The organism is Neiella holothuriorum, from assembly GCF_019457915.1.
Lineage (GTDB): Bacteria > Pseudomonadota > Gammaproteobacteria > Enterobacterales > Neiellaceae > Neiella > Neiella holothuriorum.
In genome coordinates this window covers 1-57,671 of sequence record NZ_JAHZSS010000013.1, presented here as the reverse complement: position 1 = coordinate 57,671, position 57,671 = coordinate 1, and the positions used below count along the sequence as shown (strand labels likewise).

49 protein-coding genes (1 of these 49 running past the window's edge) are annotated in these 57,671 nt (G+C 45.7%); 20 read left to right on the top strand and 29 right to left on the bottom strand.

What is annotated here, in order from left to right; translation table 11 throughout:
• The 3 genes from K0504_RS11445 to K0504_RS11435 all read left to right on the top strand — a co-directional run.
• A protein-coding gene (locus K0504_RS11445) for a hypothetical protein (RefSeq protein ID WP_220104330.1) crosses the window boundary here: on the top strand, positions 1 to 767 show its 3' portion. The gene continues 133 nt to the left of window position 1, outside the view; 767 of the gene's 900 nt are visible here — the last part of the coding sequence; the start codon falls outside the window, past its left edge; its stop codon occupies positions 765 to 767.
• Positions 768 to 1,057: 290 nt separating this feature from the next.
• Positions 1,058 to 1,936, top strand: a complete 879-nt coding sequence (locus K0504_RS11440) for an HprK-related kinase A (protein WP_225918099.1) — start codon at positions 1,058 to 1,060, stop codon at positions 1,934 to 1,936.
• Entirely contained in the window at positions 1,937 to 3,034 is a 1,098-nt protein-coding gene (locus K0504_RS11435) for a nucleotidyltransferase domain-containing protein (protein ID WP_220104328.1), read from the top strand. It abuts the gene before it with no gap.
• On the opposite strand, the gene K0504_RS11430 is transcribed toward K0504_RS11435, so the two are convergent.
• The 5 genes from K0504_RS11430 to K0504_RS11410 are packed head-to-tail and all read right to left on the bottom strand — an operon-like array spanning position 3,031 to position 8,624.
• Positions 3,031 to 4,086 (bottom strand): XrtA/PEP-CTERM system-associated ATPase, encoded by a 1,056-nt coding sequence (locus K0504_RS11430; protein ID WP_220104327.1) that lies wholly within the window; start codon positions 4,084 to 4,086, stop codon positions 3,031 to 3,033. The genes K0504_RS11435 and K0504_RS11430 overlap by 4 nt on opposite strands.
• Positions 4,087 to 4,088: 2 nt before the next feature.
• Positions 4,089 to 5,615, bottom strand: a complete 1,527-nt coding sequence (locus K0504_RS11425; protein ID WP_220104326.1) for a porin family protein — start codon at positions 5,613 to 5,615, stop codon at positions 4,089 to 4,091.
• Positions 5,539 to 6,459 carry an XrtA-associated tyrosine autokinase gene (locus K0504_RS11420; protein WP_220104325.1) on the bottom strand — a complete coding sequence of 307 codons (921 nt, stop codon included), beginning with the start codon at positions 6,457 to 6,459 and terminating at the stop codon, positions 5,539 to 5,541. Before K0504_RS11420 ends, K0504_RS11425 begins: the two co-directional genes overlap by 77 nt.
• Entirely contained in the window at positions 6,459 to 8,006 is a 1,548-nt protein-coding gene (locus K0504_RS11415) for an XrtA system polysaccharide chain length determinant (RefSeq protein WP_220104324.1), read from the bottom strand. The genes K0504_RS11420 and K0504_RS11415 overlap by 1 nt, the downstream gene beginning before the upstream one ends.
• Positions 8,007 to 8,033: 27 nt before the next feature.
• Positions 8,034 to 8,624 (bottom strand): XrtA/PEP-CTERM system exopolysaccharide export protein, encoded by a 591-nt coding sequence (locus K0504_RS11410; protein WP_225918103.1) that lies wholly within the window; start codon positions 8,622 to 8,624, stop codon positions 8,034 to 8,036.
• 269 nt (positions 8,625 to 8,893) lie between these two features.
• Between K0504_RS11410 and K0504_RS11405 the strand changes: the two genes are divergently transcribed.
• The 9 genes from K0504_RS11405 (at position 8,894) to K0504_RS11365 (ending at position 19,197) form a co-directional block, all read left to right on the top strand.
• Positions 8,894 to 10,297: a TIGR03013 family XrtA/PEP-CTERM system glycosyltransferase gene (locus tag K0504_RS11405; RefSeq protein WP_220104323.1), complete on the top strand. Its 1,404-nt coding sequence runs from the start codon at positions 8,894 to 8,896 to the stop codon at positions 10,295 to 10,297.
• A 13-nt stretch (positions 10,298 to 10,310) separates the two neighbouring features.
• On the top strand, positions 10,311 to 11,159 hold the full coding sequence (locus K0504_RS11400) for an XrtA system polysaccharide deacetylase (protein WP_220104322.1): 849 nt from the start codon (positions 10,311 to 10,313) through the stop codon (positions 11,157 to 11,159).
• Positions 11,160 to 11,251: 92 nt separating this feature from the next.
• Positions 11,252 to 12,454, top strand: coding sequence for a TIGR03087 family PEP-CTERM/XrtA system glycosyltransferase (locus K0504_RS11395; RefSeq protein WP_220104321.1), 1,203 nt, complete (start codon positions 11,252 to 11,254; stop codon positions 12,452 to 12,454).
• A complete protein-coding gene (xrtA, locus tag K0504_RS11390; protein WP_220104320.1) occupies positions 12,454 to 13,914 on the top strand; it encodes an exosortase A in 1,461 nt (486 codons plus the stop codon). Before K0504_RS11395 ends, xrtA begins: the two co-directional genes overlap by 1 nt.
• Positions 13,899 to 14,777, top strand: a complete 879-nt coding sequence (locus tag K0504_RS11385) for an FkbM family methyltransferase (protein WP_318837966.1) — start codon at positions 13,899 to 13,901, stop codon at positions 14,775 to 14,777. The genes xrtA and K0504_RS11385 overlap by 16 nt, the downstream gene beginning before the upstream one ends.
• 2 nt (positions 14,778 to 14,779) lie before the next feature.
• Complete coding sequence (locus K0504_RS11380) at positions 14,780 to 15,373, top strand: acyltransferase (RefSeq protein WP_220104388.1); 594 nt, start codon at positions 14,780 to 14,782, stop codon at positions 15,371 to 15,373.
• Complete coding sequence (locus tag K0504_RS11375; RefSeq protein ID WP_220104318.1) at positions 15,366 to 16,733, top strand: right-handed parallel beta-helix repeat-containing protein; 1,368 nt, start codon at positions 15,366 to 15,368, stop codon at positions 16,731 to 16,733. The genes K0504_RS11380 and K0504_RS11375 overlap by 8 nt, the downstream gene beginning before the upstream one ends.
• A 20-nt stretch (positions 16,734 to 16,753) precedes the next feature.
• Positions 16,754 to 18,199, top strand: coding sequence for an MBOAT family O-acyltransferase (locus K0504_RS11370; protein WP_220104317.1), 1,446 nt, complete (start codon positions 16,754 to 16,756; stop codon positions 18,197 to 18,199).
• 2 nt (positions 18,200 to 18,201) lie between these two features.
• Complete coding sequence (locus K0504_RS11365) at positions 18,202 to 19,197, top strand: hypothetical protein (protein ID WP_220104316.1); 996 nt, start codon at positions 18,202 to 18,204, stop codon at positions 19,195 to 19,197.
• On the opposite strand, the gene K0504_RS11360 is transcribed toward K0504_RS11365, so the two are convergent.
• The 21 genes from K0504_RS11360 to K0504_RS11260 all read right to left on the bottom strand — a co-directional run bounded on the left by K0504_RS11360 (position 19,198) and on the right by K0504_RS11260 (position 43,375).
• A complete protein-coding gene (locus K0504_RS11360; RefSeq protein ID WP_220104315.1) occupies positions 19,198 to 21,114 on the bottom strand; it encodes an acyltransferase family protein in 1,917 nt (638 codons plus the stop codon).
• On the bottom strand, positions 21,114 to 21,899 hold the full coding sequence (locus tag K0504_RS11355; protein ID WP_220104314.1) for a glycosyltransferase domain-containing protein: 786 nt from the start codon (positions 21,897 to 21,899) through the stop codon (positions 21,114 to 21,116). Before K0504_RS11355 ends, K0504_RS11360 begins: the two co-directional genes overlap by 1 nt.
• A gap of 326 nt (positions 21,900 to 22,225) precedes the next feature.
• Positions 22,226 to 22,942 carry an acyltransferase family protein gene (locus K0504_RS11350; RefSeq protein ID WP_220104313.1) on the bottom strand — a complete coding sequence of 239 codons (717 nt, stop codon included), beginning with the start codon at positions 22,940 to 22,942 and terminating at the stop codon, positions 22,226 to 22,228.
• A 1-nt stretch (position 22,943) separates the two neighbouring features.
• Positions 22,944 to 23,903 carry an acyltransferase family protein gene (locus K0504_RS11345; RefSeq protein WP_220104312.1) on the bottom strand — a complete coding sequence of 320 codons (960 nt, stop codon included), beginning with the start codon at positions 23,901 to 23,903 and terminating at the stop codon, positions 22,944 to 22,946.
• A gap of 71 nt (positions 23,904 to 23,974) precedes the next feature.
• Complete coding sequence (locus K0504_RS11340) at positions 23,975 to 24,487, bottom strand: acyltransferase (RefSeq protein WP_220104311.1); 513 nt, start codon at positions 24,485 to 24,487, stop codon at positions 23,975 to 23,977.
• Between the two features lie 53 nt (positions 24,488 to 24,540).
• Complete coding sequence (locus tag K0504_RS11335; protein WP_220104310.1) at positions 24,541 to 25,368, bottom strand: hypothetical protein; 828 nt, start codon at positions 25,366 to 25,368, stop codon at positions 24,541 to 24,543.
• 1 nt (position 25,369) lies between these two features.
• Positions 25,370 to 26,704, bottom strand: coding sequence for an O-antigen ligase family protein (locus K0504_RS11330; protein ID WP_220104309.1), 1,335 nt, complete (start codon positions 26,702 to 26,704; stop codon positions 25,370 to 25,372).
• Positions 26,705 to 26,721: 17 nt separating this feature from the next.
• Positions 26,722 to 27,816, bottom strand: coding sequence for an acyltransferase family protein (locus K0504_RS11325; protein ID WP_220104308.1), 1,095 nt, complete (start codon positions 27,814 to 27,816; stop codon positions 26,722 to 26,724).
• Positions 27,807 to 28,424, bottom strand: coding sequence for an SGNH/GDSL hydrolase family protein (locus tag K0504_RS11320; protein ID WP_220104307.1), 618 nt, complete (start codon positions 28,422 to 28,424; stop codon positions 27,807 to 27,809). Before K0504_RS11320 ends, K0504_RS11325 begins: the two co-directional genes overlap by 10 nt.
• A complete protein-coding gene (locus tag K0504_RS11315) occupies positions 28,424 to 29,302 on the bottom strand; it encodes a sulfotransferase family protein (RefSeq protein WP_220104306.1) in 879 nt (292 codons plus the stop codon). The genes K0504_RS11320 and K0504_RS11315 overlap by 1 nt, the downstream gene beginning before the upstream one ends.
• Before the next feature lie 39 nt (positions 29,303 to 29,341).
• Positions 29,342 to 30,118: a hypothetical protein gene (locus tag K0504_RS11310; protein WP_220104305.1), complete on the bottom strand. Its 777-nt coding sequence runs from the start codon at positions 30,116 to 30,118 to the stop codon at positions 29,342 to 29,344.
• Between the two features lie 40 nt (positions 30,119 to 30,158).
• Positions 30,159 to 31,610 carry an oligosaccharide flippase family protein gene (locus K0504_RS11305; protein WP_220104304.1) on the bottom strand — a complete coding sequence of 484 codons (1,452 nt, stop codon included), beginning with the start codon at positions 31,608 to 31,610 and terminating at the stop codon, positions 30,159 to 30,161.
• Positions 31,611 to 31,631: 21 nt separating this feature from the next.
• Positions 31,632 to 32,519 (bottom strand): glycosyltransferase family A protein, encoded by an 888-nt coding sequence (locus tag K0504_RS11300; RefSeq protein ID WP_220104303.1) that lies wholly within the window; start codon positions 32,517 to 32,519, stop codon positions 31,632 to 31,634.
• Between the two features lie 25 nt (positions 32,520 to 32,544).
• Complete coding sequence (locus K0504_RS11295) at positions 32,545 to 33,657, bottom strand: glycosyltransferase family 4 protein (protein WP_220104302.1); 1,113 nt, start codon at positions 33,655 to 33,657, stop codon at positions 32,545 to 32,547.
• Positions 33,650 to 35,545 (bottom strand): asparagine synthase (glutamine-hydrolyzing), encoded by a 1,896-nt coding sequence (asnB, locus tag K0504_RS11290; RefSeq protein WP_220104301.1) that lies wholly within the window; start codon positions 35,543 to 35,545, stop codon positions 33,650 to 33,652. Before asnB ends, K0504_RS11295 begins: the two co-directional genes overlap by 8 nt.
• Before the next feature lie 4 nt (positions 35,546 to 35,549).
• Positions 35,550 to 36,590 (bottom strand): sulfotransferase, encoded by a 1,041-nt coding sequence (locus tag K0504_RS11285; RefSeq protein ID WP_220104300.1) that lies wholly within the window; start codon positions 36,588 to 36,590, stop codon positions 35,550 to 35,552.
• A 44-nt stretch (positions 36,591 to 36,634) separates the two neighbouring features.
• The gene (locus K0504_RS18570; RefSeq protein WP_220104299.1) at positions 36,635 to 37,681 is read right to left on the bottom strand and encodes a GNAT family N-acetyltransferase; all 1,047 of its coding nucleotides are present in this window, start codon (positions 37,679 to 37,681) and stop codon (positions 36,635 to 36,637) included.
• Positions 37,678 to 38,685: a polysaccharide deacetylase family protein gene (locus tag K0504_RS11275; protein WP_220104298.1), complete on the bottom strand. Its 1,008-nt coding sequence runs from the start codon at positions 38,683 to 38,685 to the stop codon at positions 37,678 to 37,680. Before K0504_RS11275 ends, K0504_RS18570 begins: the two co-directional genes overlap by 4 nt.
• 5 nt (positions 38,686 to 38,690) lie before the next feature.
• Positions 38,691 to 39,824 (bottom strand): glycosyltransferase, encoded by a 1,134-nt coding sequence (locus K0504_RS11270; RefSeq protein WP_225918098.1) that lies wholly within the window; start codon positions 39,822 to 39,824, stop codon positions 38,691 to 38,693.
• Positions 39,817 to 40,785: a glycosyltransferase gene (locus K0504_RS11265; RefSeq protein WP_225918097.1), complete on the bottom strand. Its 969-nt coding sequence runs from the start codon at positions 40,783 to 40,785 to the stop codon at positions 39,817 to 39,819. The genes K0504_RS11270 and K0504_RS11265 overlap by 8 nt, the downstream gene beginning before the upstream one ends.
• Positions 40,772 to 43,375, bottom strand: a complete 2,604-nt coding sequence (locus K0504_RS11260; protein ID WP_220104297.1) for an RIFT barrel domain-containing protein — start codon at positions 43,373 to 43,375, stop codon at positions 40,772 to 40,774. Before K0504_RS11260 ends, K0504_RS11265 begins: the two co-directional genes overlap by 14 nt.
• Before the next feature lie 361 nt (positions 43,376 to 43,736).
• On the opposite strand from K0504_RS11260, the gene K0504_RS11255 reads away from it, so the two are divergent.
• Together K0504_RS11255 and K0504_RS11250 are read left to right on the top strand one after the other, a co-directional pair.
• Positions 43,737 to 44,546, top strand: coding sequence for a glycosyltransferase family 2 protein (locus tag K0504_RS11255; protein ID WP_220104296.1), 810 nt, complete (start codon positions 43,737 to 43,739; stop codon positions 44,544 to 44,546).
• 26 nt (positions 44,547 to 44,572) lie between these two features.
• Entirely contained in the window at positions 44,573 to 45,625 is a 1,053-nt protein-coding gene (locus K0504_RS11250) for a glycosyltransferase (protein ID WP_220104295.1), read from the top strand.
• Between the two features lie 69 nt (positions 45,626 to 45,694).
• Here the strand turns inward: K0504_RS11250 and K0504_RS11245 are convergent, their stop codons facing one another.
• Entirely contained in the window at positions 45,695 to 46,813 is a 1,119-nt protein-coding gene (locus K0504_RS11245; RefSeq protein WP_220104294.1) for a GNAT family N-acetyltransferase, read from the bottom strand.
• Positions 46,814 to 46,944: 131 nt separating this feature from the next.
• On the opposite strand from K0504_RS11245, the gene prsT reads away from it, so the two are divergent.
• From prsT to K0504_RS11225, 4 genes are all read left to right on the top strand, one after another.
• Positions 46,945 to 49,716, top strand: a complete 2,772-nt coding sequence (prsT, locus tag K0504_RS11240; protein ID WP_220104293.1) for an XrtA/PEP-CTERM system TPR-repeat protein PrsT — start codon at positions 46,945 to 46,947, stop codon at positions 49,714 to 49,716.
• 239 nt (positions 49,717 to 49,955) lie between these two features.
• A complete protein-coding gene (locus K0504_RS11235) occupies positions 49,956 to 50,774 on the top strand; it encodes a PEP-CTERM/exosortase system-associated acyltransferase (protein ID WP_220104292.1) in 819 nt (272 codons plus the stop codon).
• A 25-nt stretch (positions 50,775 to 50,799) separates the two neighbouring features.
• Complete coding sequence (locus tag K0504_RS11230; RefSeq protein ID WP_220104385.1) at positions 50,800 to 51,657, top strand: ThiF family adenylyltransferase; 858 nt, start codon at positions 50,800 to 50,802, stop codon at positions 51,655 to 51,657.
• Positions 51,658 to 51,667: 10 nt separating this feature from the next.
• Positions 51,668 to 52,801 carry a nitroreductase family protein gene (locus tag K0504_RS11225; RefSeq protein WP_220104291.1) on the top strand — a complete coding sequence of 378 codons (1,134 nt, stop codon included), beginning with the start codon at positions 51,668 to 51,670 and terminating at the stop codon, positions 52,799 to 52,801.
• A gap of 111 nt (positions 52,802 to 52,912) precedes the next feature.
• Here the strand turns inward: K0504_RS11225 and K0504_RS11220 are convergent, their stop codons facing one another.
• The gene (locus K0504_RS11220) at positions 52,913 to 53,638 is read right to left on the bottom strand and encodes a PEP-CTERM sorting domain-containing protein (RefSeq protein ID WP_220104290.1); all 726 of its coding nucleotides are present in this window, start codon (positions 53,636 to 53,638) and stop codon (positions 52,913 to 52,915) included.
• A 291-nt stretch (positions 53,639 to 53,929) separates the two neighbouring features.
• Here K0504_RS11220 and K0504_RS11215 point away from each other — a divergent pair, with 291 nt between their 5' ends.
• Complete coding sequence (locus tag K0504_RS11215) at positions 53,930 to 54,703, top strand: S1 family peptidase (protein WP_220104289.1); 774 nt, start codon at positions 53,930 to 53,932, stop codon at positions 54,701 to 54,703.
• Here K0504_RS11215 and K0504_RS11210 read toward each other — a convergent pair.
• Positions 54,677 to 55,870: a dicarboxylate/amino acid:cation symporter gene (locus K0504_RS11210; RefSeq protein ID WP_220104288.1), complete on the bottom strand. Its 1,194-nt coding sequence runs from the start codon at positions 55,868 to 55,870 to the stop codon at positions 54,677 to 54,679. The genes K0504_RS11215 and K0504_RS11210 overlap by 27 nt on opposite strands.
• A gap of 344 nt (positions 55,871 to 56,214) precedes the next feature.
• On the opposite strand from K0504_RS11210, the gene K0504_RS11205 reads away from it, so the two are divergent.
• Positions 56,215 to 57,390: a hypothetical protein gene (locus K0504_RS11205; RefSeq protein WP_220104287.1), complete on the top strand. Its 1,176-nt coding sequence runs from the start codon at positions 56,215 to 56,217 to the stop codon at positions 57,388 to 57,390.
• Positions 57,391 to 57,671 lie beyond the last annotated feature (281 nt).

Sequence of the window (57,671 nt, the reverse complement as noted above, 5' to 3'; positions counted from 1 at the left end):
CCACAGCTTGGGCCACGCAGTCAGGTGCCTGCAGCTTGACTGTCGTCATGTCTGGTAACTCATCTAACCCAAACAACTGTACTTCAGCTTGTCCTTTCTCGCCAGGATATTGGCATAAAGTATTGGAAGATACGAATAATGGGCAGGGCGGCGCATCTAAGCAGGAAGTTCGCTCAGTTATAATGGCTTACAAAAACCCTTTTAGAAGTAACTTTAATGATGTTTTTCTAGCGAACATTGGCTTCCCGCAATACGACGGTGATTGGAAATGCACGCTTTCTGAAGATAGCGACAACCCAACTTTTGATGCAGTCCTCCCAAGTAACGGCAAGAGCCGATATTCATTGAAAGTTAAGTTTGAAAACATCAATGAGTCTTCGTCCTGTTACAAAGATGAGCACATCGTTGACTTAACGAATAGCAAGAATAACGTGCAGAAATTCTTAGTGGCGGCGGTATTTAATAGTCTGTTTAGCCCAACTTATATTAATTACAGATATCAAGAGCCAGATGAAGTCATAGCTCAATTTACTAGTGCAACAAACAGCATCATCGATGATATTTTCACTAAGCTAAGTACGCATTGTAATGATACATCAACAAGCGTTAGCGTATCTTCATCGAGAGGTAGACTCTCCGGTAAGGATAACAATAATCATGGCCACGATAACGATGGTGGCTGTGATAATTCTGATGGCCTTATCTCAGGTCACCCTTATCTCAACTTGTTGACGCTCGTCAATGAATGGGATACTTGTACTCCCTAGCTTTTAAAGACACAAGAAAAAATGCTTGATCAATCTAGACTCACTCACACATTGAGTGAGTCTTTCTCGTTTAATAGCTGTGTTTTTGAATCGGGAGGAAAAGTCGTTCTTTTCAGCCCCGAAACTATGGATGTGGTGCTCTGTGAGCGGCGTGTGTTAGAGGTGATCAAAGCTATTTCCCGAGGAGATGCACACTTCCCACAGGAGCTCAAGGCTTACTATAACCCCGTCCAACTATCGCAATTACTACAACGGTTAGAAGCGTCCAGAATCATTCAGAGTGTGTTATTATGAGTCACAAGTCATATCACCTTCGTTCTGGGCCCTTCTTGTTTGAAATTGATACCCCGATTTCGATAGTTCAAGAGCATATATCCAGCCACTATTCCCATAGCCTGGTTCAACCTTCCTCAAGTTCATTTATTGACTACCATGTAACTTTGAATCACGGACCACTCCACCGACGACTCATTTTTCCGCAAGCAACCTTTTCCTTTAACCACAAAACCCCTTTCAAACCCCTTCCTTTAACCCAAGCTCACGCAATGCTTGAATGGGGAATGAACTGGGTAATTTCCTCCACTGCAAACCAATTTTTGACTATTCATGCAGCTGCTTTGGAAAAGAATGGTAAAGCAGTAATTATTACTGCTACTCCGGGCTCAGGAAAGAGTACGTTATGTGCTTACTTAGTATCGCAAGGCTGGCGCCTGCTCTCGGATGAATTAGCGCTCATTAGCCCTGGAACTCTCGAAGTTCATGGGCTTGCTCGCCCAATGAATATGAAGAATAAGTCGATCGACGTAATGAAGGAATATTTTTCTGCTGACAGCTTTAGTAAAGTAGCAGAAGATACTCACAAAGGAACAGTCTGCTTGCTTCGCCCTCCTATAAGCAGCCTAGAAAAAGTGCTCATCCCAGCAGCTCCGGCCTTACTGGTTTTCATCAAATATCAACCAGATGAGCACTGCTATGTTGAATCAATAGACAAAGCAAAAGCACTAGTTGAGGTTATCTCGAATACATTTAACTTTGGTTTATTGGGACACAAAGGTTTCGATATATGTAAACGGTTAATTGCTCAAACAGACTCTGTTTATATTGAATACAGCGATTTTGAAGCTTGCAAAACTGCAATAGAAAATGCTTTAACTAAGAGTAACCAGTAAATGCGACTATTTCAGCTTCTGAGTTCTCCAGATAAGTCTCTTAACCTCTCATTATTTAAATGGTCTACATTGTTAGCAGAGGCTCGCTATATGAGTATGTTAGGCCAACTTAAGCCTCTGCTTGTTAAAGCTCATGTCTGGCATAAGCTTCCGCTCAAAGTTCAACAAACCATCGAGTCAGACTTTTGCGTCTACGCAAACCAAAGGCGCCTTTTATCTCAAGAATCTGAGCGCCTTTCCAGCCTACTCAAAGGGCTTAACGTAGACCATGTTTACCTTAAGGGAGCAGCTTACCAGCTGGCTGGCTATCCAGAGTTTGACGGACGACTCATGGCCGACATCGATTTGCTTGTTAGTAGAGATTCGTTGCCTAAGGTAGAAGCCGAGTTGCTAAAAAGTGGTTGGATATTTACGAAGACCAATGATTACGATGAAAAATTTTACCGTGAATGGTCACACGAGATCCCACCTCTGAGACATATAGAGCGTGGCACAGAGCTCGACGTTCACTTTAATATCATGCCAGTTATTCTTAAAAACAGTCCATCTCCGGCCTTGTTGCAATCCAAGATAACCCCTCTTCCACAGCTACCATCTGCCTATATGCTAGAGCCTTCAGCCTTGGCATTTCATAGCATTATTCATCTCTTTTTCGAAAGTGAATATAACAAAGGAATTCGAGATCTAAATGATATTTACATGCTCACCAAACATTTTGACGGGGTTGATTTCTGGCAGGGGTTGATTGCTCTTGAGGGAGAAATGGGTAACGGAGATTGCATTTATTGGGCCCTTTATTTTCTCCGAAAGATCTATAGCTTGTCTCCTCCAACGTATGTTCTCGAGCATTTTGATAAGTGCGCGCCAAACAAGGCTCTAGCCGCTATCTTAGGTTGGAGCTTTACTCAGGTGTTCTACCAACAATATCCCCCCTACCGGTCAAAGCTTCACTTAGTGGCCGCAGCGATACTTTATTGGCGAGGACACCTTAAACGTATGCCACTCTATAAATTGATACCGCACCTGTTCGTCAAGGGCTGGCGCCAGTTTATTAATAAAGAGGAAATGACTTTAGAAGACGTATTTCGAGTACGCTAGCTTAGGCTACGTACACCTTTTTCAGATTCCGCTTTCTTATGAGTAATCAGTTTATCTAAATATCGAATAATTTTAATTTTGCGCTGAATCACCTGATCGAGCACGTGACCAACATCTGAAAGTACTTTTTGCATCTCATCGCCTGATATATTGACTGCCAAATCATCCCCCTGAGGTTGTTCGGCAGTTTGGTTACCTGCAATAACTGATGCTGCAGCTGAACGTGCCGTTTGTAGCGATCCGGATAGCTCTTCTCCCATTTCAGTGATCACTGCCTCAACATCTTCCGCTGAGATGCTCGTAAGATCCTCTAGGAAAGCATATAAAAATAAACGGTCAGCAAAAATATTGATCTTGCGTGGCACGCCACCGGTGTAATCAGTAATACGACCAAATATATCTGAACTTAAGGCCGGAACCCCCTCCCAGCCAGCTTGAGTAAGACGATGTTCGATATAGCCTTGTACTTCGTCACCTGAAAACGGTCTGAGGTGGCAAGAAGCAATAATACGCTGACGAAACTGCTCCATTTCCGGTAATTCAATGATTGGCTTTAACTCTTCTTGACCAAGTAAAAAGCTCTGAATCAGAGGCCGATCGTCTAGCTGAAAATTAGACAACATCCGCAGTTCTTCTACCGTTTCTGCTAGAAGGTTCTGTGCTTCATCGACTACTAATAAAGCCCTTTTACCTTGTCTATTCAGCTGATGGAGGTATTGTTCTAATTTTCTAAGAATTTCAGCTTTCCCCAACCCTTCCACCGAAATATTGAATTCCGCGGCGACAAGCTGAACAAGTTCTTCGGGGTTAAGTTTCGTAGTGGCAATTTGGGCGGGAACAATAGAGTCATCTAAAGACGCCAATAAACTTCGGGCAATAGTAGTTTTTCCGGTGCCTATGGGTCCGGTCACAACAATGAAGCCCTCACCTTGAGATAGGCCGTACTGCAAATAGGCCACAGCCCTATCATGGTGAGCACTTGAGAAAAAGTATTTAGGATCTGGGCTTAGTTTGAACGGTTTATCCGTTAGGCCAAAATGCGATTCATACATGCTTAAAACTGCTTATTCAGATTAACGAACACCTGGTTTTCATCATAACCTAACTCGTCATCACCTGAACTTTGATTAGAGATAATCACGCCGCAATCAACAGATAAATCGTTACTAAAGCTCCTGTTCCAATTGATGTTGAGTCGCCGATAATAGTCATCTTGTGCGCTAAGACTCGACGAAGAATCGAAGCTGTATTTATCGAATGAAAAGGAACCCGAAAGAGTACTTACCTGGCTGAGTTGGCGAGAATAACCGATCGTTGCTCCGTATTGGTCATCTTCTGAAAGTTGACCATCATCTTCAGTTCGATCCCGTCTTAGCGATGTAAGCGTCAGTGATACACTACTGCGCTTCATGGTCAATGTTGAAGTCCAATCTAATCGCTTTTCAAGCCAGAACCGCTCTAAATCCTGGCCACCAACATAGAAATCTCGATCAAAGCTACTGGGTTCTTCTGTGTAGGTGATTTCATTAAGCCAACGTTTGCTTCTATGACTCAATGTGAAGTCGTACGAATCGCCAAAAGCTCGCTTTCCGTATTCAAATCGAACTGTTGTTCTTCGGGTAGGCTGGTAATTAACAATGCCACCAACATAGTCCGACTGGTCTCCCTCTAATACGGACAGGTAACTTAACTCCACATAAGAAACTCGATCAAAATAATAACGAACAGCCGGCCCTGCTTCAGCATATTTATCATCACCTAGCAGCTCATCACTGCTACCCGCGGACTGCTCATACTTTTCACCACTAAACTTAATCAACGGCACAAAACCATTCTTTTCCATTAAGCCTAGTTCACCATCTAACTCATGTGACTCTGTTTCATTGGAGCTATTACGTGAGTCATTTTTACTATAGTCATAATCGAATGACCAAAAATAGTTTTTAACTCTAACTCCTTGGTTGATAGATAGGCCCGCGCTGTAATTATGGCTATTGCCTTCACTATCCTGTGAGTCAGAAATGCCTGTCTCAAGATTTGCAGATAGACCAATAACTCCCCTGCCACCATTGCTATATGCTAAATTCGCATTTGCATTGCGCGTTTCCACCGTATCTGCAACCAAGAAATTATTGCTTGCATTGCGCTGAGAATCCGTGGCGCGATTATTAACTCTGGCGGTAACATTTGAACTAAAGCCCGAGTGGCCATAGACATTGTTAAGGCCCAGCGAAAGCTCGTTGTAGAAATCATTACGATCAGAATCATAGCTATAGAATGCTTGGGTTCCTAGATAGTCAATATTCAACAGGCTGTGCGTGCCTGTTACCGAGCCAACCACCCCGGCAGCGAGAGTGCCAATAGCACTATTTTCCTCGTTAGAAGACGCTAGTTCTACATTATCGGTGTAAGTAACCCCAAGGTTTGTACGCGGCGTTAAGTTAATTTCAGCAGAAAAAGCGACAGGCCAGCTAACAGAAAAGCCCAACGCCAAAGCAAATGTGTTATGAACTAGCTGCCGACTTTTCTTCATCTGTGTACCCATACCCGTACCCATAGCCATACCCATAGCCATAGCCATATTGGCTAAACGCTCCCCGGACAGCCTTATTGATCACAAAACCAATAGCTAAATTGCGGTCAAGTTCATCAATGGCTTCGCTTACTTGTGCGAATTTTGTTTGATCTTGCTCAACGACTATCACCGCTTGGCCAACCAACTTGGACATCACCTTTGTTTCATTAATACCAAGCAGCGGAGGACAATCGAAGATGACCACACGGTCGGCATAACGAGAGGCTAGCTCCTCTGCCAACATGGCCATTTTTTCACTAGTCAGTAATTCATTACTCAAGTCATGAGGCATACCAGCAGGCATAATCCGCAATTTTTCGATATTAGTTGGGTAAATCACTTCACCGACCGTATCAACTTCTCCAGATAGAAATTCCATTAGCCCCGGCTTACTGTCCAGTTCTAAATTTCGCATTACACTGGGTTTAAGAACGTCGGCATCAACTAGAAGTACCGTTTTGTCCTGCTCTAAAGCAATGCTGAGTGCTAAGTTTATCGAGGTGAACGTCTTCCCCTCCCCGGGATTAGAGCTGCTTACCATGATCAAATTGCCGTTTGGGTGGGCCTCTCGCCCTGCTCCAAACGCGTTGGCAAGCAATTTCAACTTAATATTGCGGTATTCATCACGTACCAACCGAGACTTTCTTGTTTCAGTAACCATACCTTTGCTAAGCAAAAGCTCACTAGAAATATGCAATGCGTCTGGTTGTGGGGAATTAGCCACATCTTCCGAATCGGCTACCTGAAAGGCATCAGACCGTTCTATCGATTTTTGGACAGGTGATTTGTTTAAGTCTCCAGCTTTTTGCCTAGCTTTTAATGCGTTCAAGGCCTTTTCAATTGTACTCATTATCCACCCAGCCCTTTAACAAAAAGTGCGTCATGCCAACTTTGATTGGTGTTTAGAGCAATGAATACAGTAAACAAAACAACCAGTGCCGAGTTAGCCAGCAAGAAAATCCGCATTTTGCGCTTTTCCCACTTCTGTAGGCCCGAGTTCTCTGTAGCAGTTACCACACCAAAGACTGGAATGCCTGTGCTTTTCAATGAGCCCGGACTACTGACAACAGGAGATAACAAGCTAAAACCAAGCGACAAGCCAATTCCGACAGCAACACTGACCACCAAGACTCCTGCGAGCATAATTAATCGAGGAGGCCCGGAAGGAGTAGAGTTAACTCTGGGCTGCTCCAACACACGAAATGAAATAGAGTCTGTGGATTGATCAACTTTATCGGACATTACCGCTGACTCTTTGCGATTCAAAAGTTCGTAGTATTTGTCTTTGGTAATAGCATAAGTCCGATTTAACCCCGTCAAACGAGCTTGAATATCGGGCACATGATCCAACCGGCCTTGAAGTTCATCCACTTCAGCCGCATATTTACTTTTGCGAACTTCCATTGCAGCAACGGTACTTGTTAGCCTATTAATTGTTGCTCTCAGTTCTTGGAGCACGGGGTTGCCATTGATGCCACCAGAATCCGCCTGACCACTCAGAAACTTGTGTTTTTGTTCTGTTAACGACTCCAGGCGGCGCTTAGTTTCAACTACATCAGGATGATTGTCAGTAAAGCGAACCGTCAGTTCATCAAGGTTAATTTGTAGTGCTTCGATTCGCTGATCGTAATCAGTACGTATAGTTGAAAGGCTTTGTACTGCAATATCAACCTCTCCAGAAAGTTGACCTTTGGCCGATTCCAGCTCAGTCTGAGTTTCTTGCAATGCCAACTCAGCTTGCTCTAAGCGATCTCGCGCCATTTCAAGAGCTCGAAAATAACTGCTCTGATTATTAACGATAAAGGCGGCATTTTCTTTGCGGAAATCAGCCAAACGCCGTTCGTCTTCTGAAAGACGACGCTCGTACTCAACGATTTGTTCATCTAAAAAACGTTGAGCTTGATCTGAATCGAGCCGCTTTTCTCCCAGCGTGTTTTCAATAAACACACTAATTGTGCCCTGAACAATTTTCTGAGCTAGCTGAGGATCTTTGCCGTCAAAAGAAACAGTATAAATGTTTGCTCGGTTTGCCGATTTCAAACTAATACCGCTCTTAATCTCACCGAGCAAAGTTTGGAACTCTTGTGGAGTAGCAACACTTAAATCAGCATCAGAAGCTCGAGCAATTTTTTCTAAGTTGTCTGGCGTTGTTATCGTTCGAACAATTAAGTCAAGCTCTTGTCTCGGGTCTGTGGTAATGGTCAACCCACGCATGAGTGGCTTTAAAATTGATCGAGTATCGGCAAATACTTTTGCCGATGAGCTGTATTGATTAGGGAGTGTCGATACATATAACCAACCTATTGGACATAGAATCCAAGTAGCGATCAAAATATATCGCCGCTTCAGCCAAACTCCTCGGAGGTACTGAAGCAGCTCTTCGATAATTTCAGGCATGGTTCAAACTACTCTTAATATTGGCGATTAGAACCAAGCTTCAGGGATAATTACAATATCGCCGGGTAACAGATCGACGTTAGCTCCGATATCACCATCTCGAACTAGCGTGTCCAGCTTGACCGAATACTGTCTTTGGGCACCATTCTCAACACGAATAAGGGTGGCGTCATCGCCATTGGCAAAATCAGTCAAACCGCCTACAGCAATCATCAAGTCCAGTAAGGTCATGTTTTCTTTGTAGTTGACTGCTTTTGGCTCAAGCGCTTCACCAATAACTCGCACTTGCTCACTATATGGGCCAATGAAACCACTTACCGTAACCGTCACAATAGGATCGCGAATGTAAGTACTCAAAACTTTCTCAAGCTCTCGAGCGAGTTGAGTCGGAGTACGTCCAGAGGCTGAAATATCTTCCACCAGCGATGTGGTAAACATGCCATCGGGTCGAACCACGAACGAACCTGAGATTTCAGGGTTACGCCAAACAAAGACATTTAAGCTATCACCAGGGCCAATCAGGTAATGGTAATCATCGATGTTTGTTGTTAGAGAGGAATGTGCAGAGGCTGATGGTAATTCAGCTCGATCACCACTAACACATCCATTAAGGGTCATTACTGTAACTAAACTGGCAATAATTCCAGCAGCAAACTTGAGGAGTTTTGTTTTCATGGCGAATTCCATCACGCGTTTGTAATTGTAGGCGAAAGCCTCTCCCAAGCCTTCATCTTAATCCTCAAGTGACTAAAATGTAAAATAGTAATCTGAACAAATTTCCGGCAGCGTCAACATACTGGCACCTTGAACAACAATGCTTTAACATTGCCCCAGCATAATTTGCGCCCAACTAAATTATAATTAGCTAAATAAAGTGCAAGGACGACATGGCACGTACACGATTTCACGACTTACACACAGGGACGCAACTACTTTTCATCGCCGAATTTGTGGTGCTCTGTGTCATCTATTTTGTAGGGTTGGAAGCTGACCGAAGCTATTACCCCGATCTGCTGCCCGCTTACTGGGAAGGTCAGCTAATTAGTCACTTTGCTCTGTTCATCTTGCCGACTCAGATTAGCATCCTTTCCGTTGGCTTATATAACCGAAAAATACGCGAAACATTTCGTGGCATTATCCGCAGGATGTTTGTCAGTGTGGCCCTTGGCTATTTCATTTCAACAGCAATCTATGGCCTTACACCAATCGATGTTTTGCCTGGTAATTTGCGAGAGTGGGCATGCTTAGCAGCCTTCATTTGTTTGGTTACATTGCGCTACTTCGCGTTGACTGCGCGCTATCAAAGCCTTGGCCGCCAACGTGTACTCGTATTGGGCGCTGGCGAGCGAGCAAGCATTATTGAACGCCGCATGCGCCGCCGCTCGGATCGGGTCAGTTTTGATTTAGTTGGATTTGTCAAAACGCGAGGCGACTCTCCAAAAGGCATCGAAAGCGACCCAATAATTGAATTAACTACGTCGCTCGAAGCCTATGTATTCGAGCAAAAAATTGACGAGATTGTTGTTGCTGCGGATGAAAGACGTTCTAACTTGCCGGTTGATAGTTTGTTTCACTGTAAACTTCATGGGGTTGAAGTCACAGACATCCTCGACTTTATTGAACGAGAAACAGGGCAAATTGCCGTCAACCTCATTTATCCATCGTGGGTGATCTATAGCAATGGTTTTCAATCAACCAACTACTTGCGCAACGCCTTTGACTGGACATTTAATACTTTCCTAGCCCTGTTTGTGCTCTTTTTGACGTGGCCATTTATGTTGTTGACGGCCCTGTTGATCAAACTTGAAGATGGCTTCAAAGCCCCGGTACTATATAAACAAGAGCGCATTGGACTAAACGGCAAGCCATTTAACATCTTCAAATTCCGTAGCATGACAACCGATGCAGAAAAGCACGGAGCCCAGATGGCGGTCAAAGGCGATGCCCGAGTGACCAAAGTCGGGGGCGTGATCCGCAAGTATCGTATAGACGAACTGCCGCAGCTTTATAACGTACTGCGCGGTGAAATGGGCTTTGTGGGCCCTCGACCTGAGCGTCCTTACTTTGTTCGTGAACTCGTGCTAAGTATCCCTTATTACAACCAACGCCATAATGTGAAACCTGGCCTTACCGGCTGGGCCCAACTAAAGTACCCATACGGGAGCACTGAAGAGGACTCGCTCGAAAAGCTCAAGTTTGATTTGTACTACATTAAACACCGTAGCTTCTTGCTCGACCTACTTATCTTAGTGCGAACCCTAGAAATTGTTATTTTCGGTAAAGGCGTTTAAAAGTAGTGGCTGTATGAAGCAAATCCCTGCAATTACCAATGCAATGACTGTAGATGTGGAAGACTACTTCCATGTGTCAGCCTTTTCTGGTCAGGTGGATATAAAGGATTGGGGAAATCGCTTTCCGTTGCGAGTCGAGCAAAGTACCCAAAAAACCTTAGAAATATTCGCTAATCACAACACTAAGGCTACCTTTTTTATTTTAGGTTGGGTTGCCGAGCAATGCCCCGCATTGATCAAATCCATTGCCGCTCAAGGTCATGAAATTGCTTGCCATGGCTATGCTCACCAGCGGGCAACAGAGCAGGATAAAGAAACCTTCACCCAAGACGTAAAACGTTGTAAGCACTTCCTTGAAGATCTAACCGGCCAACCAGTCATTGGTTATCGCGCCCCTTCATTCTCTTTTGACGAGCGCAACGAATGGGCATTCGACGTCATCAGAGAGCTCGGTTTCACCTACAGTTCAAGCACTTACCCTGTAAAACACGATCTATACGGCGTCCCCAACTGGCCAAGATTCAAACATCTACGGTCAGAGGGAATCACAGAAATCCCCATTCCCACAACGTATATATCGGGGCGCTCGATCCCAATTGGTGGGGGCGGCTATTTCCGTCTGTATCCATACTCCGTCAGCCGCCGGTTAATCACTCGCTTTTTGAAACAAGAGCAACAGCCCTACAGCTTTTACTTTCATCCATGGGAGCTAGATCCCGAGCAGCCAAGGATGCAGGGCGCGCCATTAAAGTCTAAGTTTCGACATTATCTAAATCTAAGCCGGATGGAATCTCGATTGAACCGCCTGTTACAAGATTTTTCTTGGTCCACCATGGCAGAGGCCTATCAGATAGGCGACTAAGGTAGAGAGTTCATTAGGATGATGAAATTCAATGTTCGAGTAAATTTTCTTAATTCCCAGTGCACTCATGGGCGGGTATATGGAGCTTACTCATGAAGCAACCATTGCTCTATTTGTGCCACCGGATCCCATTCCCGCCAAATAAAGGGGATAAAATACGCTCATTCAACCAGTTGGCGTACTTATCAAAGAAGTTTGACGTTTACCTCGGTTGCTTTGTCGATGAACCAAGTGACATGGCATACACCAAGGAGTTATCTCAGTATGTCAAAGGCATGTACGTTCAGCCTCTTAACAAACGCCATGCCACATTTCGTGGCGTAATGAAAATGGGCCGCAGCAACCCGATTACACTACCCTACTATTTTGATCCGAAAATGGCTCAGTGGGTTAACAATACAATTGCCAACTTTTCCATTCGCAACATTCTGGTTTATTGTTCTTCCATGGCTCAATACGTTGATAGCCCACAATACCAAAAGCTTAACCGTGTCGTCGATTTTGTGGATCTGGATTCAGATAAGTGGCGTCAATACGCTAAAAGTCAGACATTTCCCAAGAGCTGGGTCTACAATCGCGAATTTAGAACTTTGCTTGCCTACGAACAAAAGCTCACTGAGCAGTTCAACGCTAGCGTTTTCATTTCCTCCAATGAAGTTGATCTGTTCTGCCAACTCAGCAATATCAGCAGTCACTCGCGTATTCATGCAGTTTCGAACGGCGTTGACCTTGCATTTTTCGACCCCCAATTAGTCTCATCAAGCTCCCGCACTAATACCGCGCCCACAGTCGTATTTACCGGCGCGATGGATTATTGGGCCAACATCGATGCAGTTCGCTGGTTTGTTAAACACGTTTGGCCATACGTCACCAAGCAAATTAAAGATGCGCGCTTATTAGTTGTAGGGTCCAACCCTTCAGATAAAATCCGCGAATTAGATGCATTTCCCAATATCGAAGTCACGGGTAAAGTTGACGATATTCGCAGCTACATTCAATCTGGCTGGGTTTCTATTGCTCCAATGCGTATTGCTCGTGGCGTTCAAAACAAAGTACTTGAAGCAATGGCTATGGAAATTCCCGTTGTAGCTACAAGCTTGGCAATGGAAGGATTAGTCACAACTACAGGATGTAACGTTGCCATTGAAGATAATGAAGAGTCGTTTGCTAACGCAGTGGTCGAACAGCTCGGGCAGCGCACCAATGCTCCAGAAAATCGCGACTGGATTGTTCGCCACTATCGGTGGGAAGAGCAATTGAACGTGTTATATCGGCTATTGGAGAAATCAGTCTAATGCCATTATTCGCCAAACTTGTCCTAGTGCAAATCGCTATCCTACTGATCTCCTGGTTTACATTATTTAACGCAACATTAATCAGCTTGGTGAATTCATGGAGTAGTTCAGACACATTTCAGCACTGCTATATCATCGCGCCAATTAGTTTATGGTTGATGTGGCGCCGGCGTTTTATGCTTGCTGAGGTTCACTATAAACCAGTACCTTTGTTATTAATTCCGGTATTGCTATCAAGTCTTCTGTGGTTTGCTGGTTCCTTGACGGGCATTCAGATCGCAGCTCAGTTTGCAGTTATAAGCTGGTTATTTTTTGCTGTGTGGGCATTGCTTGGCCACGACTTCTTTCGTGTTGGTTGGTTTCCTTTGTGTTACCTGTTTTTCATGGTGCCAATTGGCGATGAGATCGTTCCTCAGTTGCAAATTTTTACCGCCGATATTTCGGTATTCTTGCTTGCTTCAACCGGGATTCCTGTGTTTAGGGAGGGGCTCTATTTAGCAATTCCTAACGGCATGTTTGAAGTAGCAGTGGCCTGCTCAGGTATTCGTTATCTGATTGCGTCAGTTGCTTTAGGAACCCTGTTTGCCCACCTGCAATATCATTCACTTAAACGCCAATTATTATTTTTAGCCATAGCGGCAATTTTGCCAGTTATTGCTAATGGCATTCGCGCCTACTTTATCGTTTTAATTGCTTATATTAGCGATATGAAACTTGCTACCGGCGTTGATCATTTGCTTTACGGCTGGGTCTTCTTTGGTATTGTGATGTTTCTATTATTTTGGGTTGGTAACTATTGGCGCCAATCAATGGCGGAGCCTCCTTCTAAGATCCGTACTCTAGGAGCAGGGCCATCTAAAGCGCATTCTTATAGTGTATTGTTAGCTTCGTTAATAGCAGCAATCTCTATCACGGCATATGAAACAAATCGGTCCAATCAGCCAACGACAATCTTAGCGATTAATACAAATAAACTACCAAATCACTTTCAATCGGGCGAACTATCTTCTTGGCGCCCTAACTTTGTTAACGCTGACGATTATTATGAAGGGATAGCCCGCGGGAGTGCGCCTGCAGTCGAAATTTATATCGCCCTATACTCGAAAAATATTCAAGAACAAGAGCTGGTCAATTACCACAATCAATTTTTCGATAGAGATCATTTTACGCCAATAAAGCATCGGCTAGTCGATAATGGTGAAGCTAGCTATGGCGAATACCAGATCACTTCAACAACAGGCGATAAATTCACTCTTTATTACTGGTACCAACTCCCCAGATATCGGTCAGCGAACGCTACTGAGGTGAAACTGAACCAGTCATGGAGGACACTTACTTCCGGCCGCGATTCGGGAGCCATCGTCATTTTAGCCACCAGAACCAGTTCAAATAGCAAAACAAGATTAAAACGAGCCATGGTAGAAATACAACAAGTGGGGAACTTGTGGGAAACCGAATAGACTCATACTCACCACTTCCCTATGCACTGAATAAGTTAATCGCTTGGTATCAGTGCAGCAATGCTCCGCTCAAATATCGGTTTTGGCAAAAAACACGTCGCATGATGGCAAATAAAGTAATTCGCCATTATTTTTCAGGCCGCCCTTTCGACGTGCCTTGGGATCAATGGTGCTTTTGGCTCGAAAAAGGCCCTGCACAATATTATCCCGAAGAAATTATTCCATTTACGGAACAGTTGAACGCCTTCGGGCAGCCTTTTGATTTTATCGATCTGGGCGCCGATGTGGGCGTAGTATCTTTGGCCGTTGCCCAAAACTGCCCCAATATCAAGCAACTTCTCGCAATTGAACCTAATCCCGCAGCATATCAGCTGTTGCAAAAAAATATTGCTGCGTTACCTGTTCACGGGAGCACAATCAATGCTGCCATATCGGACTATGACGGTTCAGCAATGCTTCAATGCAACGCAACTACCATATCTGATCATGGCGGTTCAATAAGCTATGGGCAACCAGGGCAAACACAAGTATTTAAACTTGACAGTTTGATTAAACTCCTCCAGCCGGAACCAAGCGATCGATTGGCTGTAAAATTAGATGTCGAAGGCCAAGAAATGCAGTTTTTTGCCGGAGCCAGCCACACAATCAAGCAAGCAAGCAGGGTTGTACTATTACTCGAAGTGCATCCAAAAGTATTGACGCGCAATGACCAGACACCAGAACTTTTGTTCGAAGCAGCGGAAGCATTGCGCCCATTTAAGTGGTTTGTACCAGCAATAGGTAGCAGTGAAGTCGACCGAAGCAAGCTGTTTTTCGAGCAATTCGAACAGCAACAATATGACATTATAGGTGTTAGTCAATGAGGTTGAAAGTTGTAATCAAGCCGATATTTTTCGCTATAACTGCCATACTTATTAGTCCTGTCACGTTTTGTTACTTTGCCTTAGCGCAAATTGCTAATCGAGACGAGTTGATTTCAAGCTTTAGTCAGCTACTAAGCTTACTGCCCGGCAAAATCAGCTGCTATTTGCGGTCGGGATTTTATCGGTTTACGCTAACCAGCTGTAGCCCCGATGCCATCATCTGTTTTGGAACGCTATTGTCTCAGCGAGATACTGAGATCGGTTCCGGAGCATATATCGGCCCACAATGTAATATAGGCCGCAGTTCCATCGGAAAGAATACTCTTTTGGGAAGTGGCGTTCACATCATGAGCGGCAAAGGGCAACACAAATTCGACGACCTGAGCACCCCGATTCGGGAGCAGGGAGGAAGCTTCGAAAAAGTTTCTATCGGTGAAAACTGCTGGTTGGGCAACGGAACTCTGGTCATGGCTAATATTGGAAACAATTGCATCGTGGGGGCTGGTTCTGTCGTGACTAAAGCTCTTCCTGCCAACTCAATAGCTCATGGTAACCCCTGCCACGTAGTTCAGTACAGACGGAATGAGCATGGTTAATCAATTAAGACAGCTTATTGTCAAGATGATCAATTTATTTCTGCTAGGCCTCAGTTTTGGGCTTGGTTTTTTTGCCGTAGCTTTGATAGCCGCTCTCTTTTATAAAGGCGATGCTTCGGTTTCCAAAGTAGCGAATAAGGCGAAGCAATTTGCCGCGGTCTCATCACCGTTCCCAACGAATAATTACGAACTCAAAAACCACCAGCCCAGTCAGTTAATCCCCAACTCTCACGCGCACCTACTGACATCAAATATGCAGATCAAACCTCCCGCAGATTATAGCGTTGTCGATATCAAAACTAGCAGGGAATTCATCCTAGCTCTAAAAAAATTGAAGCCTAAGACAGCCTTTTACTTTGCTGATGGGATTTATCAATTTAAAAGGGGCATCACTATAAATCAGCCCAACATTATGCTGCTATCAAAGTCCCAACATCCCAGTAGCGTGATATTTGCTGGCAAAGGCATGATTAAGCTCCATAAGGCTATTAACCTCATTAATGTTAATAGCAGTGGCTTTGTTTTAGATGGTATTACGCTGAAGAAGAGCCCAAATCACATTATTCAAATTCGTTCTGAGCGACAGGCTAACTTTCCGATTGTTCGTAACTGCATAATCGAAAACGGCTACGAACAACTAATTAAGGTCAGTTACGACAAGCGCAACAAGCCCAATAACTTCTCCCATTCGGGTATCGTTGAAAATTGCATATTCCGCTATACCGAAGGCATAGGCCCGAATTACTACATTGGCGGCATAGATGCCCACGGCATTAAAAACTGGCAAATCCGAAACAATCTGTTTTTAGACATAGCCAGTCCTGGTAAGCGTATTGCCGAACATGCAATTCACATCTGGAACAACTCTGAAGGCACCATAGTAGAAGGCAACATGATCATTGATTCGGACCGCGGCATCGGCTTTGGCATGTTCAAACAAAACCAACACTCCAATATCAAATTCTCCCATTTCGGTGGAATAATTAAAAACAACTTTATATATCATTCCAGCAATGCCGATCCATTTGCTGATTCAGGCATTATCCTAGAGCAAAGTCCTTACACTAAGATTCTAAATAACCACGTTTTTCTTGAGCACAATTACGACCGCGCTATTGAATACAGATTTAACTCGACTTTCGACACTGTGATCGAAGGCAACAAAACCAATAAGAAGATCGCTTCACGAAATGGCGGCGGAACCTCTTCCATGAGAGGGAACAGCGAGCAGCTTTCGAGAGAAAAGTACGCAAATGCACTGGCACAACACATCGAACGCAGCAATTTACCTTACTTTATTGAAAAAGAAATAACTACTCACCTAGCTTCAACCTTTGCTTATAAAAGCAACGGGCTTTGAGCTAATAGGGGCATAAGGAAGTGTTATTTCCATCAGTTGAATTTATCTTTGTCTTTTTGCCGCTAACCTTGCTGTTCATCTGGCTTGGCACCAAGAGCGGCAAGGTTAGTCTTGTCAACTGCTTGCTGTTCACGTCGCTGATTTTTTATGTGCTACCGAACCTTGAGCATGCCTACATCATCGTCGGCTCGATTTTAGTGAACTACTTCCTCTCCTCAAAGATCCAGAGTGGTTCTGACACCACTAGCTTTCGACTGATGTGGCTTGGCATCATCTTTAACCTAGCCATTATCACCTATTTCAAGTACATGTACTTTTTTGGCGGGATCTACAATGGCCTGACTGGCAATGACATTAGTTTTGATAAGCTCGTACTCCCCGTAGGGATCTCGTTCTACACTTTCCAACAAATTGCCTATTTGGTGGACTCCTACAAATACCGCGACGCACAGTACAAGCTCAATGAGTACTCACTTTTTGTCTGTTTTTTCCCTCAGCTCATTGCCGGCCCTATTGTTCACCACAAAGAGATCATGCCGCAGATCTCGAACTTACTAAATCGTAAGATCGATCCTCACCTGATCAGCATCGGCGTGATTTTTTTCATTATTGGCCTGTTCAAGAAGATCCTATTGGCTGATAACTTTGCCCTTATCGCCAACCCGATTTTTACCGCCGCAGAGCCGGAAAGCATTGATACACTAACGGCCTGGATTGGCGCATTAGCCTACACCTTCCAGCTCTATTTCGACTTTTCCGCCTACTCAGAAATGGCGATCGGCTTAGGCTTAATCTTAGGTATCAAACTCCCGGTCAACTTCAATTCACCCTACAAGGCAGCCAATATCATTGATTTTTGGCGCCGCTGGCACATGACGCTCTCACGCTTCCTTCGCGACTACCTCTACATCGCACTAGGAGGCAACCGCAAAGGAGAAAGCCGGCGCTACATCAACTTAATGCTCACAATGCTCATCGGTGGCCTGTGGCATGGTGCTGGCTGGGGCTTCATTATTTGGGGTGGCTTGCACGGTTTTTACCTGCTCGTGAATCACGCTATGCAACACTACCTGCCAGGTGTTCGGTTGCACCGGATGGTTGGCGTGATACTTACATTCCTCGCCGTTGTGTTTGCCTGGGTCTATTTCCGCGCCGAAGAGCTTTCTACCGCCAATACGATTGTACTTTCCATGCTGGGTCAATCATCAGCGCTCATGCAGAGCTTTGAACTCAACCAACTGCTACACATCACCTTCCTACTAATTGGCTTTTTCTGTATCTGGGCCCTGCCAAACTTTGGCAAGTGGATTGGCTACACGGGAGTGGAGTGCAATCTTGAAACCATCAAGTTCAATACGGATCAGCTGCTTAAGAGTCCTTTGATGGTGGTCGTTGTCAGCCTAATGGTGGCTCTCTCCATGGCCTTTTTGCCTGAGCCTTCGGTCTTTATCTACTTTAACTTTTAGTCATGATTAGAAGCTTCTGGATCAAAGTCACCCTCTCCTCAGCGCTCCTGCTGGTCAGTATGCTGTTGCTTCCCCATAGCGACTACGTACGATACCAAAGCATTAAAACGGGTGTATACGCCAAATCCAAATGGCTCTATGAGCGCGCCAGCTTTGACGAAACACCGGTGAATGTCGCCTTTTTTGGCACCTCCCATACACTGATGGCGGCCAAAGCTCCTAAGTTACAAGCCAATTTAGAGCAGGAGTTAGGCAAAACGATTCACATCAGCAATTTTGCTATTCCTCAGCTTGGGCGAGATATGCATTACTCCCTGATGAAGATGCTGCTGTCGCAGAAAAAGCCCGATCTGGTGATCTTAGAGGTTAGAGAGTCTGAAGCGCGAGACCTGCACCCCGGCACCCACTATTTGGCGCCTGCTGTCGATTTGATTCAGGCACCGCTGTTTGTCAATTTGAGGTATATCGACAATCTCTATCGCTTGCCAGGCCGAAACTTCAAACTCTCTCTGGTTTCGCTATGGCCGGAACTATTTAACTACCAGGGGGAGTTCGACCCAGCGAACTATTCAGGTGAGCATTATGCTAGCGGTAACGATATGGACAGGATCACCCAGTCGGATCGAGAGAAGACGAAGGAGTGGCTCGATCGTGCTAGAAAGCGTAAAGGCTATTCCGCTCCCTACAAATACAATCAGGTGGGCTCGCTCAAAGAGTCGGTCTTCTTTAACGCAAACAACAGCTACTTTAAGGATATGATCGCTCTGCTGGCCACTCATCAGGTTGATGTGAAGTTCTTCTACCTGCCAGATTACAACACTACTTACCCACCGCTTAGAGACATCTACAGCCAGCATGCTGAGCTTATTAATCTGGGCTATGACTTTTATGCTAGACCGGAAGTCTGGGCCGACCTGGGCCACCTAAACTCGAAGGGTACCCAAGTTGCGACAGAGCAATTAACTCAGGCGCTAGTAAGCTATTACAACGCTAATTAGCTATTGCCGAAGGAGCTCTTGGGCTAATAGTCCCGCTCCATAAAGACTTAAATGGTCATCATCAAAGTAGAGCGAACGCCCATCTTTTTCGGCGGGACAAATTCCTTGCGGGCAAATAACATTAAAGCTTTTCACCTTGTGCACATTCTCCGACTGGAGTTGTTCAAAGCGCTGCAATACAAACTGGTTACGCTCAGCATACTGCTCAAATTCGGAGGCATGACCTAGATTGAGCCAAGGTGTCGTGTGGAAGATAGAGAACGGAAAGGAGCCCCTTTTAATATCAAGAGGCAACTCAGGTATCGGATAGATGAGGTAAACCTGCTTTCCAGCTTCAGAAAGAGCCTCAATTAACGACTTTAGACTTTGCCAGTAGGCCTCATTCACTTCCGCGCGATTTAGCTCACCTAACCCTAGGGGCTGCTTGGAGTGAGGTATTTCTGGTGCAGGAAATAAAGTTGCATACCGAAACCCCACAGCGACATGTTCAATCTCATCAGCCGCATTCAGGTAAGCCACCGAATCCTTAAGCCAGTTACTACAGCCAGGCATGGCGATGTCAAATGTGTATGCCGGAACACAGGCACTAAAACTCAGATGCTTTACACCTAATTGTTGCGTCTTAAGCTCTTGAGCCAATGCATAGGCGAGCTCCACCATGTGGCTATCTCCTAAAGTTGCCCAGGTCACCTTACCGTCAAAATAACTGCAAGCTTGCTCTGGGCTCAAATAGTGCTGTCCCGAGGTGTGACACCCTTTTCTTTTTGGGCTGTGCTCAACAGAAGCCAGTTCAAAATCCTTAGCATAACGAGCTTGCAGCCCCGAAGAGATATGACCTACCAAGCCAACCGAAGAGAAAAATACAATCGCAGCAGCAGATGCAGTAAAGATCACCTTCCTGCTCACTCTAGAGCGATTTCTAAAGGGACTTTCCACATAACGATAACTCAGCGCAGATACAGCAAAGACAACGGCCATGGCCATCACATAGAGGGCAGGTTCAGGTGTGCCAATCGATTTTTGTCGTAGCAGAGCAAAAAGCGGCTGATGCCAAAGGTAGAGGGAATAGCTAATCAGGCCAATGTAGACAAATGGCCGGAAGGAAAGAAGCCTAGCAACCAGAGTTCCGTTTGAGAAAGCGATGATGATGGCTGTCGCCGCTACGGGTATGACCGTAGGCCAGCCAGGGTGGCTAAAGGAATGATCAATCAAATAATAGCTCCCCAGTAAGGCTACCAAGCCAACAGCGGAGAGCAATTCTTTCACAGAGCCTGCAAGCCGCTCTGCCTTAACATAATACATAGCAACAATGCTTCCCATCAGCAGTTCCCAAGCTCTGGTAGGTAGCAGGTAGAAACTAGCACTAGGATCTCTGTTGGTCAGATAGATCGAATATGCCAAAGAGGCTAGAAAAATAATGAAGATGGAGCCCTGAAGAAGCTTTTTATTCGCCTTCAGCAGTAACAGAAGCAGAGGAAAGAAGATATAAAATTGCTCTTCAATGGCTAAGCTCCAAGTATGCAGCAACAATAGATCTTCCGCATTTGGCGAAAAGTAACCGCTGGTCAAATAGAAGTAGATATTCGATGCGAAAGCCATTACAGAAACTAGGCTTTGAGAAAACTCCTTCATGGGCTGCGGGGGTAAGAAGATCAGAGCCCCTAGGGTTGAAAAGATCAACACCAATGATAGTGCTGGCATAATGCGCCTAGCCCGGCGCTCATAAAACCTAACTATAGAGAAACGGTCCTTTTTGATCTCGTCAAGCAAGATAGAAGTGATCAGGTAGCCACTGATCACGAAAAAGACATCAACACCAAGAAAGCCGCCATGAATACTCAGCAAATCGGCATGAAAAAAGAGCACGGGAAGAATAGCAACCGCTCTTAACCCATCAACTTCACGCCTGTATTGCATTATGACTTTCCTTGTGACTGTGTGAGGAATCGCCGGGCACGATAAAAAAGATCGGCCACATTCGCTTTAATTTTCACCTTGTTTCCCGGGTTAAACCGGATCCCGTGGCGAACAAACTGAATGCTATTGCTGTCCCTACAGCAACGGCCATCTTGCCAGAAAGGTTCTATGTTCACGCCCTGCTCCCAAGAGCGGTAAACCAGAGTGAGCTGATCCCGATTTGATTTGTTCTCATCACACAAATCCTGCCAAACACCAGCCATAACAGCGTTGACCCCTGAATCATGGTGCCTGCGCCAAATCAAGTTATTTTCAAATAGGCCATTGTGCTTCGGGTAATTATCATTGCTCAGAGCAGATAAACTGTAAGAGAGCCTCTCTTCCACATCTTTACCTAGCGCCAGAATGGCCTTGCTCTCTTCGTACACGCAGTCCCTCAAGGGGTGTGCCGGTATCGCCATTTTGCAATCGGAGCGCGCTAGTTGATGATGGCGCCACTTAATAAAGTGCTTTTTAAAAATGCTGATATTGGCGTCGATATAGATAGAAAATAGATAGTCAGGGAAGAGCAGATGGGGGTGAAACTTGTAATAGCGATTTAACATGGAAGGAGGTAAGCCCTCCGGGTTCTCCACCTTTACAAATTCCCAATTACTGTCAGCGGGCCACTCCGAAGGGGCGGCATCGGTAAACATGACAAACTTAATATTTTCATCAACCGGCACGTATGGGTATTGGTCATACCCTCCAATCATGCAGCTATAGATGACTAAGCTCTGTTTCATGTATCCCTCTTCACTGCCGACCACTGAAGGCGTTTTGCCATTTGCTGCAAACTACGACTGTTGTTGTAAAAGAGCCGTAGGTATTTAAGCGATGGCTTCTCAACCCAGTAGACGAGGCAATAGGCGATCACCATAGAGAGTGCCATTGCGGCCACTATGGCCAAGTAGGGATTGAGGCCTTCTTGATAAAAGTGATTAATCACTATGTAACCAATATTTTGGTGCACTAGGTACAAGGCGTACGACAAAGTTCCCAGCGTAACCAAAACCTTTGACCGAAAGAGTGTACCCCAGCCTAAAACAACAAAACAGAACAGCGACGCCATCTATAAAAAGAGAAGAGACTCTTTGAAATTGTGGGTCATTAAAATAGAGCTAAGGCTACAGATCAGCAGTGTAATGGCCCAACGCGAAAGGGCACCATTTTTTAATTTGTAGAAGACGATACCCAGCGCAAAGAAGGGGATGTAATTCACGACCAATAACTTCTCGAGCTTCTGAAACAGCATGGAATCTGGATAAAACAGCTTCAGGCCAGTCGCGACGAGCACCCAAACAATAAAGATTTTGTCGACATGCTTAAGCTGTCCTGTGGAGAAAATAATCAGGAACCAGCAGTAGAAGATCAGCTCAAGAGAGAGGGTCCAGTAAACTCCATCAACATGGCTAAAGCCGAAATGCTCATGAAACATCATGAAATTTGCGAAGAAGGTCAGCCAATCACTCTCCCGCCCCGGCAGTGTGAACAGACAGATAGCAAAGAAAGTGATGATGAGTCCGGCCCAGTAAACAGGGTAGAGCCGGCTAAGTCTGGACCAGACAAAATCCAACGGCTTCTCCGAGCGCTGAACCGTCCAGTAGATCACAAAGCCACTAATGATAAAGAACAGGTGGACGCCATAGTAGCCGTAACGGAACAGGCCAAACACCTCAAACTGATGGCCGTAGATCTGATCATAGCGATAGAAATAGTGAAACAGCACCACAGCAAATGCGGCAACACCACGCAAACCATCCAATTCGAGAAAACGGGTTCCTTTCAAGTTAGCCCCCAGATGTTGCGGTAGCAGTCAATCTGCGCATGACGTGGTCTGAAAGTTTCTGGATCAGATAGGAGGCGGGCACAATGAGTAGGCTCAGAACCCCAACTAAATAAACCAGTTGGTGCACAGCCGCCTCCGGAAAAAAGAGTGCTTTAGCAGCAGAGAACAGGGGGCGGTGAAACAAGTACATGGCAAAGCTGGCATAACTTAGCCAAGCAACAACCTTCCAGTCTGGTAACCAGGATTCCATGCGGTAAACAAGACCAAAGGTCGCCAACGCCGAAAGCAGCACAAAGGCCACTTCACGGTACTCCCGGAACTCTCCCTTCAACAAACTCAAAAGCATGACCGCAGCAAGTCCAATAGCAAAACTCCAGGCAAGATGCTGCTGAATTTTAAATCGGCCGAGATAGAACCCTGCTGCAAAGCAAGGGAAATAGAGAATCACCCGAAAATCGACGCCTGCAGGACCTTCGGGCATCAGCTCATAGATGCCAATTAAAGCCGTGATGACGGCAAAGCCGAAGGCAACATAGCTTAGCTTCGAGCGACCAGCCCACTTCAGGGCTGGAGCAAAAAGGTAAAACGACATGATCATGCTGATAAACCACAAGGTCATCGGTGCCTCCCCCCAGAACATGGAAAGGCTCATTGTAGAAGCGAGCGCTGATTCACTAGTGATCAACCCTGCTACCCAAAACACGGCAACAGAAAGCAAATAGAGTGGGTAGATCCGAGCAACTCGCTTGATATAAAAACCACTAATCGTGCCGCGGGAAATGGATTTGGAAATAAAAAAACCAGAGACTAGCGCAAACAGGCCTAAAACGGTCTTGGCCAACATCAGGGTATACAGAGTGTAGTAGCCGGGGTAATGCTCGGTGTAATTAAAAAGGTGCCAATAGCCGACGATGTAAAGAACAGCGATGGCTTTTAAATAGTCGATACTAACAATTTTCACTACTCAGTCCTCATCACTCAGAGTCACGATCAAATTCTGATTTTCTGGTTTATTTCAAATATGAAACTGGCTTAGCTAGAGAACTTTGACAGAAAGTAGTTCCGCTTATCCAGAGGAGCCATCTTTTTCGTTTGGGTGACGTGAGGTTCCATGCCACTGCGATAGTCATCAATGCTTTTGATAAATCGAGCCGGAACTCCGGCTACTACGGTATTAGACGGAATATTCTTGGTTACGACGGAGTAGGCCCCGATCACCACATTATCACCAACAGTCACCCCTGGCATCATGACAACACCATGGCCAATAAAAACATTGCAGCCAACCTTAATGGGCCTGACGACATCAATGTCTGGTTCTGCTTTTCGGAAAACCCAAACCCCGCCGTCATGGTTAATGAAGGTCACGTTGGTCAAACTAACATGATCCCCTAGCTCGATTAAATAAGGCTCACTACCAAAATCATTGCACCCGACAAAACGGCACCCCTTGCCAATACGCACACCAGCAGCCCTTGCTAGCTCAATGGGTTTTCGGTGTGCGGGTAAAAATAGAAATTTTAGAGCGCGAAGCAGGTTAAACATTTCTCAGTCCTTTATAGGAATCTTTTCACTATTTAATGAACAGCTAAAAGACTCTAATTTGCTTTCTTATTTGTTGATAGCCTACGGAGCAACAGCCAAGATAAAAATACAAGGACAATAGGGAGCGGCCACTTAAGCCAATAGGCTAAGTATTCAAAGTAATACTTTTTGGTAATGAAATGACTCACCCCATCCCACTCTTTAAAGGACTGATTGTAAACACGGTTTAGAATCCCAACATCCCTAGCACCGTAACCTTGCTCCGAATATGGAATGTTGATCAAGCTTGGCTGCGTTTGAATTGCAGCGGGACTTGGACCTATCACTACTCCAAAGTCAGGGTCATAAGTCACAGTTGAGCCATCTTCAAAATAAGCTGCAACAATAACATGGCCTGGAAATGTGATAATTTGATTGCTGATCCCCTGCAGGTCAAGGAGTTGCGACATAATCATAGAAGCGTCGCCACAGATGCCAATTCCTCTCTCTAAACTACGCTCATAATCTGCAAAGTGGTATCGGTGATATTCAGGAATGCTGGTGAGCTTTGCCATAAAGTAGAGGATGTAATTTTCCCAAATGGGGATCCGTTGGTTGTACTTCCCCGGCTCAAATTGCTTCCACTCCACATGCGCAAGGCCCTTGGCAATAACCTGAGTAATACGGCCTGCGTATTCTTTGTCTGACTCTTCTGCTCGCCGTTTGATGCCCGCTAAAGTCTCTTGGAGGGAGAGCTCTATGTCGTTACGAAAACGTAAGTCTTGTTCAGGAATGCTGCTCGGACGAACATCCAGAAACAGACCTATCACGTTGGCCGCACTCAATCCGAGACCAAGAATCAGGAAGAAAACACAACCTGCCGATAATAAGTACTTTTTCATTTTAGCCATCGCCCCGAACACTTTTCTGAACTAGCGGCCTTGTCTTAAGTACATAGACATTGTACGCACATGCAGTGTACAAAATGCACCAGTACAAAACTTCAGCTCTCATACGATTCAAGAAAGTCATGGCAATGACAAAGGCGATCAGGGCCCCTTCAATCGCAATCACTTTAAAATAATCATCCACCTGACCAGTATCTTTTAATACCCTTTTGCACTGCTTAGTAGATCTTAGGCTAGCCCAGATCATCATGCACATGACAAACAGTCCTATAAACCCCGTTTCCGTTAACGTCTCGAACCAGGAGGAGTGAACCGACCGATGTCGGCTTCCGCCAGTATCAATGTCCTCCGGGATATAATAAGGCGCATAGAAATTAAAGGCCCGAAAGCCCGCCCCCATAGGGTGATCTTTGGACATTTCCCAAGCGGATGCCCAAAAGATAAAACGAGTACTACCGCTCTCGGACTCGTCATCATAGGTTTGCTCTGAGGAATGGGTCGCCATGGTGTGCATTCTCTCGATAAACGAGGAGTCCATAATTTTCACAGCGCCGAGCAAACCAACAATGGTTATGAAGACCGCGAATTTCTTCTGGTTCTTTCGTTGAAAGCTGGAAAAGTACATGTGGTACATGAAGTAGGCAATGCTTAGTGCCACAGCCAAGAAGGCTCCTCGACTATTGATAAGCACAATGCCATTGGCAATAAATACACCAGCAAATGCCAAGGCAACTCTTGATTTCAAGTCAGCGCGAATCCAGAAGTAGTAAAGGCAAAGTACTAGACTCGGAGCAATAGCCGCAGCAATACCATTAGCATCGGGGGAGTCAACAGTACCGATGCCCTCAACTCGTCCTGATGAGTTTCTCCCAGTCTGAAATGCCACAATTCCGATGTACCAACTGCCGAAGATATAGCCCCACAGAGCCCAATCAATTTTCTTCGCGCTATCAACCAACTTATAGGCAATACAAACAATCAGCATCATCTTGAGGTAATAGATAGTTGCTTGGTGGTGAAAGTCTGGAAGCACTGCATTGACTGTAACTAAAAGATAGAGCAGGCCGAGCATTAACATCCACCGCAGCTGGGGTACCTTAAATATAGGGTTTTGATTGGCCTGCTTAAAAGTCAGCGCAAAGATGACAAACATCGCTAGCACGACAAACATAGAGTAAGGCAGGTTAGGCACCATAAAACTCCACCACCTAACCTTGGGGTTGAAAAAGTAAACAGCCTCATAGAGCACAAAAATCATCGCTGGGTTTCGCCACAGCGAATAAATCAAGCCCGTCAGGTAGGTGCTAAAAAATAGTAATACGTGCAGCATCTGCTATATGCGCCCCGTTACTTGCCATTAAATAGGTAGGATAACATGGGTAACCTTGTTATCAGGTTGTCGTGCAGCCAAAGGGTACAGATAGGTACTAGGATCACTAACAACATAAAACCTAACCAAGGGATGCAGTTCACTTTAACCAACAGAAGGCCAAATGCTATCACTAGCACGTGATGAAATAGGTAAACAGAATAGGAAGCTCCTGACAGCGTCATCCAAAACTTTGAGTTATGGTTGAAAAACCTTCTAAATAGGCTGAAACAAGTGGTGACACTGACCCATGTTAGCAGCGCGTGACTATATTCCGTCAGGATGACATTTTCGTTTGCTAATCGGACAGCCGAGCTTTGCAGCCAGGCAGCTAAGACAAGAGCAGTGAAGTTTAACCACAGGGGAATGCCAGCAAAGCGAGCCAACAATTCTTTGTTTAGCGCGAGAACAATCCCAAATAGAAAGAAGGGTAGGAACTTTAGCAAGCTGTAAAGCTTAATCACGCCATAATATTCAGCATAAAGAGGGAACCCTAAGTGGTTAGTTGCTAGCACCGCGATACTCGCAAACGGCAGTAAAAGCAGAATGATCACCATGGGGAGTCGCATACAGGCGACCTCCAGCCTATGGCCTATCCCATAAAAAATTCGCCCAAACAGTTTGGCGAACAGTGCGATGACTGTAAAATAAATCATTAAGTTAATAAGGAACCAAAGGTGCGAAACATATTGGCCTCGCATTAGATAACTCGCCCACTCTAATTCGCGCCAGCCCGAAGCATCCAGCAACAGGGACTGTCCAGTATTGATAACAATTGCCACGGTAAAAAAAGGAACCAGTAGCCGTTCACTTCTCACCTTCCAGAATTTACTGACACCATAACGTTTCAAAGTAAAGAGACAAAAATAGCCGGACACAACAAAGAATGCTGGCATCCGAAATATGTGGATCAGCTCACTCAAGTAGCTGGCTAAAAACCAAGAATTGTCCGCATAGATCAGCCAATTCTGGTCACTACTAAATACATTTGCAGAATGAATCACCACCCCTAACATCATTAAGACTGCCCGCATGGCATCAATAAAATAAAGTCGGCTACCAGTTACAGACATGCGCTATTTACCTTAGATAGAAAGACATCGTATCCGGCTCGAGAAAGGTGTATACCATCAGATAAATACGAAGAAACTGGGTAACTGACCTCATGAACGTGCAACATGGGTTCAGTGGATGACAACTCTCTTAAAAGCCGATTCAGAGCCTGAAACTTAGCCCAGTACGCAGATCGCTTGGGCGATAGTTTGACGGCAATAACATGGATGGTGGCAGTACGATAATCGAGTTTAAGGCGCTCAATTACTGCTAAATAGCTTTGATAGGTTTGCGCTACAGTCCTTCCCTGACTCAAATCATTTTCTCCAGCATAAAGCAGAATATTCTCCGGCGCGTTCTGCAAAGTTCCAAGCTTAAGGTAAACCATGAGATCTTTGATTTGTGAATTTGGAATTCCTCGGTTCAACCAAGAACCGCACGCTAATTGAGACTCCTGCAAGCGGTATATGGAGGAGCTTCCCATCATCAGGTTTTTCTGAGGTTGCTGTTCGAATAGATCAGTAAATGCATACTTTACGATCACTTTGTCGCTGGGCTGAAGGCAATGGTTCCAGAGCATATATCCCGCCAGAACAAGCGCAACCAGAGCCAAAGTCAGCCATCGCATTAGTCAGCATCTCGCTTTAATAGCTTTTCGCGCTCTTTATAGAGCGCTTTTGTTTGCCATACGCTCTTGCGCCAGCGGTATTGGATTTGAATTTCACCAATGATCTTCTGATGCCACTTAAAATAGAAGAGATGCAGCCAAGAGAGGGCTATCTTCTTACCCACTCTGGCATACCCTAGCTGCTCTAGCAGGTCACCTGCCACATGCTCGACAACGTTGATCTCAAATTTGGACAGCCTGTTTTTCCACTTTTCAGCCAACTTCTTATCCGGCTTCTTGAAGGTATTGATGTTTTCCCTTTGTTTGCCGAAGTCGCTTGCCTGCTGATCATAATTGAGCATCTTGTCGGAAAGATCTTTACCTAGAAAGTCACACACCTTTTGCAGCTCATTCTCTAGGTTATCGATCAGATCTTCATAACGAATGAACAAGAAGCAGCCCGGCCTTTCCGCCATAAAGGCCAATTGCTCTTCGACTTCTCGCTTCCAGCGCTGAGCTCCGTAGTAGGCATTGGTTCCAAGTCCCCACTTGTTTTCCATATAAGAGTTAGTCACACCACGACCATCTCGCACAATGATGATGAACTTGGACTCTGGTAAAAAGCCACGGAGCACATCAATGTATTCGGTCAATTGAGGATCTTTCAAACCCCATAACAAATCCGGTTGCTGACCAATCTTTTCATTCAAATCTGTTTCAGCTTCGATATAAAGCTGCTTTTTAATACCATTAATCACGGCTTCATTAGAGCTGGAGTTTGCAAATACCTTGGGCAGATCCAATTCATTTTGAATAAAGATCGACGGGTGTGCAGACAGCACTCGTGTCAGCAGAGTGGTGCCAGACCTCTGGGTGCCCATGATGAAAACTGGTGACATGTTAAAGACCTATCTCTTTTTTTATGGAGTCAATTCAACTTACTTTAAGGCAAATTTAGCCTTAAAACTTGCACCTATCTTACGCCCTTTCAAATAGGGCTTTAAAAAGGCTTTTAACGCTTTCCAGGGGCTGTCCCGCCACTTGTCGCTGATATTGTCACCAGAGCCCAGCACGTAAGCCAGCAGTGGTTTTTTCAGATTGGCGTAAGGAAGCTTCAGTTCAGTTTTGAAAAATTCTGCAATCTGCATGTGTGGGTAGCGGCTCCAAGGCACTCCTATCAAGCCTTCAACGGAAAGTTCCTGGGGGATTAGAATATATTCACGAGCTACCACTGAGGTAGAGCCGCAATAGAGTGATAAATTATCGATGGGTATGACTCGATTTGCCCTCTGATAGACGATAAAACCACCATCAATTATTAAGCCGGCTCTCCCTTTGGCCTCTGTAAGCACTGTTTCGACAAAATCATCGGCAAGCAGATCATCTGAATCTAAACCATACCAGAATGCAATCTCTGGAGATGAGCTTAATAGTTGCAGGCCTCTGGCAATCTTCAGGTTTTTATCTTTGATCAGCTCCTTGTGGGTAAAGTCCGGAGCACTTCGATTCGGCACAGCAAAATCAACCGTGGCAAATTGAATGTGTTTAAAGCGTTCCGCAAAGCCTTCAGGAATGTCATGCCCCACCACAACAGCTTGGTATTGTCCGGAGGTCTGTTGTGCTATCGAACACAAAGTGGCCGCCAGTGCATCACTGGTAACCTGCCAATCTCTGGAGATGGCTTTTGATTTAAGTGGAATTACAATACCAAGCATCTTTCTCTACTTATTTTCAGTGGTTGTTGTCACAGCCAATCTAGGCTCTCATCAACTTATTTTTGAGTGCCACTCCAACCCTTAAGATCTCATCTCCTAGCGGATGGCGAACTAATAGAACCCCTCCTAACCAGCTTGTCATGGAGACGATAGCCACCACCAACAAAGCGACCAACACGGGGATCGATTTATAATCAATAAACTGGTCCACTCCTGCTACGGCTGCGACACAAATGGCAGCCACAGCAAAGTTCTGAAAGTGAACACTAACCTGTTTATAGATACTGAAACTCATTAATCGCTTCAGCATAGAGATGGTTATCAAAAAGGTAATTGTTGCTGTTCCAATTGCTCCATAAGTCACAGCTTGAAGCCCATAGGGATACAGGAAATAGATGGAAAGAGCCGTGACACAAAACAAAACAATATCGCGATATAAAACCTGCCTTTCAAATCCCGCTGTGATCAACACTGTAATAGCCATGCCGATCATGTTGTGAATGATTGTAGCTACACAAAGTGCGCTTACTAAGGGGGCACTCTCTATCCATTGCTCGCCAAACATTGCCACAATCACGACGTAGCTCGCGTAACTCGAAACAGCAAGGGCAGGAATCATAATTCCAGCCATCATTTTAGTTGTGAGCAAATAAGGGCCGATCAGATCAACTCTGTTCCTCCGCTTTTCAGACAAATAAGGCCCAATGACCGGGCGAATGCCGCTATTAATGGTCATGGAAAGGAAATTAATGTACCCCATACCGCGAGAGTAAAACGCGACCTCCCGGGAGGTTCCCACCTTACCAATAATCAGGTCAGGCAGAGCGCGAGTAATTTGCCGAATAAAGTTGGCAACAGTTACCAGCATGCCAAACTTAAAGATCACATGGGTATTTTTAAAGGCTGGCAGTTTCTGGTAATACTTTGGTTTAAACCACAGAACCAGTAGTAGCTCCAGCAAGTTGTTGATGATCACCGATAAAGCCAAAGAGAAATAGCTAAGCCCTAGAGATATTAGAATCACGACACTTGCGAGCTGACCTAAGCGGCTGACAATGTCGATCACCAAAATTTGGCTGAACCTAAAATCTCTCTCTAAAAGGGATTTTCCAACTCCGATGTGAGGTGCTAAGAAGAAGCTTGCGGCTAGCAGCACGACGATAATGGCAATGTCCGGCTTTTGGTAAAATTGCTCGATACTCCAAGCGCTGACAACCAGTAAGGCTCCAACACTCCAAGAAATCATACAGCTCACTCCTAGGGCTTTCCCTACCGTTTCGCTGTCAATTTCCTTTTCTCGGATTAGGTAGGTTCCCGCGCCGAAGGACTTGAGCTCTCCGGCAATAAGCACCAGAGCACTAGCAATGGCATAAACCCCTAACTCGTCTGGAGTTAGCAGGCGAGAAACAATAATGACTGAAATTAGCGCAACCAGCCGTCCAAAGTACTTGGAGGTCACGGAGTAGACTAACGATTTCCTTAAATCACTCATATTTACAACTCATTTCACCGGCTAGAACCGATTTGTTCCTGTGCGCTTACTCTGATACCACTTGTAACTGGAAAACCACCCGGTCAATATGTCCCTAATCTGATTTGCCAGCGATGGCTTACGCGCACTCATATAGTCTTCAGGCAATGAAAATGTTTCAATAAAATGTTGGTCAATCGGCAAACCATGAGAAAACCCTGCTGTTCCTGAGACATTTTCACCTGTCCCTTGAATCCAGCACGCCGTCCGTAGAGGGATTGCTTTGGGCTCAACACCTTCAGCTTTGAAATGACGGTAATTGATGGTGTGGTTACAAATCAGTTTTAGAATGAAATATTCAGAAGTCCCTTCAATAAGCCCTTCTTGAGAAGAGTGCTCATTGATTTCGCCCTTAATATCGGCATGATCCATTAGGTAGGTGTAGTCATATACAAAAGTACTCCCACAGTACCGAGAGAGACCGCTGATTTTACGGTAATCTTTTTTACCGTGGTCAACCACATAGCCTTTATCCACATACCAGACGGGGTATTTGGGCTGACTCGCTAAACAGTGAACCAGTTCCTTATTGACCCAATCATCAGAGTCGATGATATAGACGTAGTCAGGGTTGAAGCGCTTAGCGTAAAGAAGCCCCGACATGTATTTGGTGCCCTTGTCTTTAAACTTAGGAGCCGCTTCAAGAGCTGAGGCTTTTTGCTTTGAGGGCACAGGGAAGTCCACCACATGGAAATGAATTCTGGGGTCTTCAATTGCGACTTTTGGCAGACTGTTACATACCACTACCACCTGAAAGTCAGGGTTCGTTTGGCCGCAAATAGAGGTGAGAGTGACCGTCAACAAACGCTCAACTTTAGCAAAGTCGTTGGCATTATCCGGGTGCCGTATCGAAGTTAAAAAAACGAACATAACTATTCCATGATTAATGAGTACCTTACTCTACGCAGGCCAGATAGAGGCCCTGGTAGGCAAGGTTCATTTGACGATTGGTAAATAGGTCGTCAAATCGTTTAAATGCATTTTGACTCATCTTTTGAGCCATGGTGGGGTCGGACAAGATCTGAGCCAACTTCTGAGCAAAATCATCTATGTCATCATTAGCCGACACTAAGCCATTGGCCTGATGTTCGATAATCTCTGCGTTGCCTCCTGCATCAGTCACGACGCATGGCTTGCCAAGCGACATTGCCTCTAACAGAGTCATGGACGTCCCTTCACTAAGTGAGGAGAGTAAAAACAGATCCATGGTCGCAATATAATTAGCCGGTGCGGAGATGTAACCGGTAAAGATCACTTGGCGAGAGATAGAGAGCTCTTCCACTAACTGCCCTAAGGTTTCTCGCATTTCTCCATCCCCCACAATCAGCAGGTAAGTGTTCGGGGCCTTTTCAAGCACTTTTCGGAAGGCTTTAACCATCATCACCTGGTTTTTAATGGGGTCTAAGCGAGCTACTGTGCCGACGACCTTGGCATCATCAGGGATCCCTAAGCTCTCTTTGGTGGCTTGAACAGCAGAAGCATCAAGGCGCAACCGATGAATGCCGTTGTAGATCACTTCAATTTTTCGCTCTGGAATGAATTCAAACTCCACCAGCGCCTGTTTTGTAGCCTTGGAAATTGCGGTAACCGCATCCGTTGCTCTGACCAGCCAGGGGTTAATCAACCTACGCTTCCAGCTGGAGCAGTCAGGAAAGAAGCGGCCATGCTCGGTAAAAATAATCTTTGTTTTGAGCCCCAATGCAGCTAGCGCCCCGTACACCCAAGGGGTGTATTGGTGACACTGAATAATATCAATCTGCTGTCGCTTTAAATGCTGACGAATAGCTTTGATCAAAGAACGGTCAAACCCAGGCTGCCGCTCGTGACAAAAAATGGCTGTGCCGCTTTGTTGAAGCTCTTTCCCCCAGGGGCCCAGAGGTGATTCGATACAAAAGATCGACATCTCTACTTTATCTGGCGCGGAACCTTCGATGATGTTTTTGATCACCATTTCAGTCCCTCCTATACGCATGTCATAGGTCAGATGAAGCACCTTGAGCTTAGCCATTCACCGAAGTCCTCATGTACTTAGCCCACCACATCTGGAACATCAGCATGCTCCACAGCAACGCACCGTGGTCGTATTTCCTAGACTGGTGCTGATACCATAAGCGGCGAACCTCCTCCATATCGAAGAAAGAAGATAGGCCATCGCTTTGCTGCAACAGATACCTCTCCGCCAGCTCTTTAATCTCTCCTCGGAACCAAGAGGCTAAAGGTACCGAGAAGCCCATTTTCTTGCGGTAAAGAATGTCATCGGGCAGAAAGCGCTTAAAAGCCTCTTTGAGAATGTGCTTTTTCTCGCCTGCTTTGAATTTCAGCTCTGATGGCAAGGTGGCAGCAAACTCCAGAGTATTCTTGTCTAGAATTGGCGCTCTAACCTCCAACGAGTTGGCCATACTCATGCGATCTACTTTTACCAAAATGCCACCCGGCAGGTAGGTCTTCATGTCGGTGTAGAGTATTTTGGCAAGATGATCAGGTCCGTCCGCTTTTTGGTAGGCTTCAGTGGTAACGGAGGAAGGGTGATAATCACCGAGTTGAGCATGTACTTCCGGCTTCGCAAGCGCAGACCACTGCCGGTCTTCAATTTGTGCATTGGAAAGGTAAAAAGCCATATCCGGCTCCATACTCAAACTGGTGAGTAAGGACTTACCTTTACGACAAACCCTCCAGCTGCTTTTGGAGAGAAGATTGGCCAGTGGAGGGAACACACGTTTGCGGAAGAATTTTGGAAACTTGTTTCTTAGCCTGTTCTCCACCGCATCCACCGAGTATTTTTCATAGCCAGCAAAAACCTCATCTCCTCCATCTCCAGCGATAGCCACCGTTACTTGCTGTCGGGCTAGCTCCGAAACAAAATAGGTTGGAACGAGTGAAGGATCAGCAAAAGGCTCGTCAAAGTAGCTGACGATCTGCTCCAGATTATCTTTGACATTTTGGTGTACCGTAAATTCATGATGCTCAGTCTGGAATTTCTTGGCGACGATACTGGCAAATTCGGTTTCGTTAAATTTCTTTTCATCAAACCCGATGGAGCAGGTTTTAACAGGCTTGTCGCTCTGCTGTGCCATTAAGGCCACGACACCACTGGAGTCGACACCTCCACTTAGGAACGCCCCTAAAGGCACATCTGAAATCATTCGCTGCTTAGTACAGCCAGCAATCACATCCACTAATTGTTCAGTCAGCTCCTCTTCACTGGCTGAGCTTATGTGGCGCATAGAGATATCCCAGTAGGGTTGGATCTCAATGCCCTTGGCGCTAACCAACATATAGTGGGCTGGCGGTAGTTTGTGGATGTGCTGGAAAATACTTTTAGGATCTGGAATGTATTGATAGGCGAAGAAGTCATAAACCGCATCTAGGCGGATATCTTTCGGCACCTCATTCAGCTCCAAAATAGATTTAATCTCAGAACCAAAAGCGAAACGGCCTTTATGCTCCAGATAATAAAGAGGCTTCTTACCCATTCGATCTCGGGCAATAAAGAGCTCTTGCTTACGCTTGTCCCACAAGGCAAAAGCAAACATACCATTGAGTTTTTGCAGGCAAGCTGTTCCTTCTTTTTCGTAGAGGGAAATGATCACTTCAGTGTCAGTCTTAGTCTTAAACTGAACCCCCTGTTGCTCTAACTCTTGGCGAATTTCCAGAAAATTATAGATTTCGCCATTAAAGACAATGACCAATTGTTCGTCTTCAGAGTACATGGGCTGGTTACCGGCCTCAGACAGATCGAGAATAGCCAAGCGACGATGAGCCAAGCCCACTTTGTCATCTAGGTACTCTCCACCCGCGTCTGGGCCTCTGTGGTAGATAGCACTCCCCATAGCTTGAAGGGTTTTAAGATCCCCTTCCTGATGAGTAAATTGAGTAAAACCGGCAATTCCACACATAGAGCTACTCCTGACTGTCAATCAGCTGATTAAAAAACGGAGTCGCATGTTTGTCGATGTAATGAACGTCCTCATCACTTAGCTCTTTCTTCCAACCTTCGGTATCAAATGACGCCTTTCGGTAGACGCTGTAATACTCGTTGCTGGAGTCTTTCAGAGCTACAGAGCTGGCAGTTTTGCCGGTACTCTGGCCGATAAACGCCTCCACCTGGGGAGAGAAGTCCAACTTAAGGCTTTCAAACAAGGTTTTGCTGCAATCAAATGGCTGCGAGACATACTGATCGTAAAAGCAAAATTGAGCCTGTTGCTGCTCGCTCTGAATCACAACTGCATCTTCGTAATAGACACGCCATTTAATCGCCAAAAATTCAGCCGCGGACATCTGTTCTATTTGTTCTTGCTCTAAAGCTAGAGCTTTCACATAAGGCTTATCCTTGCTGACTTCAAACCAGCGGTTTTTAGCCGTTTGTGAAGCACCATAGATCAACCCCATCGACGCTCCCTTAATGTGGGATGCGATAGCCCCGTAAGGCTCTCTTACCAAAAACAGCACATGCTCAACTCTTAACCCCTTCAGGATCGAGGTCATGTCTGTGGTGGATCGAGTTTCTTTCACTAAGATGCGCCACCCCTCTTTGTAGATCGGGGCTTTGAATAATTTTAGATAGAGAGAAGCAATTGGTTTAACGAGCTTAGCGGCACTCCAAAGGAAGTAGTGCAATTGGGGATGTTTTAATAACCCGTGATCTTTGACAAAAAAAGGAGGTTTATCGGTTTCGACACTGGATTCAGCAATGATCCCAATGGCTTGCTCATAATCGATATCACTCAAACCAGCGTTGTGCTTAATAGCATCGAACAAAGGAGCAGGAAAAGCACTGGCCTGCCGACCTAGTATCTCATGACGATAGACGACTTTAGAGTGCGAGTTGATGATATTCGAAAACCAAGTTGTTCCGGAGCGGGGAAAACCCGCGACAAAAATTATCTCGCTTTTTATCTTACTAGTCATTGGGCTCCATACTTCTTTGTCAATTCTTTCCATAACAGCGCAATGAGCCAAGGAAGGCTCATTCAGCCAGCCGCCTACTAGAGATCAATCTGCTTGCGCAACAGAGGACCTAACTTGGCCGTCCAGCTCAAGGGCATGGTTCGCCAGAGACGAATCACCCACTGCTTCATTGTGCCCTTCAAACGGCTAGTGGAGGCGTGAGTGTCGGTATCCGACGTTTTTAATAACTGGCCGTTCTGATAGGTTTGCCAGTTCAGCGGCCAAGGCTGAGCCCCCCATTGCGATTTAAACTTGTAAGTTCCCTCGCCATAGGTTGAGCGACCAAAATCAAATTCGGTTATTCTGTGTTCAGCACAATAAGCCAAAAGAGCCCAATACAAAAGCATATTTGGCGCGAGACGGTTGAACTCGGACTTGGTGGATGCCCATGGAATAGAGGCTTTTTCACCATTAATAAGGATGATCCCAGCACCGGCGGGTATTTGATCCAAATAGACCACTCCAACTAGACACTGTTCACCGTATTGTTCAATGATTTCCCGGAACCATTTATAGCTGTGGACAGGGGAGCCCAAGGCCCGCATATTGACGAGCATCACCTCATAAAAATGCTGCAGCAACTGTTCACTTCGCCCGGTTTCATAACGCAAGCCATTCTTCTCAGCTTTGCGGACTTGGCTTCTAAGCTTGGATTTAAAACTAGCCAGCAACGCCTCAGAGCTGTCAGGCAACGGTAGGCGCATGCTAACTTTATTGCCCTGATATTGTTTAGCCTCCCCTTGCTTGCCCATGTCGCGGCTTTCCAATATCACGGCGCCTTCAGCAGCAGCTCTATCCAACAGTAATTGTCGAATCTCATGGCTCTGAGCTAATGGTCCTCCCACATCACAAAAAGGTAGGGCACAATACTTCTCTCCGCCAAGCAATCGCTTGAGCCTGACGCAGGGTAGTACGCCAACAATTTGCCCTTCTTGTTCGGCCAGCCAGTACTGCGCTTGATGGCCATAAGCTTTTTGCACAGCCTGCCCCCAGCTGTACTTATGATAGGGAGAGCCCATTGTGTGGCCCGCAACATATTGATCCCAAGCTTGACGATCAGAGGTGTGAGCTAAGCGGATGATCACCTCAATACTCCTTGATTTGAATTTCGTGCCTGTAATATGTCCCGAGCCTCAGAGACAGTACAAAAGCGAAGATTAGCACGCTCGCCAAGGTGCTCAACAACCTTTTGAATACGTGAACAAATCTCGCTTATGGCTCCTTTCGCATCAACCAGCCCAGTGACCCCATCAATCAGGCTAGAGCTATGCAGGTACATGTGGAGCACAGGTTGATCACGCTTCAATAACACGTCCACCAGTGCGTTCATCTCTTTGGCATTGCACAGCTCCGGACTCAGGTAGAGTTTGCGAAACAGCTTTAGGTGCCAAAAGAAACCCACCAAGCGGAAATAGCTAAAAGGAGGGCGAGAAATAAGTTTGTGGATCGCCTCGTACAGTTCAAAGTTCTTTCGGCTAAAACCTACGGACACGGGAAGCTCCAAAATTTCTCGTTGGTCGCCACTATTCAACGGGTTCTGCCACTCTGGCCAGTAGGCATCGAGAGGGCTGGACTCACAGGAAAAAAAATCATTTTTATAAAAAGGATAAACGCTGGAGTCTACGTCAACCCCCCTAGACGCCAACAATCGAAGCGTCTTCTCATCTACTCCCCAACGCCCGGTACGAAAGGATTTTGGTTGTCGCTCAAACACTGTGGTTAGCTTCACCAGCAGCGCGTCCAACTTCGCTGCAACCTGCTCTTCAGGCAGGTTTACCACGTGGGATTCAAACTCCAGAGTTGGACCATAAAAAGGTGGATTGCACCAAGGGTGGAGGTGCGCTCCGAGCTCACTGTCGCCAGGCTCAAGAACGGACTTTAAAACATCCGCAGCTTGCTCATTTGCAGCTACAGCATAATCGGTAAAATAGGTCGGTCTAATGCCCAGTTTACGGCAATGATCTTGGAAAACTGGCAACATGTGGACATTGGCCACAGAGCACTGAGCTTCAGGGAACGGACCACTCCAGTTCCACTCCTCTTCAGTGTCCACGGATAAAACAAATAAAACATCCTTGTGCTTGGCCATAGGGCTTATCCTTTTCCCTGCAGCTGGCGGAACAAATCGTTGTACTCTTGTGCCATTCGCTTCGCAGAGAAGTACTGCTCTACAAAGTGGCGTGCATTCAAACCTAGCGTCCTCGCCAACTCAGAATCATCCAGCAGCCTTTGCCAAGTCTCCTTGAGAGCCGCCTTGTCATTTAGCGGCGCCAGCAGGCCAGTTTCTTTATCAGTGACTAACTGGTCAATACCTGGGATGTCGTAAGCCGAAATAGGGATCTCCATAGCACACGCTTCCATTAGGCAGCGCGGGATCCCTTCTAACGTGGAAGACATAACAAAAAGATCGAAGCTTTTTAACAGGGCAAGCCGGTCATCACGAAAACCTAAAAATTTTATTCTGTCAGCTTGGCTGAGCTGACAAGCATAGTTTTCCAGCTCTGCTCTTTGATCCCCATCGCCAAGCAACACCAATTCAATGTTTGAGCGCTCAGCAGCCATCTCATTAAACAGATCCAGAATGTGGAAAATATTCTTGCGCGAGATCATCTGGCCGATAAAGCCAATCCTCTGAACCCCTTCCGGTTTTTCAGCCACCTCATCAGAAAGGCGAATCGCCTCAACCTCTGACAAATCCACTCCATTTTGAATGTAGTGAATTTTCTCTTCCTTAACTCCAGCCTGACGCGAGTCTTCACACAGTGCTTGCGACAAAGGAGCCACCGCTTCAGCAAACGTCATCGCTTTGCAGCCTAGCCAGATAAAGAACCTCAACTTCAAGTCGCGCGCATTTTCAAAGCCATGTGGCGTCACCACACAAGGGATTCCCGCCTTACGAGCAGCCAATACGCCGAGAATATCCGACTTATAGCCATGCGTGTGGATCACATGAATGTCGCGCTCTTTAATGAGCTCCACCAGGCTATTCACCACTCCAAAGTCGAATTTGTGCTTCATCGGCAATTCAAATGCATCACCATAATTGGCGCGAAATTGCTTCACCAATTCCAAATCATGAGAACTTTCCTCCAGAGTTATCGCCAAGTCGCTGCGAATATGATGCTCAGGCAGGTGACGCGCCAACGCTAGAATCCAGCGTTCAGCTCCATAAAAGCCTGTTGGGCAGATAAATTGGAGGACGTTCCTTTTCTCCATTCGCTTACTCATTATGACTACTTGTTTTGACCTCTTTCAGAGCTCCGCTCAAGGTGCCCAAGGCGCGAGCCGGAAAGAAGAGACCATAAAACTTAAATACTGAAGTTAGCGGTACACTTGCTCCAACCAACCGCTTCAAACGCAGGCTATAGACAACAACCGGCAGACTGAACAACATTAGACTCCAAAGAGCGATTAACCATTGGCCGAAGATAGTGCCGACAGATGCAATGCCAAGCAGGATTAAAAGCCCAATGGGAACAATAAAGCTTGGCCACTCACGAAGAGGAATAGTGCGCCCTTTGATGGAAGCCAGATTACTTTGGCCTCTCCAAATCTCTTTCCGAAACATCTTGGTATACTCCTTATCCTCGCCTAAATGCACATAGCAAGCTTCCGAGGTGTAATAGAGCTCGCCCAAGCGGCTTGCACGTTCTGTAAAGTAGTAATCTTCGCAGGTGATCAAGTGTTCCGGAAAGCCACCAATACGCTCAAAATCATGGCGCGATAGGCACAGGTTTCGACCAGGTAAAAAGGTGACAGCGCAGTCAAGCACAGCATTGCTCAATGCTGTGCGAATACGTTCTAAAGAGGGCGCTTCGGAGCTATTAACTTGATGTGCTGCCGCCAGCACGGTGTTGGGCCGCCGCAAGGTAGTTAACATCACCTCTAACCAGTTGGCCGAAAGCTTTACATCCGCATCCAAAAACGCCAAGTACTGTCCTTGAGCACCTTCTACACCAAGATTTCTAAGGGCTGATATGGTGCGTCCATCGGTGATCCGTATCAGCTTGACACTTAGCTCATTCACCAGCTCATCGAGCTCGCGCGAATTCCCCTCATTTTGACTGATCAGCAGGATTTCAACGCGCGCCAGGTCGTAATGCAAACCTTGAATCGACCTGAGAGTCTTTAAGAGCATTTCTTCGCGCCCTTTGTGGGGAATGATAAAGCTGACATCAATGTTGCTCATCAAGGGGGCCTACAAATTTGGTCAATTTAGGGAAGCGCCGACGTAACTGGTCTAGCTCTTTACGAATGGAAAACCCTAAGGTACAGGCCATCACGCTTTGGAGCAAACGTTTGAGCTTGTAAGTAGAGCTCGTATTGTTGACCTTGCGATACCGCCCAGCCTCGGGAAACTCCTCTTCGGGCTGTGCCAGCACCCACTCTCTAACACCTTGGTTTTGCATTAGAATAGCTTGGATTCGAGTATATACGTGGGATGAGTCAGCCTCTAATCCTGTAACCGTCTTTTGGTAGATGAGATCTGCTTTTTCGCGAAAGCATTCTCGGCTCAAAACATCAAAATAACTGGCCAAGTAGAGCACATTAACCTTCCTTAGATCCTGAGCAGCCCAAGTTAAGTTGGGAAATTCTAATCGCTCTGGCTGGTTTAGGGCTGGCTCTTCATGCTCAGCCATCCAACGAGCATAATGACTAAGGCAGTCACGAGCGTAGATAAAGTCACTATCAAGCTCTTGATGTTCCCTCTTGACCCAGAGAAAGCGAGCTACAGCCTGAAGAAACACGGTGTAAAACCAAGTTGCTTCGACGTCATCAAAATTACGTTGATTAATATCGTCCAGAGGGTGAACCGTATCCCGAATGATCTGGGCAATTTGTCTTAGGTAAGCAGACTTATGAGTGATAGCGTAGGCATCTAATAACGCTACGATGTAGTTGCCGATCCCTCGATCAAGCGGATAGCGCTCGGTAAAAAAGTTTTTCACATCCTGACGGTAACGGTTCTTCCAACTTAGCAACAATTCAACGAAGGTCCCTTTGCCCTCGTACAACAACGTAATCCAGTCAGCAAGTTGAAGGACAGATTGTTTGGAGTGTTCATTGCCGGTTAACCAGTAGTCCAATAATAGGCCTGTCGTGTAACAGTGCTGACCACCCGGACCGCCTCCGCCAGCATGATCTTCATAGACTCCACGTTGATGACGTTTGGAGTATGTTCTATGGCTACAGGTTTCACCTTTTTGGTAATGATCCGTGTGCCAGAACAGACCATGATTGTATTCGTCTTTATCCCGGTGAGTATGGTAAATGTCGATATCTGTTACGTGCCGTGTCAACTCTCTGGCTCCCTGCAATACCTCAAAACTACCAATTATCAACGCTTGGCGATAAAGCCCATAAATAGGATCATATTGGTTGTTGTAGTGCGAAACGAACAGCCCTCCCCCCTGATAGCCTTCCGCTTCATGGTCGGCATAGAGTTCACCGAAATTTCGCCAACCGTATTCATCGGCAGCTTCTCGCTTTGCCATGAAAGAATCTTCTCCAACAAGTCCCTTGTTGATTAGAGCTTGCAAAGGATCAGCGGATGACGAGAGCCAAGGCAATGCTTGGCACTTAATAAGCCAAGCAAGATTTAACTGAACCCATGGTTGGGCATAAGAGCCTCCTGCTCCTCTCCCTTGACTTAAGCAGATCGTAAACTCCTGAGTCTTACGCTCACCCGGCTGCAACTCGTGAAGATCTGGGTACTGCTCGGGAAATAAGGACAGCGCCAGCACGCCATCTTTCACAGACATTGCACTTGGAAAGTTTTGCCAGAAGTCTTTGTACATAACCTCAATCCGAGCCAGCTCAGCCTTTAGAGAAAGGCGTGGCAGGATCCTGTCGCCTACTTCACGGTAGGAGTTGGCCTCCAACCGATACCCTTTGTGGGACATTGGCACTTTGGCTTCTCGGTTAAGGTGGGTCAAACTATCCCAGGATTCCCCGCCACTAGACTCCTGATAGAGCGAGAATGTCGTCGCTTCGCTCCTTAGTTGCTGTTGAGTAAGTTCATCGAAACACCCTATCGTTTCAAGCTCATTCACTGTCCAGTGGAACGCGCAGCTATCGAACAGCAGAGAATTAGGATCTCCCAGATCCCAAGTGCCTCCCTCGTGAATCGCCGCTTTGGGGTTGTGCAAAGTAAAAGAAGTTTCAACCTTGTTGCTGTGGTAATGAAACTTATATGTCTGTTCAAAACAGGCGATAGCAGACGCACCATCATTGGTCGCAAGGAAGCCTTTTAAATGGACCTCTACGAACAATGGCTTTTCAGCCGCATAGTAGGTCTCGTGAGCACAGGATTGCACATAGCCTTTTGCAGAATGCTCTTCTGAGATGAACAGTTCAAAGCGGCCAGCCTGACACACAACCTCCTTGCGCGAGTTTTTGGCCGAAAAAGAAGATAGCTCGGAACGGTTGAGCTCAAAAAAGAACTCACGAGTGCGAACCGCTAAAATATTCCCTTCAAGGCTGACCAGTTGAGGACGCTTAGGGCAGGTTGGTGGATTTGGAGAGTGCCCAGCGTAGATGCGATTCTTATCAGAGCTAGCGAGAGACATCAGCAACCTAGCCTGACACCAGCGAATAGTATGGTCGGGCCAATAGCTTGTAGGCTTCAGAGAAGCGGCCAGTGATTGTCCATTTTCATCGAGCAGCGTCAGATTATGGGCTTGGTATTGACCTTGGGGTAACGGAAAGCCAAATTGAATTAGCTCGAACTGCTCGCCCCCAACGACTGCGCAGTTAATCGTAGCCAGCTCCTGCTCCATAGGCCAGTAAATCCTTATTCCCTTTGTTTGCTCGAACACTTTATGGGTAGAATTTTTTACAATTAGGGTGACGTGTAGAGCCCCCTCTTCACTGGCATGAAAGGCCAGTCCCAGCTCGAAGAGAGCTAAGTCCATCATATTTAAGGCTAGGAGATCAAGCTCTAGGCACGGAAAGTGGGGATATCTTCAGAGCTCCTATGAAATGCAAATTTGAATTCACCTTTTTTTCTGGCATGTTATAGGGCTAAAATAAGAAATGGAATACAACGGAAACTCCAGCAATAGGAGTGCATAAGGACCTTTCTCGGGCAAGAGCGCATTTCTCCCGGTGATGGTTTCCAACTATATAGGCCAATAGGGCATGATGAAAACTGTCACCATAGGGATGCCTCTTTATAACAATGGCAGAACGTTAAGAAGAGCCGTCGACTCAATACTTGCTCAAACACATACCAACTTCAAACTGATTCTTTCTGACGATGGTTCGAGCGATGATACTTGGGCAATCTGCGAAGATTACCAGCGTCTAGACGATAGAATTGAGATCATTCGCCAAGAGAAAAACCTCTACTACAAAAACTTCTTTTATCTAGTAGAACGAGCAGACACTGATTATTTTTGCTGGTTGGCTGGTGATGATTACCTTGCAGAGGATTTTCTGACTCACACGCTCAACGAGCTGGAACAAGATCTTGGCCTAATCTCATGCAATAGCCAGTGCCAATTCGAAAATGAAGACGGCTCAACCTTCTTGGCCAAGGGAGCATTTTCGATTGAACAGGACGATAAAACCGAACGTTTGGTCAGCTATTTATCTCACCCCTTTGATAATTCCCGGATGTATGGCGTATTTCGCCGTCAGGTAATCTTAGACTGCTTTCCCGATGAGATATTTCACGCTTATGACTGGGCATTATCAGCATTGACCCTCTGTTATGGTAAACAACGATGTTTGTCAGAGACTCTGATGTTTCGAGAAAAAACACCCACTTTTAGTTACTCCAAGATGTTAACTCGGGATCACAGATTCTTTCTTTATAGGGCTTTCCCTGTGCTTTACATGAGTTTTTTTTTGCTAAAGCACAAACAGTTTCCGATCAACTTCCGAACTGTCATGGCATTGCTAAAGCTCAATTTTAAGAAACGTGAAGAATATTTACGGAACAGATAACTGGCTATTTTGACGGACCAACGAACATGAAGCGATTAATTGCCTTCCCCAAGGCCGGAGCATACACATCTCCATTGTATGAGGTTCTGTCGAAAAAGGGGGTTGAAGTGCTCTCCGGGCAGTGGTCACTTTCCTGGCTGCTAAGTCAATGCCGCAGAGGGGATACCATTCACATCCACTGGCCCTCGTTTATCTATCAAGCTAATGGTAAAAGCACCGTTAAGGCGTTAGTTGGCCTAATCAAATACTCCTTTAGCTTGATACTTCTTCGACTTAAAGGAGTTGTCATTTTTTGGACAGCGCATAACCTATTGCCTCACGAAAGATGTGAGTCAGCTTGGATCGACTTTTGGGCGCGCAAGCTCACCATCTGGTTGAGCGGAACTATTTTTGTTCATGGCCGCAATGCTCAAAAAGTACTTAATAGTAACTTTCCCAGCAGCAGGACTAAGTGTGTATCCATCCCTCATGGCCACTGGATAGATTACTACGGCCCCAAAGTTGATAAGCGCTCAGCACAAGAAAGACTCAACCTTCCCGAAGACAAGTTTACGTTACTAATGTTCGGGCAGCTCAGGCCCTATAAAAATATCCGGTTTTTAATGGATTCCATTAGCGTGGCCGAGCACTCTGACGTGCAACTGCTTATCGCAGGAAAATTCAAGGAATCTGATTATGAGGCCCAGATATCCGAGGCCGCAGAGAAAAACCCCAACATCCGGCTTGATGCCCGCTTTATTAGCGATGAAGAAGTACCGACCTACCTTGCTGCTAGTGATTTAATGCTCATGCCCTATTCAGAAATACTAACTTCGGGTACAGCGATGCTTGCCATTAGCTATGGGCTCCCCGTGGCATCAATTAAGGCAGGATTCTTACTAGATGTAATTACCGAGGAAACAGGGCTATTTCTAGAGGAGATATCTCAAGCGGAATTGATTCGGGTGATTAACCAAGCACAATCAATGGACTGGGCTGCAGAAGCAATCCTAACCCACGCTAAAACGTTCAGCTTTGATGAGGCGGGGCAACAAACCTACCAAGCCCTCATCGGCGATCACTATTCCAAAAAACCTTAACGCCAGCAGCCTGATAAAGGGCACGCTAATTCGCGTCCGATGGAGGTGTAGTTAGCAACCAACAAAAGGTCAATTAGATCTTTTACCCCATGACTTTATGTGCCTTAGAAGTCCCTCTATTTTGGCGGTGAAACTCCGCCGGTGGTAGCAAGCCAATCTCATAGAATAGCGAGTGTCTGATAGCGACTGCTTATAACGATTCTCTCCCGCAAGAAAGTCATAGCATTTAAAGCCCTGTTGCGCGTAACGGGCCATCGCTAATGTATGAGCGACTAAGCCGAGTTTTATTCTGTTATCACGCTCTGGAGGGATAGCCGAAAGATAGAAATAAACGCTGTTCTCATCAAGGAGATTATAGAGAAAGCAAGTTGGCTCCTTATCGATAACCAGAGCAAGAAGTTCAACACCACTCCCTTTCGAGCGGATTAGCTTTTGGTGAAAATCATGAAACAGAGCATTGTCAAAACCACTGCCCCATTGAGAGTCTCGCCATTTTTGCAAATGAAGGGATTTGATTTGCTCAAACCAAAGCTCCTTTTGATGCTCCCCCTGTGCAGGGCGAATTTCTACCTTTCCCTTTTCGCCCAGCAACTTAACGGAGCGCTTTATTTGTTTACGAGTATTGCTCGAAAAATCAGATAAAAGAGTATCCTGAGAGCATTGCTCTATGTTCTTAGTAAAACCGAAACTTTCAATCAACGTTCGGCAGTTTAAGTTGCTGTCGCAAAAAATAGGCAAAGCGCTATCAATAGTTAGTCCTATGTACAGCTCATCGCACAGATTTTCATGTTGAAATATATATTGGTAAATAGCTTGGCGAGTAAGCGGCGCTTCCCCTCTCCTCAACAAGCAGTCGTTATATTCGATCCAAATTTGATCATGCCGTCCATCCCCGCATCGATTCAGCCAAAGTTGCCGAATAGGTATTAGGCCAAATTTCTTGGTAACACGTTGACTAAACAGGCCGATGCCAACGGTTTGGTCTTGGCTTTTAGCCTCAACAACTAGCAACGGGAGGGGCGAGATCCTCAGCCAAGATTCAATCCATGCCCAAGATAGAAAGAAATGTGTTTCAGCCTTTGACTCTAGTTGTTGCCAAATTGGTGCTAGCTCGCCTATGGCATGAGCAGCAGCAGAGTATGATCGATGGGATACCTTGATATCTAAATAACTTTTCGATTCGGACAACACTTTTGATCCTCAAATCCATCTCAGGCCGTTAAAAAGTCGAAGTTTCAGTCCTTCTAGCTTTTAAAACGCGGTTAACGGCGTTATCTTGACAGGTTAAAGGGATTCTCAGACTTCAACAAGGCCATAAAATGAAAGGATTGCTCAAACCCATCACTGCAGCAACGTTATTAACCTTAGCAGCTTGTGGTGCAGAAAAAACCTCTGAACAGTATCTGGCCAGCGCTCAACAATATTTAGCTTCTGGTGACAAGAATGCCGCCGTCATTGAGCTTAAAAACTCGCTCCGTCAAGCTCCCACCAATATTGTTGCACGCCAAGCATTGGGCGACATTTATTATGAACAAGGCGCATTTGAGTTTGCCGAAAAAGAATACCTCAAGGCTTTGAATGACAGTGCCGATGCTAATGAGCTCGCCCCCAAATTAGCGATTACTTACTACAAGACATCCAAATTTCGAGAAATCGAGCAACTCGCAGAAGAATACCAAAGGTTGTCGCCTGAGGCCGCAGCGACAATGTCAGCAATTCAATCTCTGAGTTATTTTCAACGGGGCGAGCAAGATAAAGCACAAGATTACTTGAATATTGCCGAGCAGAAACAAGCCGACAATATTTACGCCCGTTTAGGCCAGACAGCACTCAACCTCTCGACGAGCACTCAGGCCGATCTGCAAAGCAACCTAAAAGTGGCTCTTCAAACAGTTGATGAAATTATTTCTGTGGCCCCCGGAACCATTGAAGCTTACTTGCTTAAAGGCCATTTACTCATGGCGAAGAAGCAATACGAGCAGGCGGAGTCAACCTTTGACAAAATGATGAAGCAAGCCCCAGGAGAGCCTCGCTATGCCATCTATAAAATTCAGAGCCAACTCAAGCAAGATAAATTTGAAGAGGCTGAACCAGCCATAGATCAACTGCTGGCTATCGCGCCAGAGCACCCAACAATTAACGAATACAAAGCCCGCGTACTGCACTCTCGACAAGACTTTGGTGGCGCACAAACTCACTCAACTAAAGCTATTCAGAATGGTTCAAGCTCGGTAGCAAACTTCGTTGTTGCAGGCATTTCCGCAATGAAGCAAGGCGATTTGGAGCAAGCCTATCGCCATTTATCGCAGGTTCAAAAGAACTTGCCTAATGATCATATTACAGCTCGAATTTACGCCTACCTTCAGCTGCAACTGGGCTATACGGAAGAAGCGTTACTCACACTCGATCAACTGACTGAGCTACAAGACTCCGATGCCGCCTTGTTCGCATCCGCCACCTCGGCGTTATCTAAATCTGGCGACAAAGAAAAAGCGCTGGGTTATGCAGAAAAAGCAGCCGAGCTCGATCACAGCAGTGCCCGAATGGCTCAACTCGGCCTGCTCAAACTACGCAATGAAGACACTTCAGGCCTTGATGATTTAGAGCAAGCCATTCGCCTTAACCCAGATCTAACGGAAGCTCGGTTGGCCTTGGTATATAGCCTACTCCAGCGAGGAGAGGACGATCTAGCTCGTCAAGCCGCTGACGAGATGATTCAAGCATTCCCAGAAGATGCTCGAGGTTACGCCCTAAAAGGCATGGTGGAACAAAAACTCGGCAACTTTGACGCAGCAGAAACTCAGATTGATAAAGCCCTGACGATAACACCAAATGAGCCAGTAACTCTGCTCAGTAAAATCAAGCTGCTGCTGGAACAAGAGAAAGAAAGTGAAGCATTTGAATTGCAGAAACAAAACCTGCAACACAATGCCAACAAATTCTATGTTGTGAGTAGTTTCGTTAACCACGCAATTCGCTATCAACATATTGACCAAGCAATTTTGCTCTTTCAGTCTCTACGTAAAGACGAACCTACCTCGGCCAATCTAGCTTGGGGTAATGCAGCTTTGTTAACTTCCTCCAATCAAATTCCTGAAGCGGTAGCTCTTCTATCTGCGCTCGGTGAAGACCAACATCACTCCGCTTCTAATATGTTGCTGGGCGACTTATTGGTTCAAACTCGCAGTTTCGATAAAGCAGAGGCAGCCTATAAACCTATTCTTGCTAGTCAGCCTAATAAAAAACAAACATATCAGCGCCTCATTGCTGTTAACGAGTTACAAGGCAACTTTGCCGATGCCGTTAAGTACGCTGAACTTGCAGTGAAACAGTTTCCTCAAGATCAATCCTTCAATCTATTAAAAGCAGTCATGTTATTTGATAATGGCCAGATCAATGCTGCAAATACAACTCTACAATCAGTTGCTGAACCGTTCGCTAATCACCATGTTGCAACTAGGCTTCGTGCTCGAATCGCAATGGAAAACAAAGCTTATTCTCAAGCGGCTGAGCACTGGCAGAAGTATTACCAAGCACAACCAAGTCTAGACTCTCTGCTTAACCTGGCTAAATCCTACGAACTGAACAACGAACGAGACAAAGCAAGCCAGTTACTTGATACGGAACTAGCCAACCATCAAGTAAAATATCCTATTCATTTGAAATTGGCAGAGCTTGCAATGGCCGGCGGCAACTCAGGTAAAGCTATTGACCATTACGAATCTGCACTGGCTGAATCTCCAGATAACGTTATCGCCCTAAACAACACATCATGGCTGCAAATTGAAGCAAAACAATACCCCCAAGCTGAAGCTCACGCCTTACGAGCATATCAACTATCAGATAAAAACCCAGTCGTTGCCGACACCTATGGTTTGAGCTTATTACGCCAAGGAAAAGCGAATGAAGCGCTCACCATTCTTGAGCCCGCTTACCTTGCTCAAACCGATAACACAGAACTTGCACTCCATTATGCAGAAGCACTTATCGCCACAGATCAAAAACCTAAAGCGAAACGCATTATTGAACGAACCCAAGTTACAGACGACAAACTTCTAGAGCTCAAAAAGACACTTGTTAACCAACTATAAGGGCCAACAGGTATTTACTAGCCTGTAAGTATGATGTGAGTAGCATTTACCGCCGCTCATATCATGCTGAAGGAGCGAGTAAGAGGGCTGGTGTTATACTTAAAATCTGTGTAAAAGCTAATTGATGTTAAGCTAATCTAACGCAAGGGATAACAACTTGTTTCAGCCAGAGGCAAGTTTTACGTCAAGGATATTCGCGCAAACAAAAAATCATGCGAAAACGAAAACAAGGGATAATAATGAGAGCCTTACGACACTTGGCCGACAAGCCATTCATTGGCGCTGTCACCAAATTGATCATGCGCCACCTACTCGATCAAAAAGTAGATGACATTTCGTCTCATTTTTCCACTTACTTCTCTCCCAAGGTTGCCAATTCTGACGAGATGCTCAATCAGGCTTTTCAGGTTCGTCACCAAGTTTACTGTGACGAGCTCAGTTTCTTGGACAAGGACCCGTCAGGCCGTGAGTCCGACAAATTCGACCGGCACTCACTCCATTGCTTAATAGAGCACAAACAGCGTGCAGAAATTGCAGGCACAGTCCGAATGGTGTACTCCACCAACGAAAGTGAAAAACTACCGCTTGAAGAATATTGCCCAGACGCTATTTCAAAAAATCAGATCCACCCAAGCAACTTTAAGCGCGAAGAAATCTGTGAAATATCTCGGTTAGCAGTACCAGCAGAATTTAGGCGCCGTAATGCCGATAAGATTCCAAGCGCCGCAACGGGTGAAATCAACCAACAAACCTACTCTGAAACCGAGCTTCGTTGCTTTCCTTTTATAGCTGTTGGGCTTTACCTTTCAGGAGCATCTATGGCGCTCAATACGGGCCGAAACCATTGCTTTGTCATGATGGAGCCAAGATTAGCTCGCAGCTTGCGCTTTGTTGGTATCACCTTCACGCAAATTGGCCCAGCTATCGAATATCACGGTAAGCGCGCGCCTTATTACATTAGCAGTGAGATGTTAATGAAAAGCTTATCGGGCGGGTTTAAGAAGATGCTTAAACACATTAGCAAAGATATTGTCGCGCAAAACCCTCAAATCAACTGAGTCCCAATCAAAAGGACATTGAATGATGTTTGATTATGAATCGGCTTTCTCACGTAACATCGGCTGGGTAACTGAAAGTGAACAGCAAACTCTACGACATAAGCGGGTAGCCATTGCTGGTTCTGGCGGAGTAGGCGGAGAACATGCAGTAACTCTTGCTCGGCTCGGAATTCAGAATTTCAATTTGTCAGATTTCGACGAGTTCGAAGTGCATAACTTTAACCGCCAAGCCGGCGCATTTATGTCGACCCTCGACCGCCCCAAGGTTGAAGTCATGGCAGAAGTTTGTAAAGACATTAACCCCGATGCTGATGTAAAAGTATTTCCTGAAGGGATTTTTGAGCATAACGTTGATGAATTTTTAGAAGGCGTCGATATATACGTAGATAGCTTAGATTTTTTTGCGCTGGAAGCTCGAAAAACGGTTCTCAGCAAATGCTATGAAAAGAATATCCCCGTTGTTATCGCCGCACCATTGGGCATGGGCACATCAGTTGTTTGCTTTATGCCCGGAAAAATGAATTACGAAGAATACTTCCGCTTCAATGATCGAAAAACAGAAGAAGAGCAGTACATCAACTTCCTTATTGGCCTCTCCCCTGCCATGTTACAGCGCTCTTATCTCGTCGACCCTTCTCGTGCAGATTTTCAGGCTAAGAAAGGGCCATCTACTCCTATGTCAGTGAAGTTCTGTGCAGGAATTGCAGGTACTTATGCACTTAAAATATTGCTAAATCGAGGCCCCGTATTAGCAGCGCCTTGGGGCTTACACTTTGATGGCTACCGTGACAAATTTGTAAAAACTTGGCGCCCATTTGGTAATCGTCATCCATGGCAGCGTTTAATGTTCGCCATCGCCAAACGAGTGGTCCTTAAAAACTAACGGGGGCAATATGTCAGACTCTCCAATCAAGCAAATTTTCGATTACGCCCGCTGGGCGCCAAGTGGCGACAATGTCCAAAACTGGCAATTCGAATTTGTTAATGATCTTGAAGCTATTATTCATGGCCATGATGAAAGCGATTGGCTCGTCTATGACAAGAAAGGTAATGCTAGTAAGCTTGCTCTTGGCTGCTTACTTGAAACGTTAGAAATTGCTGCCTTGCAACAGGGCTTCAGCACGCAGATCGAATTAGTTGAAAATCGCTTTGGTAAACAGCCTACGGACGAAGCTTACAGCTCACACCCAACCTTTAAAGTTAACCTATCGGCCTCAGAGCCAGCAGTACAGCCATTATTTTCGTCCATCAAAACCCGAACGGTTCAACGTAAATTAATGAGCCGAAGTGGATTGTCTCCACTTGATAAACAAGCGCTTGAACAAAGCTTGCCAACGGGCTATTCGGTCATTTGGCTTGATTCCGTTGACGATAAAAAGCAAATCGCCAAGCTGATGTACGGTAATGCAACAACTCGCTACCTAATGCGCGAAGGCTATGATACCCATTCACGTATTATTGAGTTCACGGCTAAAAAGAATGATGGCAGCCCGAATCAATTAGCCAACAGCGAATTTAGCAAGAACAAGATTCCTGCTAAAGCGCTAGGGCTCGATCCGTTAACTGTGATCATGATGGAGTGGGTACTGGCAAGCTGGGACCGATTCCATTTTGTAGCCACTTACTTAGCTGGCACCGTTTGGCCCAAGCTAATCATGGACTACATGACAGCAATTTGTTGCGGCACCCACTTCGTGATTATTGCCGAACAAGAGCCCAAAACCTTAGAAGACTATGTTAACGCAGGCAGGGCAGTACAACGGTTCTGGCTACAAAGCGACATCGTGCAATTGGGCTTTCAGCCCGAGCAAACTCCGATTATCTTTTCTGAATACATTCGCGATGGTGTTAGTTTTACAACCGATGTAAAAGCCAATACAAATGCTCAGAAAATGGATACTGAACTAAAGCAAATGCTTGGAGTAGATACTGTCAATAGAGCCGTATTCATGGGCCGCTTAGGCCATAGTAACCCAGTACAATATCGCTCTGTGAGAAAAAGCTTAGAGGAGTTGGAAATAAAGTAGCTACAAACGAAAGCACATGCTACCGGAGCATTTGTCCATAATTAAGGGCTAAAACTTACATAACAAAAAACCTGCCGAAGCAGGTTTTTTTAATAAGCTCTACATCTACGTTTAAGCTTTACGGCGGCGGCTCATGCCCAAGCCAACTAAACCCAAACCAAATACTGCTAGCATCGCTGGTTCTGGGATAAGGCCTACTTCGGCAAGAGTTACATCCAGACCACCGTTCGGATTAGTGAACGCATCATATGCTCCGCCAAAACTAATCATCACAGAGTCGACTCGTGACAAATTCATTGCAGCATCTCCACTAAACAAGTCGAAATCGATGAAAACAATTTCGCCGTTAATAGTTTCAGCAACACTATCCGATAACGACACCATGTTACCGTAAATATCAGTAATAGAGGCACTAAATAGTAGCGTTGCATCTGCAAAAATTACGTCGAGGTAAAAACCTTCCCACATTGAAATGTCGTAATACGGTGTGCCAGATTCCTCTGGGTGAATGCCGTCAGTCGCAGACCAATCAATATCTAACTTAGAGAAAGCAGAGCCACCATTTTCATAGCTCAGAATGTTTCCCTTTTCATCAGCGACAGAGCTTAGAGCTGTTGCGTCAGCTGTAAACGCATCAGAAGAACTTTCGTATTTGGTCAATGTGTATGTTGTGGTAGCTCCAGCGTTGTTGATACCAACAACTGTTGAAACGCCATCGACAAGGGTGTCTTCATTAATCGAATAAAAAGAGAAATCATCCAATACCATTTTGCCGGCATTGGCGCTTGTTGCGAATACTGCGGCTGCTGCCAGCCCCATAAGTTTAGTAAATTTCATGTCCGTTCTCCGAGAGAGTGTTTGGTTGCGATGACTAATGCACTCACTGTGCCATAATTAACGTTGACTTTTAAAACAACAACTTAAGGAAGCCATCTCTATACTTCAACCTCCCAAAAATACCCCGATGTAAAAAAAACTGACATTCATTTCCGGCAGGTATATTGACATCGATCACATTAAAAAAGGCATCACGTTGTCAATTGCTACTGCAATCATTTAACGCTATCTGAATAGTACTGTTTCGCTATACTGACATGCCTAAAACGCAGATAAGCAGGATAAAATCGGATGAATACGCTAAGCAAGGCTGCACGTTATATTAGATGGATACTGGTTATCACAATTAGTCTTTCTGCTTCACCGGTGCACGCCCACAATCCGCTCCCAAAAACCATTCTTAAGGTAAAACCCAGCATTGTTGGTATTGGCTTACATGATCCGCGAAGTGCTCCGAAAACAACACTCAGTGCCACTGGCTTTGTGATTGGAAATGGCCAACTGGTAGCCACCAATGCTCACGCCATCCCAGACTTAAACAGTGAACGGAATCAATCGATTGCAGTGCTTGTGCCTGGCGGCAGAACCTCTGAGGTGTACAAAGCAACACTGGTAGCAAAAGATGACGAACACGACTTAGCCATCGTGCGGTTTCAAGGAAAACGGCTACCTCCGCTCAGCTTTTCCAATCAAACGGTACTGGAAGGGCAAGCAATCGCCTTTACAGGATTTCCCATCGGGCCGGTACTTGGGCTTTATCCCACCACGCATCGCGGCATCATTGCCGCCAAAACCCCAGTCATTTTGCCCGTACCACAAGTGGGTAAGTTAACGGCCAAACAATTAAAGCGTATGAAGCACCCATTTGAAGTCTATCAGCTTGATGCAACGGCTTATCCGGGCAATAGCGGCAGCCCTGTCTATGACCAAACAACTGGCGAAGTGATCGCTGTGATAAATAAGGTACTTCTCACCGGCAACAAGGAGTCGGCACTCACTAAACCGAGCGCCATCTCCTATGCCATACCGGTTAAACACCTACAAGAATTGCTCACGAGCCTCTGAGGCAGAGGCCGCTTGGACAGTCGCTTCGCCGTGCCAGCGATCTAACCACAGCGCGATAACACCATCACCAGTGACATTACAGGCCGTCCCGAAACTATCTTGTGCCAAATACAGCGCAATCATCAACGCAATCGCAGCTTCATCAAACCCTAGCATCGACGCCAAAATACCCAGCGCAGCCATAATCGCGCCGCCGGGCGCTCCGGGTGCTGCAACTAACGTCACGCCCAGCATCATAATAAAGGGCACAATATTCGCTAGCGTTGGTTCACCTAAGCTCGGTGTCATCAGCATCACTGCCGTAGTACACGTCACAATCGTGATCACCGAGCCAGACAGGTGAATGGTTGCACAAAGTGGAATCGCAAAATTGGCGATAGGCTCTTTCACCTGATTGTTCTTACTACTTTGTAGTGACACCGCAATTGTTGCAGCGCTCGACATAGTACCTAACGCCGTGAAATAAGCTGGCAGCATATTTTTCAGCAAAACGATCGGCGGTTTTTTATGAATAATACCAGTCACCAGATAGAGCGAAGTAAGCCATAGCCAATGCATTGCTACCGCAAGCAGCAATACCACAGCAAAGGTTTTGAGCGTTGATACCGCGGAGCCTTCCAGCATCATATGCGTAAATACCCCTGCGATATAAAACGGTAGCGCTGGAATAATCACCTTGCTTAGTAATAAGTCGACAATGGAGCGTCCTTCTTCAATCACCACCGAGAGTTGTTTCGATTGGATTGCACTCATGCCAATACCTAGCACAAACGCCAACACTAAGGCAGTCATAATACCCAGCGGTGGCGGTACGGCAATTTGTAGATAAGGCCCGATTTGCGTAGCACGCTCAGCATCAGGTAGCGCATGAGGCGAAACTAGGCCAGGTAGCAATTGGCTAGCAACTAAGAATGCAATCGTACCGGCGATTACCGTCGAGCCATAAGCAAGTCCCACAGTATGGCCGAGTAGTTTTCCTGACTGCCGTGGCAATGCGCCAATACCACTCGCGATATACAACAAAATTATGAGCGGAATCGTAAACCCAATCAATTGGCCAACAAACTCTTGAATGGTAAGCAAGATGCGCGCAACCCACTCAGGCGCAAAAGCACCGGCAAGTAGGCCTGCGGCAATGCCGATAATTAACTTTAATAATAAATTCATTAGTGTTCTTTGAAGTGAGGGCGATAGAAATTGGGCGAATTTTACCACAGATCCCTGTTAGGGATCTGTTAAGCATTCGCCTTTATTGGTGCGAATGTTCGCTTCTTTGAGGCGACTCATATTTTAACTAGATCACTATAATTTAATTTGGTAAGGCCAATTTTTTGAACTGCTCAGCAAATTGATTTTGTTGCCTTATCGAATTAAACGCCAAGCTCTAATCCATTGATATTCTAACCATCAGCATTGAGTTAAAAGCAGCCATAGAGCTGTATTTTCCAGACGATATAACAACAACAAATTCACTCAAGGCTGCTCACAGACACACAGAACAAGGCGACCCTATGATTTTTTCCCGCAATAACCCAAACACGGCATCAGAAACACACATTTTCCGCCGGCCAGCAAATGACTTTACCATCGATGAACATCTGCTTTCTAAAGGCCAAATTAACCTGATTCGTTGGATGTGGCCCACGACCAATTATCAATACGAGCAACTATGTAGCGCTTATCGAAACTACCTAAAGGTTGAACGGTGTGGTTTATCAGAGCAGCAGTGTAGAGCCCTTGGCTTTGATATCGACATGGAAGGTGCGCTCACATTAGAGCAAACCTTAACAACGCTGGCGGCAGGTGATTGGCTGACCGTTGATGAAGTGAACCAGCAAGTTCAAATGACCACAAAATGCCAAAACTGGCTTCACGCCAAACTGACTCGGCGTTTTGGCAACCAATGGCAAAACTGGCGTAATGAGTTACAACGCATTCATGCATTAATGCCGAATGCCCAACCGATGATCAACGAACACATCGCTATCATGCATTATGCGAATGGGTTAACGCCGCAGCAGGCAGCACGTTGGTTTCGCTGGAATGATCTGCAAATCCGCGCAAACGAGACCATCTCGAACGCTGTATCCAAACAATTGAATATTGCCAAACACGATTTACCAAACCATAAGATTTTTCATGTCAATCCGACACTTAAGTTTATCGACGCGGCAGTTTCTACTGCCTTCGATCCCGTTTCATTATCGGTAGAGGTTAAGCTAGGCAATACAAAGAAGAACTTACCTGAGTGCCAAATTGGCGAAATCAGTGACAACCGTTTTGCCATTGCACAGCTTGCAGATGTTGCTGGCTACTTTGTTGAAGTGCCACCCGATATCGAGCAGATCGAGTTATTTTGTTTATGGAGAGTTCATGACGGTGAACGAATCATTTCGGTATCGCATAACCTAAGCTACAGCCTTGCAAGTAAGGAAACTGGCTGGCTTTATTCAGCAGAAGTGCAGTTACCAACAGAGCATCAAAGCCAATTTTTCTCACCGGATTCATTCTTCGAAATAGAAGCATTGACGGGTAAAAAGCCTACATCGGCTGAGCTTATCAAACTGGTACCCCGCGTACGGTTTCAAATTGAACAGCTTGAGTTAAAACCCAACCGAGTCAAAATTGTGGAGTCTCTACTACTCAATGCTAAAACCGCTCACGATGCTACCGCCATCTGTTTGTGAACTAGATTTTGTCCATAGCAAATCCACAAAAGCCCGGTTCTGACGAATCGGGCTTTTGTGTAAACAAGCAAAAAATCTCAGAGCGAGCAGTGGTGTTGGAATTTAGTTTAAGTTGGATTGAGCCAGCGCAGGTGAGTCTTGCTTGGCCTGTCAGACGACGAGTTGCTTGGTGAGTCGCTGCATTTTCCCCAAAAAGCAAAAAATCCCGCTACATCAGTAACGGGCTTTGACGTACATGGATGTACTAATGTCGATGATATTCATGGATGAATGTCTTTCAT

Excerpts from the sequence above, each read along its gene's own strand:
- K0504_RS11300 (WP_220104303.1), bottom strand. The coding sequence starts at position 32,519 with ATGTTCGTTTTTTTAACTTCGATACGGCACCCGGATAATGCCAACGAC.
- K0504_RS11425 (WP_220104326.1), bottom strand. The coding sequence starts at position 5,615 with ATGGCTATGGCTATGGGTATGGCTATGGGTACGGGTATGGGTACACAG.
- K0504_RS11270 (WP_225918098.1), bottom strand. The coding sequence starts at position 39,824 with ATGAGTAAGCGAATGGAGAAAAGGAACGTCCTCCAATTTATCTGCCCA.
- K0504_RS11360 (WP_220104315.1), bottom strand. The coding sequence starts at position 21,114 with ATGCAATACAGGCGTGAAGTTGATGGGTTAAGAGCGGTTGCTATTCTT.
- K0504_RS11355 (WP_220104314.1), bottom strand. The coding sequence starts at position 21,899 with ATGAAACAGAGCTTAGTCATCTATAGCTGCATGATTGGAGGGTATGAC.
- K0504_RS11225 (WP_220104291.1), top strand. The coding sequence starts at position 51,668 with ATGTCAGACTCTCCAATCAAGCAAATTTTCGATTACGCCCGCTGGGCG.
- K0504_RS11340 (WP_220104311.1), bottom strand. The coding sequence starts at position 24,487 with ATGTTTAACCTGCTTCGCGCTCTAAAATTTCTATTTTTACCCGCACAC.
- K0504_RS11320 (WP_220104307.1), bottom strand. The coding sequence starts at position 28,424 with ATGCGATGGCTGACTTTGGCTCTGGTTGCGCTTGTTCTGGCGGGATAT.
- K0504_RS11440 (WP_225918099.1), top strand. The coding sequence starts at position 1,058 with ATGAGTCACAAGTCATATCACCTTCGTTCTGGGCCCTTCTTGTTTGAA.
- K0504_RS11275 (WP_220104298.1), bottom strand. The coding sequence starts at position 38,685 with ATGGCCAAGCACAAGGATGTTTTATTTGTTTTATCCGTGGACACTGAA.
- K0504_RS11435 (WP_220104328.1), top strand. The coding sequence starts at position 1,937 with ATGCGACTATTTCAGCTTCTGAGTTCTCCAGATAAGTCTCTTAACCTC.
- K0504_RS11295 (WP_220104302.1), bottom strand. The coding sequence starts at position 33,657 with ATGGCTAAGCTCAAGGTGCTTCATCTGACCTATGACATGCGTATAGGA.
- K0504_RS11330 (WP_220104309.1), bottom strand. The coding sequence starts at position 26,704 with ATGCTGCACGTATTACTATTTTTTAGCACCTACCTGACGGGCTTGATT.
- K0504_RS11215 (WP_220104289.1), top strand. The coding sequence starts at position 53,930 with ATGAATACGCTAAGCAAGGCTGCACGTTATATTAGATGGATACTGGTT.
- K0504_RS11415 (WP_220104324.1), bottom strand. The coding sequence starts at position 8,006 with ATGCCTGAAATTATCGAAGAGCTGCTTCAGTACCTCCGAGGAGTTTGG.
- K0504_RS11210 (WP_220104288.1), bottom strand. The coding sequence starts at position 55,870 with ATGAATTTATTATTAAAGTTAATTATCGGCATTGCCGCAGGCCTACTT.
- K0504_RS11310 (WP_220104305.1), bottom strand. The coding sequence starts at position 30,118 with ATGCTTGGTATTGTAATTCCACTTAAATCAAAAGCCATCTCCAGAGAT.
- K0504_RS11250 (WP_220104295.1), top strand. The coding sequence starts at position 44,573 with ATGAAGCGATTAATTGCCTTCCCCAAGGCCGGAGCATACACATCTCCA.
- K0504_RS11335 (WP_220104310.1), bottom strand. The coding sequence starts at position 25,368 with ATGAAAAAGTACTTATTATCGGCAGGTTGTGTTTTCTTCCTGATTCTT.
- K0504_RS11235 (WP_220104292.1), top strand. The coding sequence starts at position 49,956 with ATGAGAGCCTTACGACACTTGGCCGACAAGCCATTCATTGGCGCTGTC.
- xrtA (WP_220104320.1), top strand. The coding sequence starts at position 12,454 with ATGCCATTATTCGCCAAACTTGTCCTAGTGCAAATCGCTATCCTACTG.
- K0504_RS11285 (WP_220104300.1), bottom strand. The coding sequence starts at position 36,590 with ATGGAAAGAATTGACAAAGAAGTATGGAGCCCAATGACTAGTAAGATA.
- K0504_RS11410 (WP_225918103.1), bottom strand. The coding sequence starts at position 8,624 with ATGACCCTTAATGGATGTGTTAGTGGTGATCGAGCTGAATTACCATCA.
- K0504_RS11365 (WP_220104316.1), top strand. The coding sequence starts at position 18,202 with ATGATTAGAAGCTTCTGGATCAAAGTCACCCTCTCCTCAGCGCTCCTG.
- K0504_RS11430 (WP_220104327.1), bottom strand. The coding sequence starts at position 4,086 with ATGTATGAATCGCATTTTGGCCTAACGGATAAACCGTTCAAACTAAGC.
- prsT (WP_220104293.1), top strand. The coding sequence starts at position 46,945 with ATGAAAGGATTGCTCAAACCCATCACTGCAGCAACGTTATTAACCTTA.
- K0504_RS11230 (WP_220104385.1), top strand. The coding sequence starts at position 50,800 with ATGTTTGATTATGAATCGGCTTTCTCACGTAACATCGGCTGGGTAACT.
- K0504_RS11205 (WP_220104287.1), top strand. The coding sequence starts at position 56,215 with ATGATTTTTTCCCGCAATAACCCAAACACGGCATCAGAAACACACATT.
- K0504_RS11220 (WP_220104290.1), bottom strand. The coding sequence starts at position 53,638 with ATGAAATTTACTAAACTTATGGGGCTGGCAGCAGCCGCAGTATTCGCA.
- K0504_RS11375 (WP_220104318.1), top strand. The coding sequence starts at position 15,366 with ATGGTTAATCAATTAAGACAGCTTATTGTCAAGATGATCAATTTATTT.
- K0504_RS11305 (WP_220104304.1), bottom strand. The coding sequence starts at position 31,610 with ATGAGTGATTTAAGGAAATCGTTAGTCTACTCCGTGACCTCCAAGTAC.
- K0504_RS11400 (WP_220104322.1), top strand. The coding sequence starts at position 10,311 with ATGAAGCAAATCCCTGCAATTACCAATGCAATGACTGTAGATGTGGAA.
- K0504_RS11315 (WP_220104306.1), bottom strand. The coding sequence starts at position 29,302 with ATGTCACCAGTTTTCATCATGGGCACCCAGAGGTCTGGCACCACTCTG.
- K0504_RS11255 (WP_220104296.1), top strand. The coding sequence starts at position 43,737 with ATGATGAAAACTGTCACCATAGGGATGCCTCTTTATAACAATGGCAGA.
- K0504_RS11405 (WP_220104323.1), top strand. The coding sequence starts at position 8,894 with ATGGCACGTACACGATTTCACGACTTACACACAGGGACGCAACTACTT.
- asnB (WP_220104301.1), bottom strand. The coding sequence starts at position 35,545 with ATGTGTGGAATTGCCGGTTTTACTCAATTTACTCATCAGGAAGGGGAT.
- K0504_RS11325 (WP_220104308.1), bottom strand. The coding sequence starts at position 27,816 with ATGTCTGTAACTGGTAGCCGACTTTATTTTATTGATGCCATGCGGGCA.
- K0504_RS11395 (WP_220104321.1), top strand. The coding sequence starts at position 11,252 with ATGAAGCAACCATTGCTCTATTTGTGCCACCGGATCCCATTCCCGCCA.
- K0504_RS11420 (WP_220104325.1), bottom strand. The coding sequence starts at position 6,459 with ATGAGTACAATTGAAAAGGCCTTGAACGCATTAAAAGCTAGGCAAAAA.
- K0504_RS11265 (WP_225918097.1), bottom strand. The coding sequence starts at position 40,785 with ATGAGCAACATTGATGTCAGCTTTATCATTCCCCACAAAGGGCGCGAA.
- K0504_RS11260 (WP_220104297.1), bottom strand. The coding sequence starts at position 43,375 with ATGGAGCAGGAGCTGGCTACGATTAACTGCGCAGTCGTTGGGGGCGAG.